Source organism: Oceanobacillus sp. J11TS1 (assembly GCF_018333215.1).
Classification (GTDB): domain Bacteria; phylum Bacillota; class Bacilli; order Bacillales; family Amphibacillaceae; genus Oceanobacillus.
This window is the reverse complement of record NZ_BORO01000001.1, coordinates 115,343-173,013: the sequence shown is the minus strand read 5'-3', so window position 1 is coordinate 173,013 and position 57,671 is coordinate 115,343. Positions and strand designations below refer to the sequence as shown.

Below are 57,671 nucleotides of genomic sequence, written 5' to 3'. Positions count from 1 at the left end.
CTGCTTTTTTATTTCCGTTAAATAATTCATCACGGATAACTGCACCAACATAAGCGGCTTTTTTTTCAGGAAGATATTTCATTGTCTCTGGAAATGTTGCCAACACTTTTTTAGTAAATGGAATCGATAGTTTATTCGCTAAACCGGGCGTGAAATCGGATTCGTGAATAACAGATGGAATTCCTCTTAGTTTTGCAGCAGCAACCACCGGTACAGATACAAATCCGCCTTTTGAAAAAACAACAGAGGCTTTTCTTTTCCCTAAAATGCGATAAGCCTGCATTGTCCCTTTTAATACCTTAAACGGATCTTTAAAATTTTCTTTGGACATGTAACGGCGTAACTTACCAGTAGATATTGGATGATAGGTTACTCCCTCCAACTTTCCAATCAAGTTTCGTTCAATTCCTTCATAGGAACCGATATAATCTACTTCATAACCTTTTTCTTGATAATATGGTATAAGTGCTAAATTAACTATGACATGACCGGCAGTGCCGCCGCCAGTAAATAAAATACGTTTATCCTTTTTCTTTTTCATGGATCATCTCATCCTTTCCCAAATCATTATATCAGCGTATAATTACCAATGCACCTATTAATTTATGTTACAAATTGAATTCTTAAATGTTAGGAAAGATAATTATGTACGAAACAACGAATCGAATACAAAAAATCAAACTATTTATTATAATCATGCTGCCGATTCTTGTTACTCAAGTCAGCATTAACTTAATGAATTTTTTTGACACGGTAATGTCGGGACAATCCAGTGCAGTAGATTTAGCTGGTGTAGCTATTGGATCAAGCCTTTGGGTTCCTGTTCTAACTTGCGTAAATGGTATTGTTTTATCGATTACACCAATTATTGCACAGCTTATTGGCGCAAAGGATAAAAAAGATATCCCGCAAGTTATTCAGCAAGGAATTTATCTTTCTATCGGTTTATCTTGTGTTATTATCCTTGCTGGCTTTTTTCTCTTAGAGCCTATTTTACAGATGATGCGTTTAGAACCGGGTGTTCATCACGTAGCAAAATATTATTTAGTCTCGCTTGCTACAGGGATTATACCATTATTTATTTTTCACACCGTTCGAAGTTTTATGGATGGGCTGGGACAGACAAGAGCTTCTATGATTATTATCTTAATTTCCTTGCCAATAAATGCGCTGTTAAATTATATCTTTATTTTCGGCAAGCTAGGTTTACCAGCGTTCGGCGGAATTGGGGCAGGAATCGCAACCAGCATTACCTACTGGTTAGTCAGTATCATAGCTTTATATATGATACACAAAGTTGCTCCATTTCGATCTTATCAAGTGTTTCACATTCGGTTTAGACCCCGTCCTTCTTATTGGATAAGCCAATTAAAAATTGGACTTCCTATTGGATTAGCAATGTTTTTTGAAACAAGTATTTTCTCCGCAGTAACAATTATGATGAGTATCTATGACACAAACACCATCGCAGCCCACCAAGCTGCAATGAATTTTGCTGGATTGTTGTACATGCTGCCACTCAGTATCGGGATGGCACTTACGATTGCTGTTGGTTTTGAGATAGGAGCAAAAAGATTCGATGATGCCCGTTCTTACACGTATCTTGGAATAACCGGCGGGATTATTATCTCTTTATTTGCCGGAATTATTTTATTTGTTTTCGATGGAACGGTTGCCCGGCTATATCATACAAATCCAGAAGTCATTGCATTAACGAAACAATTTATTCTTTTTGCGATTTTTTATCAACTCGCAGATGCAATCGGAGCACCCATTCAGGGAGCTTTAAGAGGTTATAAAGATGTCAATGTCACATTGATTCTTGCCTTAATCTCCTATTGGGCAATTGGACTACCGACTGGATATTTGTTTGCGAATTATACAAGTTTTGGAGCTTTTGGTTACTGGATTGGCATTATTGTCGGTTTAAGTGCCGGTGCTATTGCCTTGCTGTTCCGCTTACTATATATCCAAAATAAAGCAAAACAAACTTACCAGCAGAGACAACGTTAATGTCCCCTTGAGGCTAGATATAGAAAAACACCATGAACCGCAAGTTCATGGTGTTTTTCATTCATTTTATAAGAATAAGCCAACAATTGTTGCAGAAAGAATAGATACTAAAATCGATCCTGCTAATAGCTTCATCCCAAATTTTGAAACGATAACTGCTTTTGCATTGTCAATTCCTTTTACCGTACCCGCAATAATACCGATAGACGAGAAATTAGCAAAGCTTGTTAAGAATACTGTTACAATACCCACTGTTTTTTCTGACATTTCACTTACTAGCGGTTGAAATTGTAACATTGCTACAAATTCATTTGTTACAATTTTCGTCCCCATAACCGCACCTGCTTCAAGGACTTCTCCTGGTGCAATTCCCATAAGTATGCCTAACGGAGCAAAAACATAGCCAAGGATCTCTTCCAAGGTTACCCCTGCAAAGATAGCTTGAATAACCCAGTTTACCAGTGCTAAGGACGCGATAAATGCCATTAACATCGTCGCAACAATTAACGCAATTTTCCCGCCTTCTAACGCACCATTACCCATTGCTTCAAAAATACTTTTATCATTACTAACATCTTTGATATCTACTTTATCTTCCTCTTTAGGAACATTTACCGGTGCAATGATAGAAGCAATCATTAAACCGCTTAACATATTCAATGGCAGTGCCACTAAAACGTATTTGGGCGGGAGCATGAGGAGATATGACCCCACAATAGATGCAGATACAGAACTCATTGCAGATGCACAAATAATATAAAGCCGATTTTCTGATAAATGATGAAATTGAGAACGAATCGCAATAAGTGCTTCTGACTGACCAAAGAAAATACTATTTACACCATTAAATGATTCAATTCTTGGCAGCCCTGTAATTTTTGAAATAGCCGCTCCAATATATTTAATAATAATCGGAAGAATTTTTAAATAGGTTAAGACAGAAAGCAATGTTGAGAAAAAGATAATTAATAGTAGTACGTTAAAGAAGAACACTCCGCCTTCATCTAACTGAAATCCGCCCACTACAAATCCAATACCTTCTTGTCCAAATTCAATTAACTTATTGAATACATTAGAAACCCATTCAATAACTTTAGCACCGATAGTGGTTAAAAACATAAACCATGTGATCAGCAACTGTATGACCAGCATAATGCCAATACCCTTAAAATTGATTTTCTTCTTATCATTCGACATTAAGAACGCCAGGCCGAATGAGACTATAATTGCGAGAATACCTAAGAGAATATCCAAGCTCCTACCTCCTTTTATATTAAAGCGCTTTATTTATGTATAAGTTAGTTTTTACATTTTCGTTATATCCCATCCTTATACAAGTTGTTCCCTGCAACTACTATCATATTCGTAAAAGAACATAATTTCAATGCTATAAAAAAAGAATTAATAATAAAAAAATTCCAAATGAAGCTATTAAATTAGCATTATATGAAAATCAAATAGCAATTGTTCATTTTAGCCAATTTCCACCAATAATTTCTCTAGTTTTGTCCTTCTTTATGGCTTACATTTCCATAATAAAAAGCCTTGATCTAGCAAGGCTTTTTATTATGATGTTTATCCTTCTAACAATAAGTCATATGGATCTTCAAGCATTTGTTTTATTCGAACTAAGAATTGTACTGCTTCTTTTCCATCCACGATACGATGATCATAGGATAGTGCAATATACATCATTGGACGAACTTCAATGGAATCATCCGGCATAGCAATTGGACGTTTCACAATGTTATGCATTCCTAAAATACCAACCTGTGGTGCATTTAAAATTGGTGTAGACATCATAGAGCCAAATGTACCGCCGTTGGTAATAGTAAATGATCCACCTTGTAAATCTTTCAAGGCTAATTTATTATCACGTGCTTTTTTACCTAAATCAACGATATCTTGCTCAATTCCTGCAAAGTCTTTGCGATCTGCATCACGAACAACTGGTACAACTAGTCCCTCATCTGTTGAAACAGCAATACCAATATCATAAAATTTCTTTATAACTAATTCATTGCCCTGAATTTCCGCGTTAAGAAGCGGGAATTCTTTCAGTGCTCCGACAACAGCTTTTGTGAAGAAGGACATAAATCCAAGTTTAACACCGTTCTTAGCTAGGAATTTATCTTTTCTTTGTTTACGTAGTTCCATCACGGACGTCATATCTACTTCGTTAAATGTCGTTAACATTGCTGTGTTTTGTTGTACTTCTACAAGGTTTTTAGCAATTGTTTGACGGCGGCGAGTCATTTTAACCCGTTCTACCGGCTTATCAAACTCTGTTTTCTCTGACTTTGCGGCTTCTTTTTTCGCCGGCTTAGATGGCGCAACATCTTGTTTAGGTGCATTATTATATGCTTCTACATCTTCCGGACGAACTCTGCCCAGAGGGTCACGAGTTTGTACCTTGCTTAAATCAATACCTAATTCACGAGCACGCTTTCTTGCTGCTGGTGAAGCAATGACATCCCCACTATTCTGTTTAGGAGCTGCATCTTGTTTGCTTTCCCCTGCAGCTTCTTTTGCTGGCACCTCTTTTGGTTCTTCTGTTTCTTTTTCACTTGATGCTTCTTCTTTCTTAGCTTCACCACTAGAAGCAGCCCCAGCTTCTCCGTTTTCATCCAATTTACCGATGGTGTCACCTACTGAAACATCGTCACCTTCATTACTTGTAATTTCCGTAATAACCCCTGAAAATTCTGCGTTTACTTCTACATTAACCTTATCTGTCTCTAACTCTACAATGGCATCGCCTTTCTCTACTTTATCTCCTTCTTTAACAAGCCATTCTGCTATTGTTCCTTCTGTGATGGATTCCGCTAATTCAGGTATCTTAATTTCTTGCACTTTATTTTCCTCCTTCAAATTCGTTCAATGCTTGGTCAATGATATATTTATGCGCCGTTTTATGCACTGTAGGTATTCCTCCCGCAGGTGCTGCACGCTTCGGTCTGCTAATAACATGTAATTCTTGACCTTCCTCAAGAAGCTCTCTTAAATAAGGATCCACAAAATCCCACGCCCCCATATTCTTTGGCTCTTCTTGAACCCACACAATTTCTTTTAAATGAGGTAATTTCTTTATTTCTTCTTTAATTGCTTTTTGCGGGAATGGATAGATTTGTTCCACGCGGATGGCACGGATCCAATCACAGGTTTCTTCCTTCTCTTCCATTCTTCCTTCAATATCAACCATAATTTTTCCGCTTCCTAATAACAGACGCGTTGCTTTCTTCGAATCTGTATCAAAGTATGGTTGATCACGCAGGGTTTTAAAGCCGCCGCTCGTAAATTCTTCTGCGCTTGAAGCCATCTTATGGTCTCGAATTAAACTACTCTTAGGTGTCATCAAGATTAATGGTCGAGCTTCTGGACGAGAACGCATTGCTGCTTGACGGCGAAGTAGATGGAATAACTGAGCGGAAGAAGTTACATTTGCGACAATCCAGTTATTTTCCGCAGCCATTTGCAAATAACGTTCCAAACGTGCACTTGAATGCTCTGGACCTTGCCCTTCATAGCCATGAGGCAGCAATAATACCATATTTGATTTTTCATTCCATTTAGCCCTTGCAGAAGCGATAAATTGATCAATAATCACTTGACCGGCATTCGCAAAATCCCCAAATTGCGCTTCCCAGATTACTAGAGTACTTGGCGAATAAACACTATAACCATATTCAAACCCTAATACAGCCGCTTCCGATAATGGACTATTGCGAACATCAAAGGATGCTTTTACATCAGATAATCCATGCATTGGACTATATTTTTCACCTGTATTTACATCATGTAAAACGATATGGCGATGAGCAAAAGTTCCACGTTCTGTATCTTGACCAGTTAAACGAATTGGAGTTCCATCTTTTAAAATAGATGCAAATGCTAGTGCTTCCCCCGTGCCCCAGTCAGCTTTATTTCCTTCTTCGAGTGCATCTTTTCTGCGTCTTAAAATTCGTTCTGTTTTCTTAAAGCCTTCAAAACCTTCCGGACGTTCTAAAAGCTCTGCATTGATTTTCTTTAAAGTATCTAAGTCTACTGCTGTTTCGAACTGATCTAATCTATTAGAAAGTACTTCTGGCATTGATTTTGGCTGCGGCTCGCCAATTTCACTCTCTGTCATCCCTTTATATATATCGGATAATTTCTTTTCAACCGCATTTTTAATCTCTTCAAATTCACCAGGTTCGATTAAATTTCTTTCTTCCATTGCGCGTGCAAATAGCGTTGCTACCGATGGATGATTATCAATTTCATTATATAGCTGAGGCTGTGTCGTTCTCGGTTCATCCATTTCGTTATGACCGTAACGACGATAACCTACTAAATCAATTAGAAAGTCTTTATGGAATTTTTTACGATACTCACAAGCTATCTTAATCGCTGAAATACAGGAAATAGGATCATCCGCACTCACACGAACAACAGGGATTTCAAACCCTTTCGCTAAGTCGCTGGCATAACGTGTTGAACGGCCATCCACACGATCCGTCGTATAACCGAGCTGGTTATTTGCAATGATATGCACCGTTCCTCCTGTTGTATATCCCGGTAGACCGCTTAAATTAAGTGTTTCAGCTACTACACCTTCTCCAATGAAAGCGGCATCTCCATGGATTACCAACGGCATTGCTTTATTAATATCTCTTGTTGGGTAACCGCTTATATCACGTTCGTCTTGTGCAGCCCGGGCAAATCCTTCTACGACAGGGTTTACAAATTCAAGATGGGATGGGTTATGAGCAAGTGTAATTTTGGTATTCACTTTACTGCCATGAATGATTTCTTTTTCCGCACCAAAATGATACTTTACATCGCCTGTCCAACCATAGTTAATTGCTCTAGACCCTTCTGAAGGCATTAACTCTTTATCTCTTGTATAGTTAAATTCTGAAAAAATCTTATCATATGGTTTCTGCAATACATTTGCCAGTACAGATAAACGGCCCCGATGCGCCATCCCCATCATGACATGTTCGATACTATCTTCGTTTGCATATTTTACGAGATGGTCAATCATTGGAATCATAGATTCTAGACCTTCAATAGAAAAACGTTTTTGACCAACAAATGTTTTATGAAGAAATTTCTCAAAACCTTCTACTTCAGCCAAACGCTTAAGAATTCCTTTTCTTTCTTCTTGATCCGGATCAAATCTTGCATTTCCTTCTTCTATTAAATCAAATAGCCAGGTCCGTTCTTCATCATTATTTACATGATCATATTCAAATGTGATTGTCCCTGTATAATATTTCTTTAACAGGTTGACAACATCTAAACCTGTCTCTACCCCGTCTTTTTCGCGTTCCCATATCCAAGATGCTGGAATCTTTTTCAAATCATCTTCTGTTAAATTATAATATTCTAAATCTAACATTTTAGATGGAGCACTCTTGTACCCGCCAACTGTATAAATATCAGCTCCCGTGTGGCCGTAACGACGAATAGCCTCAACAAGTTTGATTGCTGAGGTCAGTTTAGTCATATCAAAGTTTTTTGATACGTCCGAAGCTGATTGACCGGCACTAGGTCCGCTAACTTGTTCAGCTGCTAGCCAAGTAGGTTCTCCATGTGTATCAAATAATAATCTTATAGAAGATTCAACTTGTTCAGGATCTTCTTTGTACAACTCATATTGTTGTTCCAAATACCCCGCATTTGGTCCGTGAAACTGCCCCCAAAATTTTTCTGCAGATTCTTCATTTCCTGGCACGACTGATACCCCCATTGAATTAACTAATCCGTTCATGAAAACGGTTCAAATACTTTTTAATAATATTGATTTCTCTACACCAACTAATATACATGATTTTTAAGGCGGTTACAAGGAATCGAAACAGATTTATTGAGGAATTCGACAATTTCCAACAAACAAAAAGAATGAATCATAACTCATTTTTCCATCGCTTTGTTTTATGAATTTTCAGTTAGTATAAATTAATTCCCTCTTTCGCTGTCTCCCCTTCTGAATAGATGATTTTTTAAGATAGAATTTTTACAGAAGATAACCATTCGAAAAAATAAATAAATATTGGAATAGTTCACAACATGGCTTTTTTCCGTTATAATAAGGACAAACTATTATTAAACCTTCATTCTGTCAGGGATTTATTTTTCTGCGGATGAAAAATGACATTTAAAAATACAGGAACCATCCGTACATAAAAGGAGGAATCATTCATGAAACTAGCATTGATATTAGGTGTTGCTGTTACATTTATCGTTTCTTGTTTTGCATCTGGTTATGAAGCAAAACCAGGAGTACCAAAAGAAGATCAGCGCACATAATAATCCATTTACAGAACCCCAAAAAAGCATTCTGTAATTCGAAAAACTGCTTTAAAAGTTAGCATGTATATGAAGCAATTCGTACCATTTAAAAAAGATGCCTCCTTTATTCAGGAGACATCTTTTTTTAGTGTAAACCAGGAAAACCCTGCTGCCTTAACGCTTCGTAAATAATGATTGATGCGGTGTTCGATAGGTTTAACGAGCGCACTTGATCATTCATATGAATTCGTAAACATTTATCTTCTTTGCCAACAAGTAATTCACGAGGAATCCCTGAAGATTCTTTCCCAAATACAAAAAACTGGTCTGTGTTCACAGACGAAAAATCAAAATCTGTATAATATTTCGTCCCAAAATTTTCTATATAGTAAAAGCTTCCCTCTGGATAGGTTTGATACAGCTCTTCTATAGAATGATATTCTCTTACATCTACATGTTCCCAATAATCGAGACCTGCTCGACGCACCATTTTACTATCCGTTGAAAAACCTAGCGGATGAATAAGATGTAAGGTCGTTCCAGTCGCTAAACATGTTCTGCCAATATTACCCGTATTTGCTGGGATTTCTGGTTCAAATAATACAACATGTAAACTCAACGTTCATTCTCCTTCAGTAATAAATTCCAAGAGTCTTTTTGAAGACACACTATAAATCCAAATATTTATTATACACTAACTTACCTCTATACGAAAAAACTTATATCTTATTTCCGGCGTCCAAGCCGCAGAATCTTCGTATGTCCAGTAGCGATTACGACTATTGTCGGTATGTGCATTGACAAGTGGCATATTATTTGCGTCCTTTCTAACTACGATAGTTGTATGATTCCATAAATCATCCCCATCAAAATCATAGCAGATTACATCACCAGGATTTAATTCTTCTGGCGATTCTACTTCGATTCCTCTTAATCCGCGCTCAGATCCGCTTAAGTACCACCGTAATGAATGCGCTACAGACCAGCTAAAGCTCCATGAATTATTGCTATACCACCAGCCTCGTTCTCTGACCGGTTCACCCCACATCGGACTGCCACCTGCTCGCAGACATTGGGAAATATAATTTGTACAATCATCTTCAAACCGTCGATATGCCGGATTAAAACTATTCCACCACCGCTCTGCGTATCGCACAGCTTCGAGTCGATTGTACTCTATTTCACGATCACTGTCTGGAAGGTTAGCTTGCTTCAATACAGAGAGCTGATTCGTAATTTCCTCTCCCTGAAATTTTTCAATATGTTGATGCCTTCCTTTCCCTTCCGAATCCCAAGTCCATTTATAAGGGATAATTTGCTCTTCCGTGTAAAAAAGATCTTGTTGTTTTATCAGGTATGTGAAGTGCATGGCGTAGTCTATCCTTCGAGATATATCATACGATTGCTTTCCCAGAACAATCCCCTGTCCTTTTACCTTCACAATTTGCGCTTCTCTTTGCTTGCACAGCTTCTTTTTCCTATGCCACCAATCCTGACCGCCGTTCTTCTCTTGAAAAAATCGGTGCCAATAATCTTTGATATCGCCCATAAAAATCGCCCCCTACTCAGTCTATGCATGCAGGGAGCAACTTAAGTCATCGAATCTGATTGTTTTCTTTCATTGGCTGCCTTGTTTTGCGCGCATAGCAGACAATGCATTTTCCATTTCGTATAGAACTTGTTCATTGTCTTCCTTTTCCAACATGGCAGAAATTGCCTCTTTCGCTGTATCTGTTCCAATTTTCCCCAAAGACCAAGCTGCTGTACCGCGAATAACCGGCCGGGGATCATGTTTCATCATGTTAATTAAATCTTCTTCCGCAGATTGTTCTTTATAATGGCCTAACGCTAAAATGACATTACGCTGAATCGGCTTTTTCCCTCTCCAAGAGCCAGACATATGGCCAAATTTTTCTTTAAACTCTCGGTTTGACAAATGGAGCATCGGTCTAAGTTTTGGTTTTACTAATTCCGGATTTGGCTCTAGTTCTTGATGAAAATGGGAATCCTTCCCTTTATTCCAAGGACAAACTTGCTGGCAAGTATCACATCCATATAACCGATTCCCTATCTTGTTGCGAAACTCCTCTGGTAAAAAATCTTTGGTTTGTGTCAAAAATGCAATACAGCGTTGTGCATTTAACTGGCCGCCTTGGACAATAGCGCCAGTTGGACAAGCATCTAAGCAAATAGTACAATCCCCACACCCATCTTCTATTGGCGTATCAGGAATAAATGGAATATTGGTCAGCATTTCACCTAAATAAACAAAGGAGCCAAATTCCTTTGTAATGATTGAAGTATTCTTTCCGCTAAAACCAACACCAGCACGTTCAGCAACAGCTCGATCGCTTAATTCTCCTGTATCTACCATCGATTTTATGATGGCATTAGGAACCCTTTCTTTAATATAGGCCCCTAACTTATCCAGACGTTCTCGTAAAGCAACGTGATAGTCAATCCCCCAAGAGGCGCGTGCAAAAATGCCACGTCTGTCTCCTTTTGTCCCTCTTGGCGTTTTTTCCATTCTTGAAGGGTAGGCGACGGCAATGGAAATGATAGACTGTGCTTCTGGCAATAGTCTTTGAGGCTCCGTCCTTTCCTCGATACTTCCTTTTTCAAAACCAGACTGATACTTTAACTCTTGCTGACGTCTTAATCGCTCTTTCATTTCTGTAAAAATATCTGCTGTTGTAAAACCAATTTTATCAATACCAATCGTTTTTGCATATGCTTTGATGTCTTCTTGAAGCTGCGCTACTTTCGTCATACCGCCTATTCCTCCCTTCTGTTTCCTACAATCTATCTTTCTCCATCATAAATTTTGCTGTGCGCATTCGATTGAATACAGCTGCAATCTCATTTTTTCTTGGTCTCGCTAAGTCTCCCGGATGCTTTCCATTATTTTTAGTTAGGATTGCCAGCCCTTGATCCATTTTTTCATCGATATGCTGCAGCAATTCATCAAAGGAAGAAAACTGCCTTCCTTCTTCCCGGTATAGATACTGAATAATTTCCGCAATCATTCTTGTTTGTGACGGATCTACCAGCTGTTCGGTATCAGCAAAGGAAATAGGTTCTTTTCCAAATAAAATTTGAAATTGTCCTTTTGCCTGGATTTTAAATCTTCTATCTGCCTGTTTTGGAAAGGTAGAAGACAGCAGCTGCCGTTTCCTGAAATTTGTAAAATCTACAGGCTCTACGTCAATTTTTGCAATTGGATCTGCCTTTATAATTTCTTTTGCTTTTTCCGTCACATTCTTCGGAATATATTCCTCCATAAGTAGTACGTTATCTGCTACATCAAAATAATCGCCAGAACCGCCCGTTACTAAAATAACAGATTTATTTGTTTCGTCCACAAGCTGACGGATTCGATGAATAAATGGTGTTATTGGTTCCTTCTTATGATCAATAAGCTTTTGCATGCGGCTATCACGAATCATAAAATTCGTCGCACTGGTATCTTCATCAATTAGGAGTGTTTCGGCCCCTACCTCTAATGCTTCCATTACATTGGCTGCCTGTGATGTACTTCCGCTTGCGTTAGCCGTTGAAAAACAAGTCGTATCTTTTCCATGAGGAAGGTTAGAAATAAAAGGAGAGATATTTACCGACGAAATTCCTCTTCCATCTTCTGCCCGAATCTTGACCGCGCTCGGGTCTGTACAGATAAATTCACGTCCATCCCCTGCACAATGCGGATAAACACCTCTCTCAATAGCTTGAAGGAGTGTGCTTTTGCCATGATAGCCACCCCCGGTAATCAAAGTGACACCTTGCTTAATGGCCATTCCTTTTAAAGTCTTGCCATGCGGTAATTTTAATTCTACCTCATCTTCTGGCGGGCTTTGAAAAGCTACTGCGTCATGAGCCGGTAAATCACTCACGCCACTTTTTCTTGGTAAAATCGAACCATTCGCAATAAAACTCACCCAATTATTTTCCTTCATGGCTTTCCATATTGCTTCTTGCTGATCTGCCAACTGAATAGATTGCTGAATTTGTTCATCTAAAATATGAAAAACCGAATTCTCTAATAACGCCGGAATTGCTTGATTAAATAATTTCATTGCTTCTTTTCCATTAATGGATCGGCCGTTAGCGGGTAAACCAACCGATAGGCAAATGGTTATTTCTTGTTCTGAAATACTTACAGCTGTACGTTCTAATATTTCCTGTCCTGGTCCGTCAAAAGCAATCATGCCGCTTTTTCCAGAACCTTTAATAGAAAATCGGCTCTTTTTTACTTCTTTATTAATAACTCTTGCAAAAGCATCTTCTGCTGCAGTACGTCGAGCTTTTGTTTCTAACCATGCAGGTTCAATCGTGCGTTCTTCCTTTGGAATGACTGCCCTTATTTTTGATGGACTTGCAAATGGATCTCCTTGTACGTAGTCTACATGCAGTATATAACGCGGATACGTATAACTTCCTGCAATTTGCTTATATGCTTTGTAACTTTTCCGATCGATTTGTAATAAACTATTTTTAAGTTTATTCATTTTTCCCCTCCATTCTGCTGATTTAAATGGCATTTATAAAAATTATCCCAAAAGCTCTTGAAAACGATACATGGATCTTACAATCTAACATAAACATTCTTAAGAGCAAGTAATTGGAATCCTATCATCTTACAATTTAAAGTGGTGTTATTTATTCTACATATATAGATTACTATGTAAAACGGAGGATAAACAATTAATTTAACAAACAAAATAAAAAACGCAACACTTCGTAGACTAAGTACGAAACACTGCGTTATCACATATGTATGGAGCGGGTGAAGGGAATCGAACCCTCGTCATCAGCTTGGAAGGCTGAGGTTTTACCATTAAACTACACCCGCATCATTTAAGTTTTTCAACCACAAAAGATATTATAGCAGTCGTTTCGATAAAAATCAACAATAAATTTTATTTTTTCACAATAGATTATGTTTTATCAATTAGTATTAACGAGGAACGGAAACCTGCATCCAATACAGAATCTTAAATTCTAGTTTAACGGCGGATTATTGCGTTAACTATTTACAATCGTTTGGTCGCGTAATAAACTATTATTATGCTTTATGAGAGGAGAATTTCAAAATGTCAGTATATTCAACCATTCTCACCCAATCTGAGTTTGTGGATAAGGACAGTTTAAGCTACCCATTTGAGGAAAGAGGATTACAATTTGGTGACGGGATTTATGAGGTTATTCGTATTTACAATGGCGAATATTATCTCTTAACAGAGCATGTCGATCGTTTATTCCGCTCTGCAGAAGCCATTAAGATTAACATTCCTTATAATAAAGAAACAATGATTGACTTACTGCACCAATTAATAAAAAAAAATAATATGACGAACGACGGGAAAGTTTACATGCAAATTACTCGCGGCTCTGCTCCACGTGATCATATTTTTCCGCAGGACGTAACCCCTAATATCTATGCATATATTCAAGACCTTCCACGAAATGAGAAAACATTGGAAAACGGTGTTAAGACAATTTCACATCGTGATAGTCGCTGGGAAAATTGTTACATCAAAAGTTTGAATCTTTTGCCAAACGTATTAGCAAAACAAACCGCTAAAGAGAACAGCTGCTACGAAGCAATCTTGCATCGTGATGGTGTTGTCACAGAATGCAGCTCTTCCAATATTTATTTAGTAAAAGACGGAAAAGTTTATACACATCCAACCACAAATAAGATCTTACACGGATGTGTACGAATGGCAATTGAGCGTTTCTTAAAGGAAGAAAATATTCCACTTATCGAAGAAGCATTTCATTTGGAAGATATCAAGCATGCAGATGAATTATTTTTATCGAGCAGCACATCTGAAATCACACCTGTCATTCAAGTTGATCATGTTGTGGTTAGTAATGGTGAGCCAGGAAGCATCACGCGGACACTTCAAAAAGCATATGAACAAGACGCTAAAATTACCAAGAAGTTAATGGAAAGTATATAGTCAGAAACAGCTGTCTCTTTTAGGGATGGCTGTTTTAATGAAACGAACCCAACCTTTAACCCAACTCATCTTTTGAACAGATATTTTGTTTATTGATTCGTTATTCGAAATAGTTTAAACTAAAAGAAAAGGAAATTAAATTTATTCTTTTGAAAACGAGGGGGAATAGGATGCCTACAGTTAAAAGAGCAATTACCGCAACCGATTTTCAGAATATTAATGTTATTAGTGAGCCGCAATTTATTTCGGAAAACCAATACAGTTATGTCGTTACATCCGTGAACGAGGAAAAAGAATACGAATCGCAAATTTACATACACGATACTACTAAAAATACACATAAACAATGGACATCGGGAGCACACCGAAATCATACTTTTCGTGTATCTTCACGTCAGGAAAAGGCATTCTTTCTCTCCAATCGGAGTGGTGCTTCGCAAATTTGGCTGACAGAACTGGACGGTGGTGAAGCAAAACAAATCACTACTTTTCCAAACGGCGTCTTCTCCCCTGTCTGGTCAGAAGATGGGAATTCTATCTTTTTCTGTTCCTACCTTGAAAAAGATGATGATATTTCTACATTAAAAGAATTAAGCAAAGAAGAAAAACAAGCAAGGCAAAAAGAAGCACAAACGGAACCGCTTGTTGTGAATCGCTTGCAATACAAATCAGACGCAAGAGGTTTTCACGATAATTCTAGAGTACAAATTATCCGGTACGATTTAGCGGCGAATACATTTCATCAGCTCACGACGATGCAAGCTGACCACTACCTAGTAGATCTTTCTCCTGACAACAAGTATCTTATCTTTGCTGCTAATCTTGAGGAAGATGAGGATTCCTCATTAGTTTCTGATTTATATTTACTTGAATTGCACTCAAGGGAAATAACAAAACTAACAGATAGTAAGGGAAGTTATCATACAGCAGCTTTTTCTAGAGACAGTAAAAAAATCATCGCTTATGGACACGAATTTGAATACGCTGGAGCAACTTTAACAAAGCTCTTCCTTTTTGACATAGATAGCAAAGAGAGAAAGCTCCTATCTAAAAATTGGCATATACAGCCTGGTGATATGATGGTTGGCGATATGCGTCTTGGCAGCTCGGAAACCGGCCCAGTTTGGTCTAAAGACAACGAATCCATTTACTTTATCGGCTCAGATTACGGAGCTACTGCATTATACGAAACAGATTTAGAAGGAAATCTAAAGACACGATATAGCGCTAATAACCATGTATTCGGGTTCTCTTATCACCCAGATTCGGGAAGCTTTATTATAGGCATTAGCGACCCAACAGATCCTTGTAACTTTTATAAGCTGTCACCAGGGGAGGATTTAAAACAATTATCAAATGTTAATAAAACATTTATAAATGAAGTTTCTTTAAGCAAGCCGGAAGAAGTTACTTTTACTTCGAGCGATGGATTGGAAATACAAGGTTGGCTGCTTCGTCCTTATGGGTTCCAGGAAGGGAAAAAATATCCATTTGTTTTAGAAATTCATGGTGGCCCGCATGCAATGTACGGGCAGACTTTCTTCCATGAGCTCCAGCTGCTTGCAGCCAAAGGATATGTTGTGCTGTATACGAATCCTCGCGGTAGTCATGGTTATGGACAGGATTTTGTAAACGGTGTCCGGGAAAATTACGGTCACGGTGATTACAATGACCTTATGGAAGCCGTAGACTATTGCTTGGAACAGTATTCCTTTATTGATAAACATCGATTAGGTGTAACTGGTGGGAGCTACGGTGGATTTATGACGAACTGGATTGTCGGTCACACAAACCGTTTCAAAGCAGCTGTTACACAAAGATCCATTTGTAATTGGTTAAGCTTCTATGGCGTAAGTGATATCGGCTTCTTCTTTACCAAATGGGAGCACGGTGTGAATTTATTGGAGGACCCAACCATACTTTGGAATATATCTCCCCTTAAATATGCGAAAAACGTGGAAACACCACTGCTCATCTTGCACGGTGAAAAAGACTATCGCTGCCCGATTGAACAGGGAGAGCAACTATTTATTACATTGAAACATTTAAATAAGGAAGTAGAATTTATCCGCTTCCCAAATGCAAATCACGAATTAAGCCGGAGCGGGAATCCGACATTACGAGTGGCTCGACTAGAAAATATCTGCAGCTGGTTTGAAAAGTATTTATAAAATAAAGATACTTCATAAGAAAAAAGAGAGGTTGACATTATTTGTCGCCTCTCTTTTTTCTATGAAGTAGCATTGCCAACCTTATCCAATGTCTTTAAATAGTCTTGTAAAGATTGAATATCTGCATGCTCCAGATGCTGATACCGCCATACAAGTTTTGCCGTTTCGATACAGGTGAAATAAGGGATATTCAACTGAATACATAATTCCCGAAGCTGAAATCCAAACCGTTCTTTATCTCTCCCAACGCTGGGAACATTAATTACATAGTTTGGCGGTTCTTGTATAAACAGCTTTTTAAGAGTGGCAATTTGACGACCTACAGCTAATGAAGAAATTTGATTATTCTGTAGATAAGTACTTGTTCCTTCTGTAGCAATAATATCTGCCTTTTCTGCAATTTGGCGCATGAACGGTAGACTATCTTCCTTTTGTTTATCGCTTATCGATACAAACCATTTTTTAGTACTATTTAGCGTATGCGAGGCAGGTATGATGGCTTTTCGAATCGCTTTTTCTAAAGTCATATCCATACCAATAGCCTCACCAGTCGATTTCATCTCAGGTCCTAAAATATGATCGACACCTTTTAATTTATTCTTAGAAAAAACAGGAGCTTTTACTGTATAATAATCCGGCTCCTTATAAGCGGCAAATTGATTCATGAATTCCTGCAAGGATTCTCCTAATTGCGCATTTACCGCTAAAGCAACCATTGGTATTCCTGTTACCTTGCTGATTACGGGCACTGTACGAGAAGATCTGGGATTTACTTCTAAAACATATACTTTTCCTTGATAAACAACAAACTGAATATTCATCATGCCAATAATCGGCAGCTCTTTAGCAATCCTTTTAGAGATTTGATAGATTTGCATCTTTTGTTGTTCCGTCAAGGTTATCGCCGGAAATACGCTTGTACTGTCTCCCGAATGAACTCCTGCCTTTTCAATATGTTCAAAGATTCCTGGCATAATTACAATTTCCCCGTCACTCACGACATCAACTTCACATTCCAATCCTGGCATATAAGAATCCACCAGCAATGGCCAGCACCTGTCATAAGTATCTGCTTGCACCCTTTCGACGTTGCTGATTAATTCCTCTTTATTGTAGCAAACAAACATCGATTGCCCGCCAATGACATAAGATGGGCGAATTAAAACAGGGTAGCCCAGCTGATGAACAGCCTCTTTCGCTTGTTCAACATCATGCACTATTTCACCATGGATATGCGCGATATTTAATTGCTCTAAAAAAGCATAAAATTGTTCTCGATCTTCCATTTTATCCATATTTTCAGGAGTCGTGCCTAAAACAGAAATGCCCGCTTCTTGTAATTGTTTGGTTAAATTAATAGCTGTTTGCCCGCCAAATTGAATTAAGACACCTTGAATATTCTCTTTCTCTATTACATTCCATACATCCTCAAAAGCTAATGGTTCAAAATAAAGACGGTCTGCCACCGTATAATCTGTGCTTACAGTTTCTGGATTATTATTAATCATAACCGCTTCATAGCCAGCTTTTTGTAAAGCTTGCACAGCATGAACTGAGCAATAGTCAAATTCAATTCCTTGACCAATACGAATAGGTCCGGAACCGACAACAAGCACTTTTTTCGTATGAGTAACTGGATGTACTTGATTATCGCCCAACCAAGTAGAATAAAAGTATGTTGAATTTTCACCTGTCGTTTCTGGGCAAGTATCCACATAACGATAATGAGGAGCGAGTTCATGCTTTTTATAAAATTGACGAAGTGTACTTCGACGTATGTTAAAAAGTTTCGTTATGAGTGTATCGCTGATATTATACTCTTTTACCTGTAAAATCTTTGCTTTCGTTACATCTTCCCAGTCCATACCGGCAAGTTCTTTCTCCAGTTTTATAATAGCGGCAATGCGCTCCAAGAAATAGGGTTGGATGAACGTTAATTCAAACAGCTTCGCAATAGAAAAATGCCGACGAAGAGCCTCTGCAATGGCAAAAAGACGTAAATCATTTGGCTGCTCCAGCAACCCAATTAGTTCTTCGTCTGTTTTTTGGGCAAATGCCGGCCAATGCAAGGATTGCACATTCAATTCCATCGAGCGCACAGCTTTATTTAATGCTCCTTCGAATGTTTTGTCTAAAGACATCACCTCTCCCGTCGCTTTCATTTGAGTACCGAGTGTGCGGTCGGCTTCTGAAAACTTATCAAATGGAAAACGAGGAATTTTGACAACCGTATAATCCAGTTCTGGCGTAAAGTGAAAATAGGTTGCTCCGCTGACAGGGTCTACTAATTCATCCAAATGATAGCCGACTGCACATTTCGCTGCTACTCTCGCAATCGGGTAACCTGTTGCTTTAGAGGCTAATGCGGAGGAACGACTGACACGAGGATTTACCTCAATGATACAATATTCATCCGTTTCAGGGTGCAACGCAAATTGAATATTACAGCCCCCCACTACTTCTAGAGCGCCGATAATTTTAATCGATGCATCACGTAAGAGCTTACTCTGATTGGCTGTTAATGTCTGGGTTGGCGCAACTACAATAGAATCGCCAGTATGCACGCCAACAGGATCGACATTCTCCATATCACAAACAATTTGACAACTGCCTGTTTCATCGCGCATAATTTCATATTCAATCTCTTTCCATCCTTTAATACTGCGTTCGACCAGTACTTGGTGGATGGGACTCAAATGAAGTCCTTTTGCTAATAACTCACAGAATTCTTGTTGATTATTGGCAAACCCGCCACCTTCCCCACCCAATGTATAAGCAGGACGGAGAATGACCGGATAACCAATTTCCTCAACGAAAGTCAGACCGTCCTCTAGATTCGTCACAATTTGCGATTCAGAGATAGGTTCCTCGATAGATATCATTAAATCTCTAAATCTCTCTCTGTCTTCGCCTTTTTGAATGGAGGCAATCGAGGTTCCAAGCAATTCCACATCGTACTTCTTGAGAATCCCTTTATTATGAAGCTCTAAGGATAGATTTAATCCTGTTTGCCCGCCCAAGGTTCCTATTAAACCATCCGGATTTTCCTTTGCGATGATTTTTTCAACCACCTCAACCTCGAGCGGTTCTAAATAGACTTGGTCTGCGATGGCCTCATCTGTCATAATAGTCGCAGGGTTATTATTAATAAGAACCACTTCCAGCCCCTCTTCTTTTAAAGCAAGACAAGCTTGCGTCCCAGCATAATCAAACTCTGCTGCCTGGCCAATAACAATTGGTCCCGATCCTAAAACAAGCACTTTCTTTATCCCTGGATGTAAAGGCATATCCTATTCTCCTTTCTTTTCAAAGTCTGCTGCCACTTCTTGTATTGCTTGGATAAAAGAGCCAAGCTCCTTTATGTCTGTCGTCAGCGGAGGCAAAATGCGAACCGCGTTCTCTCCCGCCGTTAAGACAAGAATTTGCTTCTCTCTTAATTTTTCTACCCAATTCCCCGCTTGGTTCACGACCTCCATCCCGATTAAAAAGCCCTTTCCTCTCACCTCTTTAATAAAGCGATTATTTTCCTGCAGCGCTGTTAAAGCTTCTATTAAAAATAAGCTTTTCTCCTTTACATCATTTAAAAATTTGTTATCAGCGATTTGTTCCAGCGTGGCAAGTCCTGCCGTTGCTGCTAGCGGATTCCCGCCAAAGGTACTGCCATGCGTTCCTGCAGAGAAACTGTCCGCCGCCTCTGTTTTCGCTAATAATGCTCCAATAGGAAAACCAGAGCCTAACCCTTTTGCCAAAGTGACTGCATCCGGTTCTAGACCATATTGCTCATAAGCAAAGAGAGAGCCCGTTCTACCCATTCCTGTTTGAATTTCATCTACCATTATTAAAATATCTGCTTGCTTGCAGTAGTCATACAGTGCTTTGACCCATTCTGTATCCGCTGGATGAACACCACCTTCTCCCTGTACAAGTTCTAGTAAAATTCCCGCTGTTTTAGCTGTATCTATTTTCTTGATTGTTTCTGGCTCATTATATGGTAAATGTGTAAAACCTGGTGTTAATGGTGTAAATCCTTTATGAATCTTTGTCTGCGCTGTCGCAGCCATGGTAGATCCCGTTCGCCCATGAAAGGAATTTGAAAAAGTAACGACTTCCGTTCTTTCCGGTTTCCCGCTGTCCTTGGCATATTTTTTTGCTAATTTAATAGCTGCTTCATTTGCTTCTGCACCACTATTACAGAAAAATACTTGATCAAAGCAGCTTAAATCCGTTAACTTTTGAGCCAATGCTTCTTGCTGTGGTATCTGATATAAATTGGAGCAGTGCCATAAGTCACGTAATTGTTGGGATATTTTTTCATGTACATTCTCTGGTACGTGACCTAAGTTACAAGTCGCAATCCCAGATGTATAGTCAAGATATTTGTTCCCGCAGTCATCCCATACATAGCTTCCCTTTCCTTTTAAAATAGTAATCGGTAAGCGCTGATAGTTTTTCATTAAAGCGGAAACTGCTACCGTACTAGGCATGTTCTATCATCTCCTTCTCTGTCAAAATGGTACCTGCTATTTCTCCATTTAAATACTTTAAAATATCATTAGGCTCTAAGCCATTTAAAATCACTGATTCCTTTACACCGCTTTTCAGACTGGCTAGCGCTGAGCGCACTTTCGGAATCATCCCTCCATAAATGACGCCAGACGCAATTTTTGCTTCCACCTCTTCTTTTGTTAATCGATGATGTATCATCTTTTTATCATTTACTGTTTCCATTACTCCCGGAATATTGCTGATTAATACAAGCTTACATCCCAGCGCTTCAGCAACCGCACCAGCAGCGATGTCTCCATTAATATTTAACCGTATCCCACTCTCGCCTGCAGCAATCGGAGAAATTACAGGAATGGCGCCCTTTTCTGCTATCATCTCTAACCAGTCTGTTTCCACCTTTGTAATTTCACCTACAAAGCCCAATTTTCCATGGTGGATTTTTTTCGCTTTCAGCAGTCCTCCGTCCACGCCGCTTAAGCCGATCGCATTTCCTTCCTGTGTTTGAATCGCCCGGACAATCCGTTTATTAATAGACCCTGTCATCACCATCTCAGCAACATTTAAAACCTCCTCGGTAGTAACACGGAGACCGTCAACAAATTGACTTTCAATGTTCATTGCCTTTAATGCCTGATTGATTTCCGGGCCGCCGCCATGAACAATCACAGGGTCATATAAGCCTGTTTTCTTGATTTCAATTAATAATTCATAAAATGATTTTGAAAGCTCCTGCAGAATACTTCCCCCAACTTTAAACACAACTTTTGTCACCTAAAACACCTCACGTTCGATAGGATGCATTAATTTTTACGTAATCATAGGTTAAGTCACAGCCCCAAGCTGTTGCTTTTGCTATCCCTTCTTTTAAACCGACAAATAATTGAACGGTATCCTTTGCCATTTCATCAACACATTTCTTTTCATTAAATGGAATGGGCATCCCATCGGCAATAATCATTTCAGAACCGATAGCAATGGAAAGTCCGTTTTCATCAAAGGGAACGTCACTATAGCCGATAGCACAAAGAATTCTGCCCCAATTTGCATCCTCTCCATAGATTGCTGTTTTCACTAGATTTGATGAGATAACACTTTTAGCGATTTTTGCCGCATCATTTTCTGTTTTGGTACCTTCTACAGTCACGGAGATCAGCTTTGTCGCACCTTCCCCATCTCTTGCAATCATTTTCGCTAACTCCCTGCTGACAATATTCCAAGCTTCGATAAAACGGTCCCATTCTGGATGATTTTCATTTAACGTTTGGTTATTTTGCATGCCATTCGCTAAAATAAGCACCATATCATTTGTACTGCAATCTCCATCCACAGTGATTCGATTAAACGTCTGGTCTGTTATCTTACGCAATCCCGCCTGGAGACTATTCGCATCTACTTTCGCATCGGTGGTAATAAAGGAAAGCATGGTTGCCATATTCGGATGAATCATTCCAGATCCTTTCGCGGCTCCAGCAATGGTGATGGTTTTGCCATCAATTTCTACTTCTACAGCGATATGTTTGGTTTTTGTATCCGTTGTTAAAATAGCCTGCTCAAATGCTTCTGCATTTTTATTCTCACCAATTCGATCAATACCAGCTGCAATCAAATCCATTGGCAACATTTCCCCGATAACCCCCGTTGAAGCTACTGCTACTAAGTCATGCGTAACACCTAATTTTTGGGCGGCTAATTGCTGCATTTTGTATGCATCGCTTAACCCTTGTTCACCTGTATAAGAATTCGCATTTGCTGCGTTAACGATAATGCTCTGCAGCTTGCTAGATTGATTTAAAGCTTCCTTAGTGACGTGCAGCGGGGCCGCCTGAAACGTATTTTGCGTAAATACTCCAGCTGCATTTGCAGGAACTTCTGAGAATACCCAGCCAAAATCCAGTTTTGTTTTCCGTAAGCCCGCATGCACTCCACCTGCTATAAACCCTTTTGGCTGATCGATATGTGCATGCATTAGCCGTTTGATTGGCTTCGATAATGTACTTTTCACGCATTTTCCTCCTTTATTTTAAAATTCCTATTTAGGATTATGGATAGACTGGAATAAATTCTAAACCTGCTGTTTCATCCCATCCGTTCATGATGTTCACATTTTGAATCGCCTGCCCTGCAGCTCCTTTTACTAAATTGTCAATGACTCCAGTTATCACAATGCTTTTTGTTCTTTCATCTACATAAGCTCCAATATCACAGTAATTACTGCCTGCAACTCCTTTTGTTGTTGGAAAATTCCCTTCTGGTAAAATACGGACAAAAGGCTTATCTTGATAATATTCTTGAAGATATCCTAATACAGAAACCGTATTTTCGCGCTTTTTTAACGGTGCATAGATCGTACACATTAACCCTCTTGTCATCGGAATCAAATGGGTTGTAAAGGTTACGTTAAAAGGATCTTCTGCAAATAGGGAAGCATAGCGTTCAATCTCTGGTATATGTTGATGTTCACCTATTTTATAAGGTTTGATATTTTCATTTGTTGCCGAGAAATGCGTTTTCTCACTTAATCCTCTTCCAGCTCCAGAAATGCCTGTTTTCCCATCAATTCGAATCCCCGAAGTCTCTATTATATCCGCTTTAACTAAGGGGATTAACGGTAATAAAGCTGCTGTCGGAAAACAGCCTGGATTGGAGATTATCTTTGCTCGCTTAATTTTTTCAGTAAAAACTTCACTTAGTCCAAAAACCGCTTCCTCTAAGAGTTCTTGTGCTGCAGGCTCTTTGCCGTACCATTCTATATATTCCTGTGCGGAAAGTCGGAAATCGCCGGATAAATCGACACATTGAACGGACGTCTTCTGGAAGGAAGGTAAGATATCCTTTGCGACCCCAGCCGGGGCTGCTAAAAATAAAATATCAATCTCTCTTTCTAGCGCTTCTATATCAAGAACTTCCAACTTATTCGTAATAATAGAAGCGAGATGTGGATAGACCATGGCTAACTGCTCTTTCGCCTGCGACTGAGAAATAATTTTTGTAACTTGCATTTCTTTATGTAGTTGTAATAGACGGATAAGTTCAACCGCTCCGTACCCTGTTCCGCCAACTATTGCGACATTCTTCAAATTATTTCACTCCTTTTAGAAAATTAAGTTAGTAATCATTATAAGTTCTTATGTATTTTTATGCAAGTTAATTTATAAATATTGATATAATTCTTGTAATATGGTGAACAAATGTATATTGAATGTATAAAGAAAGCCCGTTGATCATCTTATAATCAACGGGCTTTTTTAACTTAAAATATACAGCTACTTAACCGGAATCCATATTTCTGAATAGTAATCCGATTGAGAAGCATCTCCATTTGAATATACTTCCATTTCAGGTGTACCTGCGTGTTCGTAGCTGCTGGAAGGAAACCACTCTGAAAAAATTTGCTTCCATACTTTTGGCATAGCATCTGGCATTGCGCCGCGGACTTCAAATATTGCCCATTTAGATGCCGGAATTTCAATAGCGGATAATCCTGCCGGTGTTTCATCTTTATATGCAGTTCCAATCCAATAGTCGATAGTCTTATCATTCTTATCATCACATACGCCTAGTACACCCTTTACAGGACCATTATTCAACCTGCTTAATAATTCGTTCGTACCATCTTTATGTGCCTTCTCCCACATTTTTGGAATCCCTACTTGATTCTGTTCATTGATTAATGAAAACTCCTTTTTTACTCCTACTACCTTAAAAGCCGGATAGTCAACAATCTTGTAATCCATTGGATCTGCCCCTTTCAAATTTACCTGAATCACCAGGCGATTATAAGATTTAAACTTCCCTAAATGCTTTCTTGCTTGTGTTGGTGTTATCCCATGCTGTTTACGGAAAGCCTTTGAGAAAGCTTCCGGGGTTTCATAACCATATTTGTGAGCAACATCAATAATCTTTATGGTTGATTTCCTTAATTCATTGGCAGCTAATGTCAGGCGGCGCCGTCGAATATACTCCCCAACTGTTATATCTGCCATCACATTAAATGTTCTTTGAAAATGAAATACTGAAAAATTTGCCTGTTTAGCAATCTCTTCTATTGATAATTCTTCGAGTAAATGCTCTTCCATATAGTCTAGTGCTGTTTGTATTGATTTTACCCACATCAAGTGACTCACCCCTTAGTGATATCTTAGCAAGATCTTTTATTAAAATCCTGTCTTTCCATGCGCTCTAATGACAGATTTTTCAGGTAACATTATCCGGCTGTAAATAGAGCAAATAGTTATTTTCACATTTTAATCATGTACAAAGCGCTCTAAAAACTGATCCAGTGTTTCCTTATACAATTCTTCTTCCTTCACAAATGATTCTCCATGACTTGCTCCGTCAACAAGCAGAAGTTCCTTTTCACTTTTTGTATTTTCATAGAGTTCCTCCGTCATCTCTGTCGGCACAAAGATATCTTCTTTTCCATGAATGTACAAAATAGGCACTTCTGCCTTTGCAACCTGATCCAAAGCAGAGGCTTCTTTCAAGCCATATCCAGCCCGTATCTGTGTTACCAAACTGGTCGATGGGATGAACGGGAAGGAAGGCAGATGGAACATCCGATTAATATGATAGGAGAATAAATCATTGACATCTGTATAAGATGCATCTGCTACAACAGCTTTCACATTATCCGGAAGTTCTTCTCCGCTCGTCATTAAAACCGTGGAACCTCCCATGGAAACGCCATGTAATACAATCTCAGCATCATCACCGACACGATCAATAACCTTATCCATCCACTGAATTAAATCTAACCGATCATGCCAGCCAAAACCGATATAATCTCCTTCGCTTTCTCCATGTCCGCGCATGTCGGCTGTAAAAATGTTATATCCCAAGTCCTCATAATAATGCTGTCCATATAAAGACATATCTTTTCCGCGTCCTAAATAACCATGAGCAAATATAACAACTTTATTGGTCGGCTGTTCTGCTTCCAGATAATAACCTTGTAAATTGAGCCCATCATAGGAAGTTTGATGCCATGTTTCAAATGACTGTTCATCCGACCAGTCGCGCCAATCGCCATCCAATAATACATCCATTGTCTCTGCTTCGACTTCCAAATCAGCATTTCCGCTTAAAAAATCCTTTACATTGCGCTCAATAGCAAGATTATAAAAGAAAATTGCAGCAGCAAAATTTATAATAAGGAGTAGCACGGCGACTCCTGAAATAATCCAAATCCATTTTTTTCTTTTTTTCAACGAACGAACCCTCTTTTCTTTCAATCTATTATTATCTAAATATTATTATACAAGAAAATTCCCTATGTATATCATCCAAGTTCTGGTTAACCATGATAGATTCAGATAAAGTGAAACTAACCTTCAGTGGGGGGTTTTCTTTCATCCCCCACTGAAGGTTAGTACCACAAGGGTATGACCTAAAGGCCCTTGAACGGATCGGGCCGTTACTGGCTGTTAGATCTCCCACTTAGAAATATAATTTTTTACTCATTTCTTAAAGTGGGAGTCTTACTAAAGCCCTTCGATGGGACGAGTAATCGCAGTCCCAGTCCCAGCCAGTTACACTGCGATAAATAAACGCATAAGGCTTTGCCTGAATACAAAGTCTTATGCGTTTGGCTGATTTTTTTACTAAATATGGCGTCTTTCCATCAAGTGAATCCCGATTCCAGTAAAAAGAACTGTCATCAAAGTGAGTATGCTGATTGGCTGCAAGAGATCTGTAAATGAATATCCATATACTGCTGCCCCTTGAACAATATCTAACCCATATTTAACCGGATTTAATTTCGCTAAAAACAACAACACTGGATTGCTGACAATTTCTAAAGGCCAGAACGCTCCACCAATCATGGCTAGACTTACTGCAATAATACTGATTACTGCATTAAATTGCTCAACATTTTTAACAAGTGCAGTAATTAAAATGGACATCGCAACAATGGCTAAAGCATATGGAATTAGCATAATCAAAATGTCAATGATACGATCATTAAAGGTGAGTCCTCTCCAGAAATAGAAGACGAGGAAAATAATAACAATTTGCAAATATCCCTCTATAAAACTATACAACAGATTGCCAGCATACATTTCTGATTTCTTGACCGGCGATAAAATCATCCGGTCCCAGACCCCCATCCTTTTCTCAGTCAGGATTTTTACTACTCCGTAGGCGATGGTATAGATGGAGAAAAATAATGCAAAGCCGCCGACTCGATGTACATTACCATCATATTTCCAGCCTTCCTCACCTGAAAAGCTGTGTATGGATAAATCAAATGTACCTTCCGTAACTGATTCATGGTAAGAAGAGACAATGCTTTCAGGCGCCATCCCCTCATCCATTGCAGCTTCCCGGATGAATGTTTCCTGGATGGCAGCTGTATATACTTCCTCAACAGTTTGTTGAATGAGACCTGCATTCGGTGATTCGACTCCTATTAAAATATTAAAATGATCTTCAGATAAGATTACACCAGTATCCACTTTTCCTTCTTTTAATTCTTCCTCTAACGTTTCTTTATCTACCGTGTAAAATTGAAAAGCTTCCAGCTCCTCTAGGGAACTCTGATAAGCGCCTGCACCTTCTTCTACATAAACTGGAACAGGAAGCCCTTCACCTCCTCCTACATTCATAGAAGAAACCACCCAAGCAAACAGAATAGACATTCCTGTAAAAAGTAGAAAAATAAACGGATTACGAATAAACTCACGTACCCTTGCTAATAGTATCCCTTTCATCGTGCCGCCCCCCTTTTCGGAAAGCTCATCGCAGCAATAACAATCATAGCGATACCAAAGCTTGCCATATAAATTAGATGACTTGTAACATCCTTCATATTTCCACCCCGCAGCAACTGAATATAAGCACTTAATCCAGATCCATTCGGCGTCATATCACCTATCTGCTGCATGGTTTCCGAAAATTCTCCAATCGGGAAAAAGCTGCCTCCGATAAATGCTAATATGGAAGTTACAATCCCGGTAAAAAGCCCAATAATTGCATCTGATTTAAAACGGTAGCTGATTGCAGTTAATAATACGGTAATTCCCCCTACCGAAACGGAATAAGAGAACGTAGTAATTAAAAATGCCAGTATATCATTAAAAGCAACTTGGAAAACCAAATAAGAAAAACAATAGAGAAATAACAGCTGAATAAAGGCCATAATGAAACCTGAGATTAAGACGCTGAAAAAATATACCCATCTTGACAGATCGCCGACAATAATTCGATCAAATATTTGATCCTGTCGCTCCCTTGTTGCAAAGAAACCAATTGTAGAAGCAACATACAATCCGGTATAAACTGCCATTGCCACCGTATAGTAATCACGTGAAGAAATGGGATCCATTTGATCAATTTGAATTTGCTCCCCTGCATTTGTAACAGCCTGCATGTCACCTATATCGATATCAAGACTGTGCTGCTGAAGAAATGCTTGCGTCGTTAACACCTTATCAAATTGCTCCAAAATTTGCGATAATACAGACGAATAGATACCATCTTCCTGATTGACATGTAACATTAATTCCGGTTTCTCGCCACTTTGTCCAGATAGGACCTGAAGCATATCATAAGTGAAATTTTCTGGTACCTCAATTAAACCTGAATAGGAATCATCCGCCAGCACATCTGCTTTTTGGTCTTCGTCTATGATTTTTAATTCAATCATTTCCTGCAGGTCTTCCCCTTGCAAAACATCCTCTCTAAGCATTGCTACCATTTGCAGATATTCGTTTTCTCCCAACGCCTCTGCCGGCACACCAAGGTCTTCCATTTCATCGATAAATTGATTTACTTGTTCCACTTCATCCTCATGCTCCAGCCAAGCAACTTTTAGTTCAAGTTCGGGGCTCCCTTCTTCCATAAAACCTGCTAATGCCATACTTAAAATAAAAATTAGTATAATCGGCAGTCCAAATAGATAAAAGATCTGGACAGGGTTACGCCAAAGCAGAAGCAATTGTTTTTTAACTAATTGATATAACATAGGACCACCCCCTTAATCACGTAATGCTCTTCCAGTTAAGTGCAGAAATACATCTTCTAGTGTTGGAGATTTAACATGTAATGAGCGCAAATCAATCCCATATTTCTCTGTCATCGAAATAATTTCAGAAAACACATTGACTTCTTTTGGTGTAATCAACGTAATTTCTTTTTCTTCCACGTGCACATTACGAATGGATGGGTGACCCTTTAAATGTTCAATAAATTCATTACTCCAACGCTCTGCCTGAATGGAAATCGTATCTTCCGAAGAAAGAATCTGTTTAATTTCCTCATTTGTACCTGAAGCAATTAAATTTCCTTGGTCCATAATATAAATCCGGTCACATAAATAATCCACTTCCTCCATGTAGTGGCTTGTGTAAACTACTGTCATTTGATTTTCTCTGTTTAAGTTCTTCACCGTCTCTAAAATGTAGCTTCTTGATTGCGGATCAATACCAACAGTAGGTTCATCCATAATCAAAATTTGCGGCTTATGAAGCATAGCCACACCAATATTCAATCGCCTTTTCATTCCTCCTGAAAAAGACTCGACAATTACTTTTCTCTTATCAGTTAGACCAATCTGTTCTAAAACTTCATTCACTCGCTGTTTTAATTCCGAACCTTTCAAATGATAAATTCTCCCAAAGAAAAGGAGATTTTCTTCCGCTGATAGCTGTTGATAAAGTGCAATTTCTTGCGGGACCACGCCAATCGCCTTTCGTAATGGGGATGGCTTTTTGACTACTGATTTCTTTAAGAAACGAACATCTCCCTCTGTCGGCTCAATCAACGTAGATAGTATAGATATGGCTGTGGATTTACCAGCTCCATTCGGTCCGAGTAACCCAATTATCTCCCCTTGCTCTATAAACATATTTAATGACTTCACTGCTTCTACTTTTTTAAAACGCTTTGAAATATCAATCAACTCGAGCATCATAGCGCCTCCCCTTTCGTATCTTCCTTTATTCTATCGTCTTTTATGGTAAAGCAACACTGCCCTCCGTCATCAATCATTTTAAAAAAAGTGACTCGAGTCATTTTTCCTAATAAAAAAACAGCAGAACTAATTTTTAGCTCTGCTGTTTTTTTATCTAGGATTCTTTTCCATTTTTAAACTGCTTCTGTGCCCAAACTAATGAAATAACAGATACAAGTGCAATGCTGAATAGAAAAATTAAAATGCCCATTTGTTGTTCATAAACAGGATCGAACGGTAAAAAACCAATATAAAATTCATCCGCCATCTGCAAATCAACAGGAATGCAAACTTTCAAAGCTGCCAAGAATACTTCTGGATCATTATAAGTTTTATAAATTCCCGAACTTGCTAGCAGGCCATAAAAACAATATGGCAGAAAAGCTGAAATCTGCATGGCCATTGCATACCATCTGATCCGATTATCCAGCCAATAATAGAAAAAAGCAGACCAAAAGTTTAATGCTGCCAGAAAAAGGCCAAACATAAAAAAATGATTCCAGAAAAGTTCTAAACGAGCAATATCAAACATAAATGGAACGTGGTAACTATAAAAGAGGATAGATAATATAATAATAGCTATGGTTGGTTTTCTAAGAAAAGCAAGCGTTCTTGCTACCCACCCAATTTTTTGACTTATCCAAGCTTTCGGTTTCCATCCAACAACCAAGAGAGGTGCGGCCACGAATAACAAGCCGACAATTTGAAACATATGCGCTTGCAACGTCAGCCTTCCTATTATATTTAACGGACTTCCTGCAGCTATAAATAATATGAACATACCAAAGATGAAACTGGTACTATGAAGAAGTTTATGTTTTCCCTTGGAAGGGATCATAAAAAAATAACAAATTATAATAAATGCACAAAATAAAAAGATTCCGCCATTCCACAGTGTGGAAAAATGAAATTCATCTAAAAATATTGCAATCATACATCGCTCACCAATCTTTTAATAAAGGTTACTTCTATCATAAAATATGTGTTATGCATGCTCCGCTATAAATTCGTACAATATCATGACATTTCCTTCATTCTTTATCATTAAAGATCCTTTATGAAATATCATGTGTGAGCGCATAAATAGCTAGTTGTGTTCGATCGCGCAGTCCTACCTTTTGCAGAATCGCAGAAATGTGATTTTTTACCGTTCCTACGGATAGAAAAAGCTCTGAAGCAATTTCTTTATTTGTTTTTCCTTGCCCAATTAATTTCGTAATAGTCCTTTCTCTTTCCGTGAGGTCAACATCTGTAGTAGCAACCGCTTTATTAGATTGTTCTAACAGCCTCGGCATTACTTTTGCTGTTACCTCATCATGTAAAACTAAGCCGCCTTTCATTACGCTATAAACTGCTTCTATGAGCTTCTTCCCATCAGATGTTTTCAACAAAAAGCCGCTTGCCCCTTCATTTAGTGCATCCAGTGCATATTCATCATCATTGAACGTGGTTAACATTAAAATCTGAACATCTGGCCATTGTTTTTTAATTTTCCTTGTAGCTTCGATCCCGTTCATATCTGGCATACGAATATCCATAAAAATAACATCAACACGGTGGGCTGTCATCTTCTCTATAGCTTCCATTCCATTCGTCGCTTCACAGCTCACACGAATTTGTTCATCTTGTTCCAGAATCATACGCAATCCTTGTCTTACAATTTCCTGATCCTCTACAAGCATCACGTGGTACATTATTTACCCTCTCCTTCCCCCAGAGGTTGGTTAGCTAGGAATTCTTCCTGATAAAATAAATTTATTTTGTAATTGAAGAATATCTAATTTTCCACCCAGCTCTTCTAAGCGCCTGCGCATATTCGTCAGCCCAAATCCCAATTCAAGAGGTTTCGCTTCATAAATGGCATTACTAATTTCGAATTGAATTGCTTCATCTGCTGATTTACTTAATGTTACATAGACCTCCCGACTATTTGCATGCCGCATTGCATTTGTGATTCCTTCTTGAATAACCCTATAGATAATGACACTTTTGGCATTTGTTATCGGAACAGACAAAACGCCATTTTTCATCGTGAAATGGACATTCAAATGACACTCACTCTCTAATTTGCGAATTAAATGAACAACCGTTGCAATCCCTTCTGCTTCATCCAGTTGTAATGCTTTTACTGCGTCTCTTGTTTCCTGTAAACTTCTGTTCGCTAATTCCTTCATCGATTTTATATTCAAATCGGGGTATTGGATAGAAAGCATTTCTATTTGCATAATTAATGCCGTTAAATGATGTCCAACAGAGTCATGCATGTCCCTGGCAATACGCGTTCTTTCCTCCATTTTAGCATTTTCTTCCGCGGAAAGGTGGAGCCGTTTCAACTGGCGGTAGGAATCACTTAATTCCTCATACAAGATCTTATAATAGTGGTCTTTACTCCATTGTCTATGCAACAGGAAACTAACTGCGAAAATAAAAATACTAGCAAGAAATAACGTATAAGAAACGGGTGGGAGAAAAGAAAACACCATACATACAATTATAGCGCCAGCTGACATGAGATGGTAAGCATTTGTTTGTAATTGTCTAGCAGCTAATAATAAATTAAACCACACTAAAGCAACAGAAAATAACACATGACTTGAGAAAAATAATCCGGAAAATACAATAATAATTATATTTCCCAGGAACAGATAAATCATCTTTTTTCGGAAAGAAAGCAGGAAGAATAAAGCTAAGCTCAGAGCAAACAAAAAGAAATGGTAAGGGATGAACGTACTGTGAAATAGGATCAATCCAACCCAAAGAATTGAAAAAAGGAAAAATTGTAACCAAAATTGTTTCATCATATCCCCCATTGTACTTCATTCTTTCATCTTAACTAACTATGACTCTGATTCATCTAAATAATCTGTAATTACGCGCCAAGCTTCGATCTTCTCTTCAAATGTTTTATTGTATCTTCCTGGAATAGGACTTGTAGAAGGGAGCTTCATAACACCTATCTCCTGATCCAGTTTCGGTAGAATAAACTTCTCAAACATTTGGTAAGATTTCGTACCATTACACGCAACGAGCCGAATGGTTGGATGCGCTTTTAAAAGACCTGGAATATCATTTGGCTCCTCTGCTTCGATATGCATATCTAAACTGCCTTTTCGGTAACAGCGTCCAATTGTATCCCATAATGCTATTTGATGTTTCTTTATGAAGCTTATCTTTTCGGAATAGGTAACTGCTGGATTCCCTTTTAAGATTGTATACATAATAGGCCAAAAATGATTTCTAGGATTCCCGTAATATTCTTGTTCGTCCAAAGATTTGACACTTGGCATGGAACCCACAATGAGAACCTTAGGATTTGAACCAATAACCGGCGCAAATGACTGAATCTTATCCATCATCTTCACCTCTCTTTTAAAGTACGTGTTCCTCTTAAAGTACTATTTCTTTAATAAATTTAGCCGGATTGCCTCCATAAACCACATTCGCAGGCACACTTTTTGTAACGACGGAACCAGAAGCAATCACAGCATTATCTCCAATCGTTACACCAGGGTTTATAATCGCTCCGCCACCAATCCATACATTATTACCTATTGTCACTGCCTTACCAAATTCTTTCCCGGAATTACGCTCGAAAGGGTTTATCGGATGAGTTGCTGTATAAATATGTACACCGGGAGCCAGCATGCAATTATCGCCGATCCGAATCGGACATACGTCTAGCATGACACAATTAAAGTTTGCATAAAAATTCTCACCAACATGAATATTATAGCCATAATCACAATGAAAATCCGGCTCTATAAACAAGGAATTCCCCGTTGATCCAAATATTTCTTTTAAACAGCTGGTACGTCTTACTGTATCATCTTCTGTCAGGCCATTATAATAACGCATCATTTTTCTAACGTATAATCGATCCTTTACCAATTCACTATCTCCGGGATTATACAAACCACCGGCCTGCATTTTTTCTCTTTCTAGCGTCATTTAAATCTCCTCTTTTACTTTATTTTGTTTTTGCTTGCGCTGTTCCCACCATTGAACAATTCTTTTTATCTTATCAGAAGTAAATACGTATAATCGTTTATATTCAGGACCATATAGAATCCAAAAAAGAATATACAGATGTCCCAGTAAGAGAAGAATACCAATTGCATTACTTCCTGTGGCTTGTTGCAATATATAAACTATTTCATTCATACCTTCTGGACGATTAACACTATATAAAAAACTCGCAAGCGGTAATATTAGCGTTAAAATAATAGCTAAAACGGCTAGCACTTCAAATCGTCTTCTTATCCATTGAATAATGCCAGCAAGCAATGCAGCCAATATAATGAAGCCATAAATAAAGAGAATACCATTTGACAAGTCTGTCATCTCTTGTTTCCCTCCTTCACCTTTTTGCATGAAAAAGATATATCTTGATTTTAGCTTAGGTTGCGGTTAAATGCTAGTGGTCTATTATCCTAGATTATTTCTCGGCAAAAAAAACTGCCACCGAAGTGACAGTTTTTTTGCTATATTAAACTTCTTTTGCCAGCTCTGCTGTTTCGACAACTTGCTTCGTTTCTTTGCGCCGTGGCGTCATATTAAAAATAATGTTCAAAGCAATCGCTGTAACACTTCCTGCAACAATACCATTACTAGTTAAAATTTGCAGTGCATTTGGAAGCTCTGCAAATAATTCTGGTACGACGGTTACACCAAGTCCCATTCCTACTGAACAAGCAATGATCATGGAATTCTCTGGTGATTCCGTAAATACCGCACCAAGCATTTTAATTCCTTGTGCGACGACCATTCCAAACATTGCTAACATCGCTCCGCCTAATACAGACGTAGGAATAATTGTTGTCACGGCAGCAATCTTTGGAATAAACCCTAAAACAACCAACATAGCACCTGTGATAACAATGACGCTTCGTTTTTTTACACCTGTCATTTGCATCAGGCCAACGTTTTGAGAAAAAGCAGTGTATTGAAAGGCATTAAAAATTCCACCAAGGAAAATCGCTAAGCCTTCTGCACGATATCCTCTAGAAAGATCTTTTTCCGTTAACTTTTGCTTCATAATATCCCCTAAAGCAAAATAAACACCAGTTGATTCTACAAGAGATACCATGGCGACTAAAATCATGGTAATGATCGCCGACCACTCAAATGTGGGCATTCCAAAGTAGAAAGGATGGACCATATGAAAGTAAGAAGCATCAGCTACAGCTGAAAAGTCTACTCTTCCCATAAATACAGCGGCAATTGTACCAGCACCTAAACCAATTAATATCGATATAGATTTCACAAATCCACTTGTGAATCGATACATTAGAATAATAAATAATAGCGTTCCAAACCCGAGTGCGATATTCGCAAAAGATCCAAAATCACTTGCTCCTTCTCCGCCGCCAAGATTATTAATTGCAACAGGTATGAGCGTTATTCCAATAATCGTAACGACGGATCCTGTAACAACAGGCGGGAAAAAGCGTACAAGTTTTCCGAAAAAACCACTTACTACAAATACAAATATTCCAGAAACAATGATAGCTCCATAAATAGCAGAGATGCCATATTGACTTCCGATAGCGATCATTGGCGCAACTGCTGTAAAGGTACACCCTAATACAACAGGTAATCCAATTCCAACAAATCGGCTATTCATCACTTGTAGAAGGGTTGCAACACCGCACATTAAAATATCAATAGCTACTAAATAAGTTAATTGGTCTGTGGTTAATCCTAAAGCATCTCCAACGATAAGCGGTACTAAAATCGCTCCGGCATACATCGCTAATAAGTGCTGGAAACCTAATGCCGCCATTTTCATTATTAGTGAGCCTCCTCTTTAAAAACCACTTGTTTATTTTCTAAGGAATCAATAATTGCTAATGATTCGACGCAAATGCCTTTATCGCGAAGGGCTTGTCCACCTCTTTGGAAACCTTTTTCAATAACGATGCCAATACCGGCTACTGTTGCTTTTGCTTGTTCAGCAATATCCATTAGCCCAAGTGCAGCTTGGCCATTTGCTAGAAAATCGTCAATAACCAGAAGATTATCGCCTTCTTTAATGAAATCTTGTGAAACGGAAACTTTGCTTGTTGTCTGTTTTGTAAAGGAGTAAACTTCCGCTGTAAGAAGATTATCTGTTAAAGTCAATGATTGACGTTTTCTTGCAAAGATTACTGGAACACCGAGCTCTAATCCCGCCATCGTTGCAGGTGCAATCCCTGAGGACTCTAAGGTAAGAACTTTTGTGATCTTTTTATCACGGAATCGGTTCGCGAACTCCTTCCCAATCGATTGCATTAATACTGGGTCTATTTGGTGGTTTAAAAAAGCATCTACTTTTAAAACCGTATCTGATAAGACTTTTCCTTCTGATACTATTTTCTCTTTTAGTAAATCCATAAATGATTCCTCCTAAAAATATTGAAAAAACTTCACGTAACATTCTATCTCTTCCAAAATAAAAAAGCCCAAAATCTACGTATGGAAAAGTAGATTTTCGAGCAATTTATCGAATAATCAAGAAAGCAAGCATTGTGTTTAACACAATACAAGCTTTTAAGCACTTTTCCATAGTCGGTTTATTTACGGTAAACCGGTAGAAACTTGCAGGCCATATCCCCGCGATTATATGAAAAATATTCATTTGGGTTGGGTGAAAATTAAAGAATGACTTTAGTATAGCACGTAGAATCACAAAAACAAGTATAAGAAAAAAATTAATACCTTTCTAATAATTTCGATAAGGATCCTTTAGAATCTTATCTATTCTCCCATTCCAGAAATTCAAGCCTATTGCCAAATGGATCCTTTACATAAAACCTTCTCGCACCTGGTAATTTGGCATCCCATGTTATCGAAATATCGGATCGTTCTAGATGTTTTTGTAAAGCACCAATATCAGTTACTTCAAATGCAGGATGTGCTTTTTTTAATGGCAAGAAGGAGTCCTCTATTCCAATATGAATAGCTATTTCTCTCTTTCTAAACCAAACACCTCCATTTGCTTTAAGCGTTTCCGGCTTTTCTTCTTCCTGAAATCCTAAAATATCTCTGTAAAATCCGCGCGCAGTTTCCTCAGAACCTCTTGGAGCAGAAAGCTGAATATGATCCAGTCGTTCTAATTTAAAAGTCATGATAATTCTCCTCCCTGCAAACTAATATCTTAAGCATAGCAAAAAAGAGTGAAATGAAAAGATCGTATTTGTTTATCTGCTTCTATTTGTTTTACTTATAGTAAGTGCTTCAAATGAGGATGATATAGATTTTTTTAGAAGGGGTTGGGAGGAATTGGAGCAGGTTGAGGGTGAGGTGGAGCGCTTTTTTATATTTTGGAGCGGATTGGGGCTGGGATGGAGCGCTTTTTTATATTTTGGAGCGGATTGGCGCTGGGGTGGAGCGCTTTTTTATACTTTGGAGCGGATTGAGGCTGGGATGGAGCGCTTTTTTATATTTTGGAGCGGATTGAGGCTGGGATGGAGCGCTTTTTTATATTTTGGAGCGGATTGAGGCTGGGATGGAGCGCTTTTTTATATTTTGGAGCGGATTGACCATGATCTGGAGCGGTCTTTGAACTTCTTCTAATAATTAAAAAAGCCTCCTGGCATCAGGAGACTTTTTATTTGCATTATATACTTGTATATCCACCATCAACTAACAAGCTTGATCCGGAAATAAAGGAAGCTTCATCACTCGCTAGGAATAAAACTGCATTGGCTACTTCTTCCGGTTTTCCAAGTCGACCAATCGGATGAAGATTTACAAGCTCTTTTTTTGCTTCTTCTGGCATTTCTTTTAGTAATGGCGTGTCAATATATCCAGGGTTGACATTATTAATACGGATTCCTTTTGCCGCATATTCTGCCGTAGCTGTTTGTGTTAACAACTTCACTCCGCCTTTTGCTGCAGAATAGGCTCCTACACCTGCTTTTCCAACAAAGCCATGAATCGAATCATTATTCACGATAGCCCCGCCATTTTCTTGTTTTAACATTTGTTCAATAGCATATTTATTTGTTAAAAATACACCTGTTAAGTTAACATCGATTACCTTTTGCCAAGATTCTAAAGACAATTCGTGAATGGCTGTAGTGTTACCAATACCCGCATTTGCAAATAATACGTTTAATTGGCCATATTTAGCAACCGTTTCACTCACTAATTTTTTAACGTCTTCTTCATTTGTAACATCCGTTTTAATAAAAGTAGTTTCTAAACCATTTTGATTTAACTTGTCCGATAACTCTTTCCCTTTCTCTGACATATCAGATAGAATTACCTTTGCACCTTGTTCAGCAAATTTTGTGGCAGTTGCTTCACCAATGCCACTTGCTGCTCCTGTGACAATAACTACTTTTTCATCAAATCGATTTGCAATTTCATTACTTCCTTTCTGAGTACATTCTGAGTACAAGCTGAAATTCATTTCGTATTATTATTCCCAAGTTATAGAAATAATAAACATAACCTAATAAATTATAGTCCTAGGTAATTAGAATTGCAAACATGCTGTTTAATAGGTATGTTATTACGTACACGTTTTATTCAATAGCCGACAAGAACGTAAAGCCTCTCTTCCTTCTAGAAGAACCATGGGAGGCGGCTTTTTTAAACAAACAAAAAATCCCAACAACGATAACCGCTACTGGGATTGAGAAGAAAAATTATGTATACAGGCCACATTTGCCGTATCATGTAATAAAAAGTTTTAAACCACCACTTCACAAAGTGGGTGTTCGCAGAAATTTTCCTGTCTTCCATTCCTTACGACGGCTCGACATTTCAATTCCGATGTAAAACTCCCTATTCGAACATTAGAGGTTAAAACTTTAATTGATACGAACAATGTAGCTTGTATTTAATATCATACGCTTTTTTTCTAAAATACGCAATGGGAATCATAACCTATTTTTACTTTTTAGTGTGAAAGAAAGTATAAATACCCTCTTCCTCTATATATAAAGCCTTCATTAAAAGTTTTGAGAAATATCATGTTCCGATATTCACCATGTAAAAAATTCCATTATGATAAGTGCAGCTTTGTCGGACCGCGATTTGAATTATTTTTTGTGCTTGCTTTAGGGTAGCTGCGACGTGCACTTGCTTGAGAAGAGAGCCATCTTTCCAAAAAGTGATCCGCACTTCCATCCGGTTGTGTCTCCAATGCCTTCATCAGTATTAGTGCAGAAGCCTTTGCATCTTCTAATGCATGATGGTGGATTAATGGAATATCATGATAATTTGCTACAGTATGCAGGCGATGATTTTCTAAATGTGGCCATACACGCTGCGAAATTTTGACTGTACACAAAGAAGAATAGTTCGGATGTGCTAAATTATATTTTAATAAGGATTGACGTAAAACACTCATGTCAAAACTGGCATTATGAGCTACAATTACATGTCCTTCTAACTTTTCACGCAAGGTTGGCCATAACTCTGCAAAGGTAGGAGAATCTTGAACATCTTCTTCTCTAATGCCATGGATACGAATATTCATACTGCGAAAATCACTCATTGGGTTAATCAATGCGTAATATTCGTCAAAAATTTGATTCTCGTCAAAGCGAACAACACCTATCGAACAGGCGCTATTTCTTTTTTCATTCGCTGTTTCAAAATCGATTGCTGCAAACTTCATGCATTACCAGCTCCTAATAGCTTGTGGATTATTTTTCAGGAAGTCCATAATAGCTCTTTCCTTTTATTGGCTTCACCATAATTTTTGACTGTTTTTCTAAATAGATTAATCGTGTTAAGGTTGCCATAAACTGACTTACAAATGCGAAACTTTTCATAGGGCCGTACGCTTTGGTTGTTAATTGAAAAGCTGTCATTTCTTCCTTTTCCTTTTCCATAATTTCTATTAACTGTTCCATCCGGTGCTCATGGCGATTTGAAATATCTGTTATTCTTTCATTTAGATGTTCAATAATATCACCATGTCCTGGCAAGGCCAGACGTGTCGGATAGTTTTTTAATAAAGCCAAGGCTTTGAAATACTCCTCTAAAGGATTTTGTTCTTCCCCCATCCAAAGCCCAATTACTGGCGAAAGATGATTTAATACATGATCGCCAATAATCATTACCTCCGTCTCTGTCTGGTAGAAGCAATAATGGTCAGGAGCATGACCGGGTGTCCATAAAGGTTGATAAGAACGATTACCCAGTGTTATTTCATCATTATCATCAAAAAAACCATCCGGTTCAAAATTATAAATATAGGATTCGTCTTTTATTTTTAAGGGTATCGATGGTGCTCCATGCTTTTTTATTAGGCTTTTTATCCGATCCTTACGTGCTTTTGCATCTCTACCTTTACACATTTCCACATAACCACGTTTAGAAACATAGACTGGAATTTGATAGTTTTCTTGAAACCATCGCGCTAGACCTATGTGATCTCCGTGGGTATGTGTCACCACAAGTTTCTCTATTTTATATGTCTTAAAAACCCGTTCCCATAATGCTTTTGTTTCGGTCGCATCAATACCTGTATCAATTACTGTATAGCCATTATCGCCTTGAATAAAATAACTATTCATCTCACCCATTGACCCTTTATAGCGAACAATGAGTCGATAAATGTCACCTGTAATATGCTCTAACATGTCAGACCTCTCTTTTCTGCAATCCTTTATAGTGTTATTCTATCTTTATTTTCTGCGTTTGCAAAATAAAAGCGGTTGGAGGAAAAAAGAACCTACTGGAATTGAATGTTCTTGGGTCTCGGGTTGCCTAGAAAAAATAATTCCCAACTCAAATAAAAGCAGCTCGTTTTTCTGCAGAGCAAACAGACTGTTGTTTCGTGTTTTTTCCAACTAAAACAACAATCTGTTCTATTCTACGGGATTACTAATATTATTTACGAATTTGTCCATTTCCGGAAACGATGTATTTATTAGAAGTTAATGCTTTTAACCCCATTGGGCCTCTGGCATGCAATTTTTGCGTGCTGATTCCAATCTCTGCTCCAAAACCAAATTCAAAGCCATCCGTAAAACGAGTAGACGCATTATGATATACCGTTGTTGCATCTATTTTTTGTTTAAAAACTTCTGCATAAATCTCTGTCTCCGTAATAATCGCTTCGGAATGCTTGGTACCATAGGTATTAATGTGATCTATTGCCTCATAAACATCTTCTACGATTTTGACGCTGATTTCCAAACCATGATATTCCGTTTCCCAATCTGCTTCGGTTGCTAATTTCACAAAGGAATTTTCTGCAACTACACGTTCATCTCCATGTACGATTACACCTTGTTCGATAAGAGAGTCAATTAAATCTTTCCCATATTTATTAAACCAGTCAGACTGCATTAGTAATGATTCAACCGCATTACATACGGATGGACGCTGCAGTTTGGCATTTAACGTAATTTCTTTTGCCATCTTCGGGTCTGCTGTTTCATCGATAAAAATATGGCAATTCCCTGCACCAGTTTCAATAACAGGAACACGGGACTCTCTGACCACTGTATCAATTAAATTTTTTCCTCCACGCGGAATAAGCACATCTAAATAATCATTTAAGCGAAACAATTCATTTGCTGTCTCTCTGCTTGTATCTTCAATTAACTGAATGGCTTCAGGAATTACAGCGCTGTCTGCCAATGCTTCATGAATCACTTTAACAATCGCTAAATTGGAATGAATTGCAGAAGAACTGCCCCGCAAGATAATGGCGTTACCTGTTTTTATGGCAAGCGCAGCTGCATCAACGGTGACATTTGGCCTTGCTTCATAAATCATGCCTACGACGCCTATTGGAACACGCGTATTTACAATCTGCAGACCATTCTCCTTCTCTATCGTTTCTATCACTTCACCGATCGGGTCCGTTAAATCAATAATTTGCAGAATCGCATCGGCAATGTCTGTTATACGCTGCTCGTTTAATTCCACTCGATCGAGCAAAGATGCAGATAATCCTCGTGCTTGGCCGGATTGAATATCTAGGTTATTGGCTGCAATAATCGCATCTTTGTTTTCTCTAAGTGCATTAGCCATTTTTAATAATGCGTCATTTTTTTCCTTTGTAGAGCATGTTCCAATTTGATAGCTGGCTTTTTTTGCGAGTTTTCCTTTTTCAATTACCTCATTCATGATAATTCCCCTTTCATTGTCATCATGGATACCCATTTATCTCGATGAATAACCTCAATTGTTGGCACTGCAGGAATATAGTCTGATTGGCGCAGTTTCATAACTGCTTCTAATTCTTCTGAGGAACAATTTACTTGCCCGCGTCCTAACAAAGCAGACTTTCCGTAAACCTCCACGACATCGCCTTTTGAAAAATAACCTTCTACCGTTGTAACTCCTGGAGAAAGCAGGCTGCTGCCCTGATGCATTAGTGCGTTTTCCGCTCCTTCGTCTACTACCACTCGGCCATCCAGATGCGAATGCAGCGAAATCCATTGTTTATTCGCTGGTAAATGTGCTTTTCTTTCACTATCAATATAAGTACCGTCTCCTTTACCTTTTAAAATGTCTGCTAGCTTCTGCTCTCCATCACCGCGTCCAATAAACACTGGTATACCCACAGAAGATGCCATCTTAGCAGCCATCAGCTTCGATTTCATCCCGCCTGTTCCAACCTTAGAACCTGTCGCATCAGTCTGCTCGATTAACTCCTCGCTAATCTTCATGAAGTGATCATATCGTGTTGCATCTGGATATCTATTCGGATTCTTATCATATATACCATTGATATCTGTCAAAATAATTAAATGGTCTGCGTGAATCAAACCGCTCACTAAAGCAGATAGCATATCATTATCTCCAAACGTGAGCTCCTCAATAGCAATCGTGTCATTTTCATTAATAATCGGAATGACTCGTCGCTCTAGTAATTCCTCCATGGTTGCATAAGCATTTCGATATCTCCCTTGATTGGAAAAATCACTTCTTGTCAAAAGAATTTGTGCAGCGGTAATATCATATTCCTTTAATTTTTCCATATAGGTTTGAATAAGCAAACCTTGACCAACTGCTGCCGCTGCTTGTTTCCCTTTTTGCGTGACAGGTCTTGAGGAATACCCCAGTTGTTTAAACCCAGCAGCAATTGCTCCAGAGGAAACCAAAATTACTTCCATATTGTTCTGATGAAGCAACGCCAGGGCATGTACATGATCCTCCAGCTGCTTCATATCTATTTCTCCATGCGTATTGGTTAATGAGCTGCTGCCTATTTTAACAACAATACGTTTTGTCGCCATTACGATTCCGCCTTTCTACAAAACATTTCTACCATTAAAAAAACCCTTCCATCCCCAATTAACGAAGGGACGAAAGAGTTTACTTCCGCGGTACCACCACAACTTAAATACGATGTAATACAATCGTATTCCACTTATCCCATGATAACGTTTGGGGAACGCTTATGTTTTCATAAGACTAAAAAGGTAGGTTCAGTAACTCAGCAATGAGGAATCTCTCAGCTTTGGATAAATAGATGAACAGATTTTCAATATTTCATATACATCCTCTGATCCCATCTCTGACATTGTGATAGCTTACTTACTAGTCCTTCTATAACGTTCAATGTATTGATATTAATTATTATCAGAATTTTCCTCGTTGTCAATAGGAAAATATATTTCTTCCTACATCAAAGATAGGAAAACTTTCTAATTTTGGTTCGTGTTCTTGAGAATGTGGAAGCTTTCATATTCCATTTGTTAGTGGTTTTGACGGGCAAAGGTTGAGTTGTTGAAGCAAAGTGGAATATAAGAGCGGAGAGGATGGAAGCTGAAGATTTCTTGTTAAGCATCCTGAACTCCTCGAGTTAGAATGATTTCTGAAAGGTATTTAACATCTGGACTTTAAGTCAAAACAAAGAGGTATGCTGTCCAGCTTTTCTTGCAATGAAATGACTCACGCTTTATCATTTACTTCCTCCTTATGGAGTAGTGCTTTTCAAAAAGTCGTCACACCTATGCTGGCTATAACATTCTTTTCGGCGACAAAGATACACTGTATTCACTATAATGGTATATAGAAACAAAGTACCAAATAGAAACAAGCATCCAAGGGGTGAGTAACCATACGCTTCACGCTCTTTGACTTAAAGTCACATGCAATGGTATTCAATCTACCTAGTAAGGGAAACGGACGTTTATAGCTTGCAAAACAATATTCATATAATGAGCTTCTACCTCAGAGGGAATCCCAGCAGATTTGGAAAAGCATTACCCCCCATTATTATTAAAAGACTAATAATCGTACCAGAACACCCATTTTATTAGGAACTCAATAAAGTAACTTTCAATAAAAAACCTAGGACAAGATAGTACTTTTCCATTCATATGATTTTTTTATTCACGCTGATTAATTCTCTGTACAAAGGGAATGTTAAAAAATGTAGTTGGAATAAGGGAGGTTATTGTTCGATGTTATTTGATGATCCAGCATATGCCAGCCGAATGCTGACGCTATTGACATTATCCTTTCATATCATTTATGCCACGATCGGTGTCGGGGTTCCATTAATGATTATGATTGCACAATGGATAGGTATTAAAAACAATGATATGCATTATCTATTAATGGCACGTCGGTGGGCAAAAGGATTTGTTGTTACTGTCGCTGTTGGGGTAGTAACAGGTACTATCATTGGGCTTCAATTATCTTTATTATGGCCAAGCTTTATGGAATTAGCGGGAAACATCATTGCTTTACCATTATTTATGGAGGTATTCGCCTTTTTCTTTGAAGCAATTTTCTTAGGAATTTATTTATATACTTGGGACCGTTTCGATAATCAAAGAAAACATTTGCTATTACTTATTCCGGTAGCAATCGGCGGCGGCATGTCTGCTTTTTTCATCACCGTCGTGAATTCCTTTATGAATAGTCCAGCAGGCTTTGATATCGTAGGCGGAGAGTTAGTCAATGCCAATCCAATCATGGCCATGTTTACATTAGCTATGCCGACAAAGGTTACCCATGTAATAGCAACTGCTTATATGACTATCGCCTTTATGCTAGCTGCCTTTGCAGCATTTCGACTTATCCAGAACAAAAATAACGAATATCACAAAAAAGCATTGCATATGACAATGAAAATTGGTTTAATCTTTGCTATTGCAACAGCTTTAATTGGAGATTTATCCGGAAAATACTTAGCTGCGTATCAGCCCGAGAAGCTGGCTGCAGCAGAATGGCATTTTGAAACAACGACAGAAGCACCGCTGGTAATGTGGGGGGTATTAGATGAGAATAACGAAGCAAGATATGCGCTGCATGTCCCTTATGCATTAAGTATTCTTGCACATGGACTGCCAAATTCAGAAGTAATCGGCTTAGAAGAATTCCCTATTGAGGAACAGCCTCCAGTCGTTATTCATTACTTCTTTGATACAATGGTCACCATTGGTGTATTTATGATTGTTTTATCTCTCATTTATTGGTTTGGCATGCGGAGAAAATGGGCATTTGTTGAAAAAACATGGTATCGCTGGTTCATTGTAGCCGGGGGACCACTTGCTTTTCTGGCAATCGAGGCCGGATGGTGGATGGCTGAAGTCGGTCGCCAGCCTTGGATTTTAAGAGGAATAATGACCGTTGAAGAAGCAGCTACGACAAGCGACTATGTAGGCTGGATGTTTGTGTTATTCGCCATCCTATACTTTATCTTAGGTGTCGGTACCATTGTCGTGTTAAGGTATATGTTCCATAAAAATCCTGTAGAAAAAGAGTTAGAACGCATGCAGCAAGGGGGTGGCCAATCATGATATTAGAAATCATTGGTATTTCTGTACTTTGGTTATTCTTATTTGGTTATATCATTATCGGTTCGATTGATTACGGCGCAGGATTTTTTAATGCATATAGTATCGTTACGGAAAAACAGCATATTCTATCAAAAATCATCAAGCGCTATTTATCACCTGTATGGGAAGTGACCAACGTATTCTTTGTCTTTTTCTTTGTTGGGATTGTTGGTTTCTTCCCAGAGACTGCGTATTATTTTGGAACCATTTTACTGATTCCGGGAAGCTTGGCACTGATTTTGTTGGCAATTCGCGGCTCTTATTATGCATTTGAGTCCTATGGAAAGCATGGCCATAAAGGATATGCAATAATGTACGGACTGTCCGGTTTGCTGCTTCCAGCTTCCTTGTCTATTATTTTGACGATTTCTGAGGGCGGCTTTGTCTTTATGGAAGATGGAAATCCTGTCCTGGACTACAACGCTTTGTTCTTTAGTCCATTAACCTGGTCTATTGTTGTTCTTAGTATCGTTGCTGTCCTATATATATCCGCCGTTTTCTTAACCTGGTATGCCAATGAAACAGGAGATAAGGATGCAACAGATTTAATGCGAAAGTATGCCTTAGGCTGGTCTATTCCTTTGATTATTGCGGCAGCGGGAATTATTGTGGAATTGCGTTTCCACAATCCATTCCATTTTGAGAGTCTTTTAGGCTTATGGTGGATGTTTGCCATTTCCTTTGTTTTATGGATATTAACTGTCGTGCTGATTTGGAAGCGCCGAAACTACAGAACCGCTTTTTGGTTACTCGTTGGACAATTCGCTTTCGCATTTTTCGGCTATGGGATATCTCATTACCCGTACCTGCTGTACCCTCACATAAGCATCCATGAAGGGTTTACTAATACAGCAATGGCTATTTCACTCATTGTCGTCTTTATCTTAGGTATGGCGCTGCTTATCCCGTCCCTTTATTTACTGCTTAAACTGTTTCTATTCGATAAAAACTATATTAAGGGAAAGAAGTGATAAAATGTTGAATCAATTTCTGATTTTCATTGCCCCCTTTATCATCCTGATTATTGCAATTGCTTCAGCATTCGTCGCTGCAGCAAAGGATAGGTAATAAACGAATGAGAAACCCCGCATATATTCATCTATGAACAGAATATATGCGGGGTTCTTTAGTTTTTTATATTTAAAATTGAAGCTGTTGATTTTCAAGCTCCTTCATCGCTTGAAAATAGCCATCCTCTTTTTCCATCAGTTCATAATACGTTCCTTTTTCAATAATTTCTCCGTGATTCATAACAATAATTTGATCCATCTTTTCCAATCCTGTCAGACGATGTCTAATGGTTACAACGGTCTGATACGTTGTCACCTTTTCGATTTCATCCATAATCTGCTGCTCTGTAATTGCATCTAAGGAAGAAGTTGGCTCATCCAGCAACCAGATAGAAGCATCTCGTAAAAATAGACGGGCAAGTGCTAAGCGCTGTTTTTCACCGCCGGATAGATTCGTTCCTTTCTCCAGCACTTGTTTATCCAGAGGAAAATGCCCCAATTGTACTTTTTCTAATGCTTCCTGACATGCTTCTGCAGTAGCCTGTTTATTCGCAAACCGTAAGTTTTCAAAAATACTTCCATAGAAAAAATGGTTATGCTGGAGGGATACATTCATTTGCCCCCATAAGCTATCCGGGGCAAGGCCATTTATCTCTTCCCCGTTCACCAAAATTTGTCCTGATTTGATTGGTGCAAAGGTAAGCATCGCCTGCATCAATGTTGATTTCCCTGATCCACTCGGTCCTACAATAGCCATATTCATCCCTGGCTTTATTTGAAAAGATGCATCTTGTACAGCAGCTTTCTTCTCATTTGGATATTGAATGAAAACCTTCTTAAAATCGAACTGAAGGGGAATATCCGCTTCAATTTCACGTGTGCCTGTGCTGGAAGGTTCTTCATCTTTCCAAACCTCAATAAGCCGTTTAGAGGAAGCTTTACTTTCTTCCAAATGAGCAGGAAGAACAGCCATCGACGGCGTATCCTCAAATACAGTAATGGCAATCATAAATAACATAGCCAGCAATGTTCCAGCCAGATTCCCTTCTGAAACATAGAAACCTGCTTGGACTAAAATAAGAACAGAAATAAAGAAGGAAAAGAAAATAACGATTGCTTCCCGAATGGCAAGCTGACGATTCTCTCTTGCATTGATTGTTTCGTATTGAACCATTTCATCAAACAGCCGCTGTTTTTTTCTTTCTGCCTGTTGAAAGATGGTCAACTCCCGAAATCCATGCAGGTAATCAGTAAATCCCGATGACAGCGCGCCTCTTTTTTCCCGCATAGACACTGCTACCTTTTTCTGAAACAGATAAAATATTGCCGGAAAGACAATAAGTACCATTATCATACTAGCAAGCATTGTAAGTGCGACGTTAACAGAAATATACAATGTAAAGTAAATCGTTGCGATAAACACTGCTGCTAATACAAGCGGTGGATAAAATACACGTAAAAAAAAATGCTGAAGGGACTCTACATCACCGACAATACGAGCTAAAATATCCCCGCTACGATATTTTTGTAAAAGCCTGTTTGCTAATGGCTCTATTTGGTCATAAACCTTTAAACGGATATTTTTCAAAATGGTAAAAGTTCCGCGATGCGAAAAATAACGTTCCCCGTACCTGCTCACAGCCGAAGTGATACCTAGAAGTTTTACACTTGCGACAAGAATCATTAATGTGTAGATTGGCGGTGCAAAAGCAGCTTTGGAGATTAAATAACCACTTGCTGCAAATAAGGAGACTGCAGCAATGCCTGCTAAAAACCCAAAAGAGATGGAGAAAAGAATATCCTTCTTCTCTTTCAGCATCGTTTTTAAAATCAGTCTTATATCCTTCATACTTGTCGCCCTCCTTGCTGTGCCGTGATCATTTGCTGATACATTTTATTATTTTGGTAAAGCTCCTCATGCGTGCCCTGACCAGCTATTTGCCCTCGTTCTAAAAGTAAAATTTTGTCGGCACTCCGGATAGTATGAAGACGATGAGCTACAGTAATAATCGTTGCATGACTTTTAAGGGCATCTAACGATTTTTGTAACATATGCTCGGTCTGAATATCTAAACCTGTTGTCGGTTCATCAAAAAACAGGATTTGCGGTTTTTTCAGAAGCGTCCTAGCAATTGCAATACGTTGTTTTTCTCCTCCTGATAAGCCTCTTCCTCCCTCTCCGATGACGGTATCTAATCCGTCTGGCAGCACGGATATCCACTCCCATATTCCTGCATATGCAGCCACTTCTTGGATTGTCTTATCACTTTGTTCATCCTGGGAACCAAGCATGATATTTTCCCGCACCGTCCCCGAAAAAACATAGGGATGCTGTGACAGATAGCTTATTCTTTCGAACCAATCCGTTTTTTGTACCTTCTCTTGCGGAACGCCATCAATAAAAAAGCTTCCCTCTCGTACCGGCAACAGCCCTGCAAGCAGATGAAGCAAGGTTGACTTACCAGCACCTGTCTTACCAATAATCGCTACTTGCTCATTAGGCAAAATTCTCACTGTAGCAGGCTCTAATTGGAAATTTCCCTGCTCATAATGGAAAGAAGCCTGTTCAAGTCTTAATTCTGGAGTTTCCTTCTTTTGTAATGGCGTTTCTCCCCAGTGAACCGGAGCTGTCTCCTCTTCTAATACATCTTCTACTCGCGATGCGGCTCCCATACTTGCACGTCCCGAATGAAAAGCAGAACCTAGCTGTTTCAATTGGCTAAACATCTCCGGAGCAAGCAATAACACAAAAAATCCTGTGAAAAAGCTGAGATTTTGAAAAATAATCATTCGGATTGCAATTTCCAGTGCGATCAAACCAATACTAAGCATGGCGATAAATTCCAAAGCCAAGGAATTTGTAAATGCAACCTTTAAAACACCCATTGTCGCGTCTCGAAAGCCTGTGCTATCTCTATTAATTTTATTTCTTTGTTCAACAGATTGACCAAATAATTTAACAGTAGGAAGTCCTTGTAATGTATCTAAGAAAGTTCCCGAAAATGCAGCTAATTGAGAAAGCTGTTCCTTCGATTTATCCTTCGTTTTCACACCAATAATCATCATAAATATAGGAATAAAAGGCGCTGATACAAGAATAATTAATCCACTCGTCCAATTTTGGGTAAAAATAACAATCCAGACAACCAGAACGATACCAGCAGATTGCATCACCTGCGGAAGATATTTACTGAAATAGCCGTCTATTTCATCAACCGTATCCATAAACAAGCTTGTCTTCTGTCCAGATTGCCCCTTTTCAGCATCTGCCATTGGCTGATTAGTAAAATGAGCAAGCAATCTTTCTCGTATCGAAATCTTTGCTGTCTGTGCCATTTTGATACCAGCACCTTTTATCATATATTGAAATATCGTACGTAATAAAAGCACACTGATCAATAGAAAAACAGCAGGAATAACGGTTGAAAATGCGGCATTCTCTAGAAAAAGCTGCTGGATAATGGAAACCACAAGATAGCTCTGCCCTACAATAGCAGCAGCCATAAAAAGAGAGATAACTACCATCCAAATCATTCTCGTTCGAAACTGTTTTCCAAATTCCTTTAACAAATAACCACCACCTTCTAAACGGTCGCTGCAAATTACAATATGTTTATATAGGCCATTATACATGAGTATATAGCTAATCACTTCCAGCAAAAGCGTGCTCCTCAGTAGGAAATGAACATTTTATGAACATACACAAAGAGTAAATACAAAGTTTCCTTTGTATTCTTATACAACCACGTGTAGAGTTTTTTTAGAAATCACATATATTAACCTATAAACAACTATCCTATGTATAGAAAACAAGAATACAATAGCTTATAGGAGTGTCATCCCATGTCTGATTTCTTTCTTAACATGCCTGCAGATTCAACTGTGAATCAAAAAAGTACCGGAGATAAATTGGTATATTACGGAACTGTCGTAATGACTTTAGGAAGTATTATCTCTCTCATCGGTTCAACCATTCTATACTACGAAGATACAGAAGAACCAGCTGCGTTTGAAGAAAACACCCCTGTTACCAACCGGCAACTCGTAGAAATGCAACAGCAGCTTACTGTTTTGCAGCAAAAAATGGACCAGTTAGAAAATCAAGGGCAATAAAGCTAGCCTCCTTGTCCTTGATTCTTCTCTTTTAGAAACTTGTTTTTTATTCCCTTTACTGCATTCGTAAATCATCTATTTTTTGGCTTCCCACTCTGCAATACGAAATAAGCGGACATCCTTTACATAAGGGCTCCTTCTTACAATATTGTTTTCCGTGTTGTACAATTAACGCATGAAATTCCTGATACATTTCTAAATCATCAGGAAATGCTGCCTCGACTTGTGTTTTAAAAGCATGATACGTTTTAGGAATATCATACCCGATACAGATAAACAATCTTCTAGCATAGTTATCTGCAATAAAGCCAGGCTTATCAAAAGCATACAGCATCATTGCATCTGCGGTTTCCTCTCCAACCCCATGTATTTCCAATAATTCATTTCGAAGGGCAGCTTGACCTAATTGACGAACGTTTTCTATATTAAACTCATATTGTTGAAACCAATGAAGCCAATTAATGATTTTCTTTGCTTTCATCCGGTAAAAACCACTTGGCCGTATTTTTTCTGCAAGTTCCGCTTCCTCCATTTGCATTAAATCTACAGCAGTTATATCTTCCCCTAAATTCTCTAAAGCTAACTCAACATTTTTCCAATTTGTTCTCTGAACTAAAATAGCACTAATAAGCATTTGAAAATCAGAAGCTGCCGGCCACCACCCCTGTGGACCATAAAAACGGTACAACTTCTCAAACAATTCAACGTAGCTAACTCTTTCTGCCATAAAATCTCCTCTCTTTTTTAAGCTTATTTCTTTTCTTAGCATCATAGACAAGGTACACTTACAATACATTTTTCAAAGAAACGGAGCATCATCATGAATTTTGTTCACACGGATATTATACAGTTTCAAGGAACCCATTATCAATTTGGCCATTTTCAGGCTGAAAAGCTTAAAAACTCCCCTATTCTGACACATCGGAAAGCGCTCCTGGATAATCGATGGAGAAATTTCCTCGTTGATGAGCGAGAAGTGGAAGATGTTTTCAAAACATTTTCTCCGGCTATTTGGGAAGAAATAAAAGGACTAAGTGACGGATTAGGTCTTCCGTGGAATGATTGCCTGCGTGAATTTGGCGGGTATTATCATGAATATGGACGCAGTGGTTGTTCTATCTATACGCAGAGAGATTTTCTAGTACGAAATTATGATAATGCACCAAATACCTATGAAGGCCGCTATGTTTTATATGCTCCTACTGATACGGGCTATGCAAGTTTAGGACCTTCCATGCAGATAACCGGTCGTACCGATGGAATGAACGAGAAAGGTTTGACGATGGGCTACAACTTTGTCAATCGAACAAAATCAGGCGATGGCTTTATTTGCAATATGATTGGCAGACTGCTTCTCGAAAATTGCGCTACAGTAGAAGAAGCTGTTCAATTACTGCGAGAGCTACCTCACCGCAACACGTTTAATTATGTATTGTTGGACACTGCCGGTAAATCGATTGTGGTAGAGGTATCCCCACGCTCCTTTTTTGTGCGTGAAGCAAACAGCTGTACCAATCACTTTGACCAGTTAAAGGATGAAAACAGATATCGTTTTGATGAATCGTTGGAGCGCTTAGAACGAATTCACGAAAAACAGCAACTTGTTCAAACACCTTATGAAGCTTTTCGTATGCTTAACGATACGGAGCAGGGGATATTTTCTGAGAAATACGGATCATGGGCAGGAACACTGCATACAGCTCTTTATTTGCCAAGGGAGCTTTCTGCCTGGATTGCGTTAGGAGGAAACCGTCAGCCATTTATTTTCTCCTTCAAAAAATGGCTGCAAGGAAATAAATTACGTGCGACAAAAATAAAAGGAAGTCTCAATGCAACAGATACGTTTATTAACACTTGAGGGAATCTGATTCCCAACATTTCAATAGCTTTACAATTAAGTTAGAAAGGATTATTCTAACTACAAAGGAAAAAGATAATTTAAAGAGTCAGCAACATATCATTTGTGATAGCAACTGACTATGTACAAGGAGGACAAACCAATGACTATGAAAAAAACATTAACTCTTGCTGGTTCGGACGCTAGCGGCGGAGCGGGGATTGCAGCAGATTTAAAAACCTTTCAAGAGCATGATGTATATGGTATGACTGCACTAACTTCCATTGTAACAATGGATCCTGAAGGCTGGAGCCATAACGTCACACCAATTGATGTAGATGTCGTGGAAAAACAGCTAAACACCATTCTTTCTGTCGGCGTGGATGCAATGAAGTCCGGAATGCTAGGCTCTGTAGATATCATTAACTTAGGAGCTAGAAAAATTGATGAATTCAACATCGATAAATATGTTTTAGATCCTGTCATGGTATGTAAAGGGGAAGATGAAGTACTTCAGCCAGAGAACACAGACGCAATGCGCGAAGAATTGCTCCCTCGTTCTTTAGTAGTTACTCCTAACCTATTTGAAGCAGCACAATTAGCCCAATCTGCTCCAATCAAAACGATCGAGCAAATGAAAGAAGCTGCTCAAAAAATTCATACATTAGGCGCGAAAAATGTTGTCATTAAAGGTGGAAAACAGTTAGATCACGATAAAGCTGTCGATCTATTCTATGATGGAACAAACTTTGATTTATTAGAAAGTGAAAAAATTAACACCACATATAATCATGGAGCCGGATGTACATTTGCCGCTGCGATTACAGCAAACCTGACACATGGTAAAAGTGTTCATGATTCTGTAAAAGAAGCTAAAACGTTTGTTGCAGCAGCGATTGCAAACGGCTGGAAATTAAACGAATATGTAGGTCCTGTTATGCACGGCGCATACAATAAAGCAGATAGCAAAAAAGTAGAAGTATTTAGCGTGTAATTCAAAAGCCCTGAGGTCATCAACTGATATCCTCAGGGCTTTTTATCATTTCTTAAATAGGGGCTAATCCCGATCATGAATAAAGAAAGTCAGCACCAGCGCAACAATAGAGATGATTCCAGTGACAAGAAAGGAAACATTGACACCATGAACCATTCCTTCAAGACCCTGTTCCGGAATAGATGCTGTCGACATAATGGTGATTGGCAATGCTGTCCCAATCGCTCCTGCAACCTGCCGTAAAGTATTATTTACTGCGGTACCATGGGAAATAAATGCTTCTGGCAACGCATTTAATCCAGCTGTTGTGACAGGCATCATCGCCATCGCAACCCCGAGCATTCTTAAAGCATGAATCGTTGCAATATAGGCAAAGCTTGTCTCTGTAGTAAGCGTACTTAACATAAAGGTGGTGCCGACAATTAACACTAAACCAATCATCGCTAGATACCTTGCGCCATACCTATCAAAGAGCCTTCCTGTAACAGGGTTCATTAACCCTTGTACAACAGCTCCTGCGAGCAATGCCAATCCAGAATGGAAGGCGCTGAACCCTAGCATTTGCTGCATATAAAGTGGCAAGATAACAGCGGCGCCAATCATCGTCATAAACGTAACCATACCTAATACTGTAGTAACCGTAAATACTTGATATTTAAAAACACGGAATTCGAGTATTGGCGTTTTTAAGTGCATTTGCCTTGTAATAAACCATGTTAACATAATCGCGCCGATGATTAAGGAACCTATTACTTGGAAGCTTAGCCAGCCCGCATTTCCTGCCGTACTGAAACCATATAGAATACCTCCAAAACCGAGCGTAGATAAAATAATGGATAGCTTATCCAGCTCTGGAAAGGTTCGTTTCGTTACATTTTTAAGTAAGAAGTAAGCAACAATTATATTTAAGATGGCAATTGGAAGCACCATAAAAAATAGCGTTCTCCAAGGAAAATTTTCTACGATGTAACCAGATAATGTTGGTCCAATCGCTGGCGCAAAGGAAATAACTAAACCAAACATCCCCATTGCACTGCCTCGTTTTTCCTTTGGATAAATCAAAATTAAAATAGTCTGCATGAGCGGCATCATAATTCCGGCACCAGCTGCCTGCAGAATGCGTCCTATTAATAGAGAGAAAAATTCTGGTGCAATGCCGCAAATAAGCGTACCTGCTGTAAATAAGGACATCGCTGTTAAGAAAAGAGCACGTGTTGTAAACGTACCAATTAAAAAAGCCGTTACTGGAATCATAATCCCGTTAACCAGCATAAAAGCTGATTGTAACCATTGGACAGTATTTGCATCAATATCCAAATCAGCCATCATATGCGGTAAAGCTGTTCCCAATAATGTCTGGTTTAAAATTGCCACAAATGCCCCGGATAATAATACGACTAGAATCGGTACTCGACTAATATTTTGCGTTTCGATGCCCCCTTGATCCTCAGTCATTCACAACCCTTCTTTCGTTATACATATCTTTAGGAAATGCAAACATTCACGCATTATTTAGTGAACAGCAGAAAATATTTCCTATACTTTGTTCCTATGTTTTTACTATAACCGGAATATTGCTTCCGCTAACATTTTATAGTTTCTTAACATGTGAAAATATACAAAACCGGTGACTATAAAATCACCGGCATATGATTACTTTTGCAACGTATTACACCATTGTACAAAATTATGAACAACAGTATCAAGAAAATCAATTGTTTGCTCGTCCGCAAGCTTTCCTTGCTCATCAACCTTGTCCTGAACAGAACCAATCAGCACTTCATTTCCCGGTAGCGTTAATACCCCAACTCCACGAGAATTTAAAATTTGGCGCAGTTGCATTTGTGCTTTCACAGTGCCGAGTACACCCATGGAAGCACCCACAATCATTCCTGGTTTATTTACTAAAACTAAATCCACACGCGAGAACCAATCTATTGCATTTTTTAACATACCCGAAATGGAGCCATTGTATTCAGGCGTAGCAAATAAAACGGCATCACTTTTCTTTATACGCTCCCGTAATTCTTTTACAATCTCTGGTGGATTTAATTCTTCATCTTGATTATAAAATGGCAATTCTTGAATAGGTAAAATATCAATTTCAATTTTATCCTGATAACGATCCTTCATATATTCAACTAATAATTTATTATACGACTCAGCGCGATTACTCCCGATCATTGCTGCGACTTTCATTTATATTCCTCCAATATTCTATTGTAAATTGTTATGTTTATCACAAATACATATCGATTGATTTTAAACACAGTTAATATTAATATCATATTAGTTACACTACCACAAGAAAATTGCTCGCATTTATGTACTCTTGAGAAAAGAAAGAAACCTCCTGTACAAAAACTAAAAATGTTACGACAACTGCAAACCCCACTTTTGATTCACTCTATATTTCCTTCCATAAAAAAAACTCCTATTAAGAAGTCATTCAAAAGAGGTTCCTATATGAATATTTTCTTAATAAGAGCTACCTTTCACAAAAATCAACTGGAAAAACTTGACCTATTGCGTACATTCTACCATTTTAAAAGAACCAATGGCGATTTCGACGAGGACCGCAGAAGCGCTTTTTTTCACATTTACCTTTTTCTGAATACTTGTCATTTTTCTTCCCACAATTATTCGTATTATCCACTCTTCGGCAATTTCTTGAATTATTTACGTCACTTCCGCAATCATAATTTTCAACAACCGTTTCATTCACATTGGTTTCTCTTACTGGATAATAATTTTCATTACGAACAACAGTGCGATTCACATTTTTCACTTCCGTTGGATAGATATTTTTCACAGTTTTTACTCTTGTATGGTTTCGTACCTCATGTCTTGTTGGATGAACACGTACATCCTCATCTCGACCGGAATGACGACAGCGATTACAGTCACATTTATCTCGGCTCATTCGGACTCCCTCCTTTCCAATGCATAATATATTTTATGAAAAGAAGAAGATTTGTCCTATACAAATAACTAAAAATGCGATAAATGTACGCTATTTTCTACATTATTTTGCTTTTCGTTTCATCGTTATAAATTCCATATCTTTATAGTAAAAACGGTGCTCCCTGATAAAATTATTTTTCTCATATAGACGTATCGCTCTTTTGTTAAAGGTTGCTACAGTGAGACGAATCGCCTTCCCTTTATACTCTTGTTCAAGATAATGAAGGATTCGTTTCAAAAAATAATCTCCGCATCCCTTCCCTGTCAAAACGGGATTCATCCCTAAACCTAAATCAACACAATCTTCTATATAAGCAGCGTTTCTCTCTCCTGCAGGGACTTTCGCTGAACGTCCGGTACAAAAGAAACCAACCAAATCACGTGACGAATCTACCAGTGCATAATAGTTTCCTCCGAGTAATTCAACAATGGCACTTGTTGTCAATACATTGTTATAAAAATCATAAGGCTTTTCATACTTCCAGCAAAGTGCCTCAATTGCATACTTTTGTGTCATTCGAACAATATGTATATTCATCAGATATCCCCACTTTTCCTTAGCCTGCCTTTATTATTCCATCGTTCTTATTCGCGCTGAATACTTATGTAAATAAAAGTTTATCTATTCGTAAAAGCTCAGTGATGTCATACGATCCGTTCTTCTATAAAGTAAGTTTTTTGTAAAGAGGATGTTGCTTCTATGGTATCTCTTGTCTGCTGATTATTGCAACAATTATTTTATGTATTGTCTATTTTTAAATTCTACATATAGATAAATTTATTCCTACCAAAAGAAATACAAACCAAGTTTTCAACTTCAAACTTGATTTGTATTTCTTTTTCTCCCAGCTTCTGAGTAAACAATATATCCTTTGCTCTAAATTCGATATTGCACTTCCACCTTAGCTTCCACCGATTGATTTCCTGGTTCAATCGGTGTAGATGCCATTTTAAAAACCTGAGCTGGCCCGACGCCATTTGATGTGGTCTGCTCGTTTATTTTTAATGGAATTGGATTTAATTTAGCACCTACCTCCTCTGCTAAACTTTCAGCTTTTCTTTGCGCATCCGAAAGTGCAAAGTTCAATGCTTCTATATAAAAGTTTTCTGGATTATCTACGGAAA

The 57,671-nt window shown here is 38.4% G+C and carries 50 protein-coding genes, 1 tRNA gene, 1 other RNA gene and 1 riboswitch (2 of these 53 running past the window's edge); of the genes, 10 read left to right on the top strand and 42 right to left on the bottom strand.

Translation table 11 applies throughout. The annotated features are described in order from the left end of the window. On the bottom strand, positions 1 to 541 hold the start of the coding sequence (locus KI343_RS00835; protein WP_212924533.1) for an undecaprenyldiphospho-muramoylpentapeptide beta-N-acetylglucosaminyltransferase. It extends 545 nt beyond the left edge of the window; 541 of the gene's 1,086 nt are visible here — the first part of the coding sequence; it begins with the start codon at positions 539 to 541; its stop codon lies beyond the left edge, outside the window. 104 nt (positions 542 to 645) lie between these two features. On the opposite strand from KI343_RS00835, the gene KI343_RS00830 reads away from it, so the two are divergent. Next, on the top strand, positions 646 to 2,013 hold the full coding sequence (locus KI343_RS00830) for an MATE family efflux transporter (RefSeq protein WP_212924532.1): 1,368 nt from the start codon (positions 646 to 648) through the stop codon (positions 2,011 to 2,013). A gap of 66 nt (positions 2,014 to 2,079) precedes the next feature. On the opposite strand, the gene KI343_RS00825 is transcribed toward KI343_RS00830, so the two are convergent. The 8 genes from KI343_RS00825 to KI343_RS00790 all read right to left on the bottom strand — a co-directional run bounded on the left by KI343_RS00825 (position 2,080) and on the right by KI343_RS00790 (position 13,138). Next, positions 2,080 to 3,267, bottom strand: a complete 1,188-nt coding sequence (locus tag KI343_RS00825) for a NupC/NupG family nucleoside CNT transporter (protein WP_212924531.1) — start codon at positions 3,265 to 3,267, stop codon at positions 2,080 to 2,082. 321 nt (positions 3,268 to 3,588) lie between these two features. Next, the gene (gene odhB, locus KI343_RS00820; RefSeq protein WP_212924530.1) at positions 3,589 to 4,866 is read right to left on the bottom strand and encodes a 2-oxoglutarate dehydrogenase complex dihydrolipoyllysine-residue succinyltransferase; all 1,278 of its coding nucleotides are present in this window, start codon (positions 4,864 to 4,866) and stop codon (positions 3,589 to 3,591) included. 1 nt (position 4,867) lies between these two features. After that, positions 4,868 to 7,732 carry a 2-oxoglutarate dehydrogenase E1 component gene (locus KI343_RS00815; RefSeq protein ID WP_212924529.1) on the bottom strand — a complete coding sequence of 955 codons (2,865 nt, stop codon included), beginning with the start codon at positions 7,730 to 7,732 and terminating at the stop codon, positions 4,868 to 4,870. A gap of 702 nt (positions 7,733 to 8,434) precedes the next feature. Further along, positions 8,435 to 8,908: a tRNA (cytidine(34)-2'-O)-methyltransferase gene (locus KI343_RS00810; RefSeq protein ID WP_212924528.1), complete on the bottom strand. Its 474-nt coding sequence runs from the start codon at positions 8,906 to 8,908 to the stop codon at positions 8,435 to 8,437. A 75-nt stretch (positions 8,909 to 8,983) separates the two neighbouring features. Beyond that, positions 8,984 to 9,838: an amidase domain-containing protein gene (locus tag KI343_RS00805; RefSeq protein WP_212924527.1), complete on the bottom strand. Its 855-nt coding sequence runs from the start codon at positions 9,836 to 9,838 to the stop codon at positions 8,984 to 8,986. Between the two features lie 69 nt (positions 9,839 to 9,907). Next, on the bottom strand, positions 9,908 to 11,059 hold the full coding sequence (gene queG / locus KI343_RS00800; RefSeq protein ID WP_212924526.1) for a tRNA epoxyqueuosine(34) reductase QueG: 1,152 nt from the start codon (positions 11,057 to 11,059) through the stop codon (positions 9,908 to 9,910). A gap of 25 nt (positions 11,060 to 11,084) precedes the next feature. After that, complete coding sequence (locus KI343_RS00795) at positions 11,085 to 12,794, bottom strand: ABC-ATPase domain-containing protein (protein WP_212924525.1); 1,710 nt, start codon at positions 12,792 to 12,794, stop codon at positions 11,085 to 11,087. Between the two features lie 270 nt (positions 12,795 to 13,064). Beyond that, a tRNA-Gly gene (locus tag KI343_RS00790) sits at positions 13,065 to 13,138 on the bottom strand. A 241-nt stretch (positions 13,139 to 13,379) separates the two neighbouring features. Between KI343_RS00790 and dat the strand changes: the two genes are divergently transcribed. Together dat and KI343_RS00780 are read left to right on the top strand one after the other, a co-directional pair. Continuing rightward, on the top strand, positions 13,380 to 14,252 hold the full coding sequence (gene dat / locus KI343_RS00785) for a D-amino-acid transaminase (protein WP_212924524.1): 873 nt from the start codon (positions 13,380 to 13,382) through the stop codon (positions 14,250 to 14,252). Between the two features lie 170 nt (positions 14,253 to 14,422). Then, positions 14,423 to 16,423 (top strand): S9 family peptidase, encoded by a 2,001-nt coding sequence (locus KI343_RS00780; protein WP_212924523.1) that lies wholly within the window; start codon positions 14,423 to 14,425, stop codon positions 16,421 to 16,423. Positions 16,424 to 16,482: 59 nt separating this feature from the next. Here KI343_RS00780 and carB read toward each other — a convergent pair whose 3' ends face one another. The 19 genes from carB to KI343_RS00685 all read right to left on the bottom strand — a co-directional run bounded on the left by carB (position 16,483) and on the right by KI343_RS00685 (position 36,985). Beyond that, positions 16,483 to 19,710: a carbamoyl-phosphate synthase (glutamine-hydrolyzing) large subunit gene (gene carB / locus KI343_RS00775; RefSeq protein ID WP_212924522.1), complete on the bottom strand. Its 3,228-nt coding sequence runs from the start codon at positions 19,708 to 19,710 to the stop codon at positions 16,483 to 16,485. A 3-nt stretch (positions 19,711 to 19,713) separates the two neighbouring features. After that, positions 19,714 to 20,907 carry an acetylornithine transaminase gene (locus KI343_RS00770; RefSeq protein WP_212924521.1) on the bottom strand — a complete coding sequence of 398 codons (1,194 nt, stop codon included), beginning with the start codon at positions 20,905 to 20,907 and terminating at the stop codon, positions 19,714 to 19,716. After that, positions 20,900 to 21,700 carry an acetylglutamate kinase gene (argB, locus tag KI343_RS00765; RefSeq protein ID WP_212924520.1) on the bottom strand — a complete coding sequence of 267 codons (801 nt, stop codon included), beginning with the start codon at positions 21,698 to 21,700 and terminating at the stop codon, positions 20,900 to 20,902. The genes KI343_RS00770 and argB overlap by 8 nt, the downstream gene beginning before the upstream one ends. A gap of 10 nt (positions 21,701 to 21,710) precedes the next feature. Further along, a complete protein-coding gene (gene argJ / locus KI343_RS00760; RefSeq protein WP_212924519.1) occupies positions 21,711 to 22,931 on the bottom strand; it encodes a bifunctional ornithine acetyltransferase/N-acetylglutamate synthase in 1,221 nt (406 codons plus the stop codon). A 37-nt stretch (positions 22,932 to 22,968) separates the two neighbouring features. Next, positions 22,969 to 24,006 carry an N-acetyl-gamma-glutamyl-phosphate reductase gene (gene argC, locus KI343_RS00755; protein WP_212924518.1) on the bottom strand — a complete coding sequence of 346 codons (1,038 nt, stop codon included), beginning with the start codon at positions 24,004 to 24,006 and terminating at the stop codon, positions 22,969 to 22,971. Between the two features lie 186 nt (positions 24,007 to 24,192). Continuing rightward, on the bottom strand, positions 24,193 to 25,044 hold the full coding sequence (locus KI343_RS00750; RefSeq protein ID WP_212924517.1) for an AraC family transcriptional regulator: 852 nt from the start codon (positions 25,042 to 25,044) through the stop codon (positions 24,193 to 24,195). Positions 25,045 to 25,173: 129 nt separating this feature from the next. Further along, complete coding sequence (locus KI343_RS00745; RefSeq protein ID WP_212924516.1) at positions 25,174 to 26,136, bottom strand: alpha/beta hydrolase; 963 nt, start codon at positions 26,134 to 26,136, stop codon at positions 25,174 to 25,176. 393 nt (positions 26,137 to 26,529) lie between these two features. Next, positions 26,530 to 27,639 (bottom strand): ABC transporter permease, encoded by a 1,110-nt coding sequence (locus tag KI343_RS00740; RefSeq protein ID WP_212924515.1) that lies wholly within the window; start codon positions 27,637 to 27,639, stop codon positions 26,530 to 26,532. After that, positions 27,636 to 28,892, bottom strand: coding sequence for an ABC transporter permease (locus KI343_RS00735; RefSeq protein ID WP_212924514.1), 1,257 nt, complete (start codon positions 28,890 to 28,892; stop codon positions 27,636 to 27,638). The genes KI343_RS00740 and KI343_RS00735 overlap by 4 nt, the downstream gene beginning before the upstream one ends. A 12-nt stretch (positions 28,893 to 28,904) precedes the next feature. After that, positions 28,905 to 29,837: an ABC transporter ATP-binding protein gene (locus KI343_RS00730; RefSeq protein WP_212924513.1), complete on the bottom strand. Its 933-nt coding sequence runs from the start codon at positions 29,835 to 29,837 to the stop codon at positions 28,905 to 28,907. Positions 29,838 to 29,994: 157 nt separating this feature from the next. Then, a complete protein-coding gene (locus KI343_RS00725) occupies positions 29,995 to 30,717 on the bottom strand; it encodes a cytochrome c oxidase assembly protein (protein WP_280530103.1) in 723 nt (240 codons plus the stop codon). 217 nt (positions 30,718 to 30,934) lie between these two features. Beyond that, positions 30,935 to 31,573, bottom strand: a complete 639-nt coding sequence (locus KI343_RS00720) for a response regulator transcription factor (RefSeq protein ID WP_212924511.1) — start codon at positions 31,571 to 31,573, stop codon at positions 30,935 to 30,937. 30 nt (positions 31,574 to 31,603) lie between these two features. Then, positions 31,604 to 32,677: a sensor histidine kinase gene (locus KI343_RS00715; RefSeq protein WP_212924510.1), complete on the bottom strand. Its 1,074-nt coding sequence runs from the start codon at positions 32,675 to 32,677 to the stop codon at positions 31,604 to 31,606. A gap of 39 nt (positions 32,678 to 32,716) precedes the next feature. Beyond that, positions 32,717 to 33,235 carry a DNA-deoxyinosine glycosylase gene (locus tag KI343_RS00710; RefSeq protein WP_212924509.1) on the bottom strand — a complete coding sequence of 173 codons (519 nt, stop codon included), beginning with the start codon at positions 33,233 to 33,235 and terminating at the stop codon, positions 32,717 to 32,719. Between the two features lie 31 nt (positions 33,236 to 33,266). After that, entirely contained in the window at positions 33,267 to 33,827 is a 561-nt protein-coding gene (locus KI343_RS00705; RefSeq protein WP_212924508.1) for a maltose acetyltransferase domain-containing protein, read from the bottom strand. Continuing rightward, on the bottom strand, positions 33,828 to 34,220 hold the full coding sequence (locus KI343_RS00700; protein ID WP_212924507.1) for a hypothetical protein: 393 nt from the start codon (positions 34,218 to 34,220) through the stop codon (positions 33,828 to 33,830). It abuts the gene before it with no gap. 145 nt (positions 34,221 to 34,365) lie between these two features. Then, positions 34,366 to 35,667 (bottom strand): nucleobase:cation symporter-2 family protein, encoded by a 1,302-nt coding sequence (locus KI343_RS00695; RefSeq protein ID WP_212924506.1) that lies wholly within the window; start codon positions 35,665 to 35,667, stop codon positions 34,366 to 34,368. A gap of 2 nt (positions 35,668 to 35,669) precedes the next feature. Further along, positions 35,670 to 36,251, bottom strand: coding sequence for a xanthine phosphoribosyltransferase (locus KI343_RS00690; RefSeq protein ID WP_212924505.1), 582 nt, complete (start codon positions 36,249 to 36,251; stop codon positions 35,670 to 35,672). Between the two features lie 151 nt (positions 36,252 to 36,402). Continuing rightward, a riboswitch (purine riboswitch) is annotated at positions 36,403 to 36,504 on the bottom strand. 106 nt (positions 36,505 to 36,610) lie between these two features. Beyond that, positions 36,611 to 36,985, bottom strand: a complete 375-nt coding sequence (locus tag KI343_RS00685; protein ID WP_212924504.1) for a VOC family protein — start codon at positions 36,983 to 36,985, stop codon at positions 36,611 to 36,613. 154 nt (positions 36,986 to 37,139) lie between these two features. Between KI343_RS00685 and KI343_RS00680 the strand changes: the two genes are divergently transcribed. Further along, on the top strand, positions 37,140 to 37,358 hold the full coding sequence (locus tag KI343_RS00680; protein WP_212924503.1) for a hypothetical protein: 219 nt from the start codon (positions 37,140 to 37,142) through the stop codon (positions 37,356 to 37,358). Between the two features lie 118 nt (positions 37,359 to 37,476). On the opposite strand, the gene KI343_RS00675 is transcribed toward KI343_RS00680, so the two are convergent. From KI343_RS00675 to proB, 6 genes are all read right to left on the bottom strand, one after another. Continuing rightward, positions 37,477 to 38,274, bottom strand: a complete 798-nt coding sequence (locus KI343_RS00675) for an SDR family NAD(P)-dependent oxidoreductase (protein ID WP_212924502.1) — start codon at positions 38,272 to 38,274, stop codon at positions 37,477 to 37,479. A 244-nt stretch (positions 38,275 to 38,518) separates the two neighbouring features. Continuing rightward, a non-coding RNA gene (gene ssrS / locus KI343_RS00670) (6S RNA) lies at positions 38,519 to 38,705 on the bottom strand. A 166-nt stretch (positions 38,706 to 38,871) separates the two neighbouring features. After that, positions 38,872 to 39,489 carry a 3'-5' exonuclease gene (locus KI343_RS00665; protein WP_212924501.1) on the bottom strand — a complete coding sequence of 206 codons (618 nt, stop codon included), beginning with the start codon at positions 39,487 to 39,489 and terminating at the stop codon, positions 38,872 to 38,874. 28 nt (positions 39,490 to 39,517) lie between these two features. Further along, positions 39,518 to 40,459 (bottom strand): MBL fold metallo-hydrolase, encoded by a 942-nt coding sequence (locus KI343_RS00660; protein ID WP_212924500.1) that lies wholly within the window; start codon positions 40,457 to 40,459, stop codon positions 39,518 to 39,520. 250 nt (positions 40,460 to 40,709) lie between these two features. Beyond that, on the bottom strand, positions 40,710 to 41,957 hold the full coding sequence (locus tag KI343_RS00655; protein WP_212924499.1) for a glutamate-5-semialdehyde dehydrogenase: 1,248 nt from the start codon (positions 41,955 to 41,957) through the stop codon (positions 40,710 to 40,712). Next, positions 41,954 to 43,072 (bottom strand): glutamate 5-kinase, encoded by a 1,119-nt coding sequence (proB, locus tag KI343_RS00650; protein WP_212924498.1) that lies wholly within the window; start codon positions 43,070 to 43,072, stop codon positions 41,954 to 41,956. The genes KI343_RS00655 and proB overlap by 4 nt, the downstream gene beginning before the upstream one ends. A 1,173-nt stretch (positions 43,073 to 44,245) precedes the next feature. Between proB and KI343_RS00645 the strand changes: the two genes are divergently transcribed. The 3 genes from KI343_RS00645 to cydS are packed head-to-tail and all read left to right on the top strand — an operon-like array spanning position 44,246 to position 46,696. Then, complete coding sequence (locus KI343_RS00645) at positions 44,246 to 45,589, top strand: cytochrome ubiquinol oxidase subunit I (protein ID WP_212924497.1); 1,344 nt, start codon at positions 44,246 to 44,248, stop codon at positions 45,587 to 45,589. Next, positions 45,586 to 46,599: a cytochrome d ubiquinol oxidase subunit II gene (locus KI343_RS00640; RefSeq protein WP_212924496.1), complete on the top strand. Its 1,014-nt coding sequence runs from the start codon at positions 45,586 to 45,588 to the stop codon at positions 46,597 to 46,599. The genes KI343_RS00645 and KI343_RS00640 overlap by 4 nt, the downstream gene beginning before the upstream one ends. Positions 46,600 to 46,603: 4 nt before the next feature. Next, a complete protein-coding gene (gene cydS, locus KI343_RS20505; protein WP_374705402.1) occupies positions 46,604 to 46,696 on the top strand; it encodes a cytochrome bd oxidase small subunit CydS family protein in 93 nt (30 codons plus the stop codon). A 72-nt stretch (positions 46,697 to 46,768) separates the two neighbouring features. On the opposite strand, the gene cydC is transcribed toward cydS, so the two are convergent. Beyond that, the gene (cydC, locus tag KI343_RS00635) at positions 46,769 to 48,487 is read right to left on the bottom strand and encodes a thiol reductant ABC exporter subunit CydC (protein ID WP_212924495.1); all 1,719 of its coding nucleotides are present in this window, start codon (positions 48,485 to 48,487) and stop codon (positions 46,769 to 46,771) included. Further along, positions 48,484 to 50,289: a thiol reductant ABC exporter subunit CydD gene (gene cydD, locus KI343_RS00630; RefSeq protein ID WP_306432532.1), complete on the bottom strand. Its 1,806-nt coding sequence runs from the start codon at positions 50,287 to 50,289 to the stop codon at positions 48,484 to 48,486. The genes cydC and cydD overlap by 4 nt, the downstream gene beginning before the upstream one ends. Positions 50,290 to 50,481: 192 nt before the next feature. On the opposite strand from cydD, the gene KI343_RS00625 reads away from it, so the two are divergent. Then, on the top strand, positions 50,482 to 50,751 hold the full coding sequence (locus tag KI343_RS00625) for a hypothetical protein (protein WP_212924494.1): 270 nt from the start codon (positions 50,482 to 50,484) through the stop codon (positions 50,749 to 50,751). Between the two features lie 55 nt (positions 50,752 to 50,806). Here the strand turns inward: KI343_RS00625 and KI343_RS00620 are convergent, their stop codons facing one another. Next, on the bottom strand, positions 50,807 to 51,478 hold the full coding sequence (locus tag KI343_RS00620) for an endonuclease III domain-containing protein (RefSeq protein ID WP_212924493.1): 672 nt from the start codon (positions 51,476 to 51,478) through the stop codon (positions 50,807 to 50,809). A gap of 93 nt (positions 51,479 to 51,571) precedes the next feature. Between KI343_RS00620 and KI343_RS00615 the strand changes: the two genes are divergently transcribed. Further along, on the top strand, positions 51,572 to 52,609 hold the full coding sequence (locus tag KI343_RS00615) for a C45 family autoproteolytic acyltransferase/hydrolase (RefSeq protein ID WP_212924492.1): 1,038 nt from the start codon (positions 51,572 to 51,574) through the stop codon (positions 52,607 to 52,609). 142 nt (positions 52,610 to 52,751) lie between these two features. Next, complete coding sequence (pdxK, locus tag KI343_RS00610; protein ID WP_212924491.1) at positions 52,752 to 53,582, top strand: pyridoxine/pyridoxal/pyridoxamine kinase; 831 nt, start codon at positions 52,752 to 52,754, stop codon at positions 53,580 to 53,582. 63 nt (positions 53,583 to 53,645) lie between these two features. Here pdxK and KI343_RS00605 read toward each other — a convergent pair whose 3' ends face one another. The 5 genes from KI343_RS00605 to KI343_RS00585 all read right to left on the bottom strand — a co-directional run. Further along, positions 53,646 to 55,037 (bottom strand): DHA2 family efflux MFS transporter permease subunit, encoded by a 1,392-nt coding sequence (locus tag KI343_RS00605; RefSeq protein WP_212924490.1) that lies wholly within the window; start codon positions 55,035 to 55,037, stop codon positions 53,646 to 53,648. A 198-nt stretch (positions 55,038 to 55,235) separates the two neighbouring features. Continuing rightward, positions 55,236 to 55,781: an NADPH-dependent FMN reductase gene (locus tag KI343_RS00600; RefSeq protein ID WP_212924489.1), complete on the bottom strand. Its 546-nt coding sequence runs from the start codon at positions 55,779 to 55,781 to the stop codon at positions 55,236 to 55,238. A gap of 346 nt (positions 55,782 to 56,127) precedes the next feature. Continuing rightward, entirely contained in the window at positions 56,128 to 56,505 is a 378-nt protein-coding gene (locus tag KI343_RS00595; RefSeq protein WP_212924488.1) for a spore coat protein, read from the bottom strand. Between the two features lie 102 nt (positions 56,506 to 56,607). Beyond that, a complete protein-coding gene (locus tag KI343_RS00590) occupies positions 56,608 to 57,084 on the bottom strand; it encodes a GNAT family N-acetyltransferase (RefSeq protein WP_212924487.1) in 477 nt (158 codons plus the stop codon). Positions 57,085 to 57,423: 339 nt separating this feature from the next. Further along, a protein-coding gene (locus KI343_RS00585; RefSeq protein ID WP_212924486.1) for an SIMPL domain-containing protein crosses the window boundary here: on the bottom strand, positions 57,424 to 57,671 show its 3' portion. 421 nt of this gene lie beyond the right edge of the window; only the last 248 of its 669 coding nucleotides appear in the window; the start codon falls outside the window, past its right edge — the gene reads right to left on this strand; its stop codon occupies positions 57,424 to 57,426.

Coding starts and splice junctions, on each gene's coding strand:
- KI343_RS00780 (WP_212924523.1), top strand. CDS start 14,423: ATGCCTACAGTTAAAAGAGCAATTACCGCAACCGATTTTCAGAATATT.
- KI343_RS00700 (WP_212924507.1), bottom strand. CDS start 34,220: ATGACAGACTTGTCAAATGGTATTCTCTTTATTTATGGCTTCATTATA.
- KI343_RS00695 (WP_212924506.1), bottom strand. CDS start 35,667: ATGAAAATGGCGGCATTAGGTTTCCAGCACTTATTAGCGATGTATGCC.
- KI343_RS00740 (WP_212924515.1), bottom strand. CDS start 27,639: ATGAAAGGGATACTATTAGCAAGGGTACGTGAGTTTATTCGTAATCCG.
- KI343_RS00645 (WP_212924497.1), top strand. CDS start 44,246: ATGTTATTTGATGATCCAGCATATGCCAGCCGAATGCTGACGCTATTG.
- KI343_RS00590 (WP_212924487.1), bottom strand. CDS start 57,084: ATGAATATACATATTGTTCGAATGACACAAAAGTATGCAATTGAGGCA.
- KI343_RS00605 (WP_212924490.1), bottom strand. CDS start 55,037: ATGACTGAGGATCAAGGGGGCATCGAAACGCAAAATATTAGTCGAGTA.
- proB (WP_212924498.1), bottom strand. CDS start 43,072: ATGGCGACAAAACGTATTGTTGTTAAAATAGGCAGCAGCTCATTAACC.
- KI343_RS00600 (WP_212924489.1), bottom strand. CDS start 55,781: ATGAAAGTCGCAGCAATGATCGGGAGTAATCGCGCTGAGTCGTATAAT.
- KI343_RS00705 (WP_212924508.1), bottom strand. CDS start 33,827: ATGACGCTAGAAAGAGAAAAAATGCAGGCCGGTGGTTTGTATAATCCC.
- pdxK (WP_212924491.1), top strand. CDS start 52,752: ATGACTATGAAAAAAACATTAACTCTTGCTGGTTCGGACGCTAGCGGC.
- KI343_RS00710 (WP_212924509.1), bottom strand. CDS start 33,235: ATGATGGATAAGATTCAGTCATTTGCGCCGGTTATTGGTTCAAATCCT.
- KI343_RS00725 (WP_280530103.1), bottom strand. CDS start 30,717: ATGATCCCTTCCAAGGGAAAACATAAACTTCTTCATAGTACCAGTTTC.
- queG (WP_212924526.1), bottom strand. CDS start 11,059: ATGACGAAAGTAGCGCAGCTTCAAGAAGACATCAAAGCATATGCAAAA.
- KI343_RS00640 (WP_212924496.1), top strand. CDS start 45,586: ATGATATTAGAAATCATTGGTATTTCTGTACTTTGGTTATTCTTATTT.
- KI343_RS00830 (WP_212924532.1), top strand. CDS start 646: ATGTACGAAACAACGAATCGAATACAAAAAATCAAACTATTTATTATA.
- KI343_RS00715 (WP_212924510.1), bottom strand. CDS start 32,677: ATGAAACAATTTTGGTTACAATTTTTCCTTTTTTCAATTCTTTGGGTT.
- KI343_RS00685 (WP_212924504.1), bottom strand. CDS start 36,985: ATGACTTTTAAATTAGAACGACTGGATCATATTCAGCTTTCTGCTCCA.
- dat (WP_212924524.1), top strand. CDS start 13,380: ATGTCAGTATATTCAACCATTCTCACCCAATCTGAGTTTGTGGATAAG.
- carB (WP_212924522.1), bottom strand. CDS start 19,710: ATGCCTTTACATCCAGGGATAAAGAAAGTGCTTGTTTTAGGATCGGGA.
- KI343_RS00770 (WP_212924521.1), bottom strand. CDS start 20,907: ATGCCTAGTACGGTAGCAGTTTCCGCTTTAATGAAAAACTATCAGCGC.
- KI343_RS00720 (WP_212924511.1), bottom strand. CDS start 31,573: ATGTACCACGTGATGCTTGTAGAGGATCAGGAAATTGTAAGACAAGGA.
- KI343_RS00615 (WP_212924492.1), top strand. CDS start 51,572: ATGAATTTTGTTCACACGGATATTATACAGTTTCAAGGAACCCATTAT.
- KI343_RS00805 (WP_212924527.1), bottom strand. CDS start 9,838: ATGGGCGATATCAAAGATTATTGGCACCGATTTTTTCAAGAGAAGAAC.
- KI343_RS00730 (WP_212924513.1), bottom strand. CDS start 29,837: ATGCTCGAGTTGATTGATATTTCAAAGCGTTTTAAAAAAGTAGAAGCA.
- cydC (WP_212924495.1), bottom strand. CDS start 48,487: ATGAAGGATATAAGACTGATTTTAAAAACGATGCTGAAAGAGAAGAAG.
- KI343_RS00795 (WP_212924525.1), bottom strand. CDS start 12,794: ATGAATAAACTTAAAAATAGTTTATTACAAATCGATCGGAAAAGTTAC.
- KI343_RS00665 (WP_212924501.1), bottom strand. CDS start 39,489: ATGAAGTTTGCAGCAATCGATTTTGAAACAGCGAATGAAAAAAGAAAT.
- KI343_RS00595 (WP_212924488.1), bottom strand. CDS start 56,505: ATGAGCCGAGATAAATGTGACTGTAATCGCTGTCGTCATTCCGGTCGA.
- KI343_RS00660 (WP_212924500.1), bottom strand. CDS start 40,459: ATGTTAGAGCATATTACAGGTGACATTTATCGACTCATTGTTCGCTAT.
- KI343_RS00655 (WP_212924499.1), bottom strand. CDS start 41,957: ATGAATGAGGTAATTGAAAAAGGAAAACTCGCAAAAAAAGCCAGCTAT.
- KI343_RS00625 (WP_212924494.1), top strand. CDS start 50,482: ATGTCTGATTTCTTTCTTAACATGCCTGCAGATTCAACTGTGAATCAA.
- KI343_RS00620 (WP_212924493.1), bottom strand. CDS start 51,478: ATGGCAGAAAGAGTTAGCTACGTTGAATTGTTTGAGAAGTTGTACCGT.
- KI343_RS00735 (WP_212924514.1), bottom strand. CDS start 28,892: ATGTTATATCAATTAGTTAAAAAACAATTGCTTCTGCTTTGGCGTAAC.
- KI343_RS00690 (WP_212924505.1), bottom strand. CDS start 36,251: ATGGATTTACTAAAAGAGAAAATAGTATCAGAAGGAAAAGTCTTATCA.
- cydS (WP_374705402.1), top strand. CDS start 46,604: ATGTTGAATCAATTTCTGATTTTCATTGCCCCCTTTATCATCCTGATT.
- KI343_RS00675 (WP_212924502.1), bottom strand. CDS start 38,274: ATGAATTTCAGCTTGTACTCAGAATGTACTCAGAAAGGAAGTAATGAA.